We start from the raw sequence: 55,822 nt of genomic DNA on the forward strand, positions 1-55,822 counted from the left end.
GCGGGGCAACAACAACATCGCCGAATCGATCTACCAGCAGATGCGGTTGGAGCGCTACCCCGAGCCCACCTGGATCGTCGCCACGGCCGGCACCGGCGGCACCTCGGCGACCATCGCCCGCTACGTCCACTACATGCAGCACGACACCCGCATCTGTGTCGCCGACCCGGAGAACTCCTGTTTCTTCGACGGCTGGACGAAGAACGACGCGGAGGCGACGAGCGACTGCGGCTCCCGCATCGAGGGCATCGGCAGGCCCCGCATGGAGCCCAGCTTCGTGCCCGGCGCCATCGACCGGATGATGAAGGTGCCGGACGCCGCGTCGGTCGCCGCCGTCCGCGCGCTGGAACAGGCCATCGGCCGCAAGGCGGGCGGCTCGACCGGCACCGGGCTGTGGAGCGCCCTGAGGATCGTCGCCGAGATGGTGGCCGCCGGCCGCACCGGCAGCGTCGTCACGCTGATCTGCGACCCCGGCGACCGCTACCTCGACAAGTACTACTCGGACGCGTGGCTGGCCGAACAGGGCCTGGACATCAGGCCGTACGCGCAGACGATCGAGATGCTCCTCAGCACGGGGGAGTGGCGCCAGGGTCCTGCACGGGCGGTGTCCGACAGTGGCGGTCCAGTGCGGTGACCGCGTCGCGGAACGCCCGGCCCAGGCCCGCGCGGCCCAGCTTCAGGGCCCCGCGCAAGGGGGCCGGGCCGTCCAGGGCGAACGTCCACCGCACCCGGGTCCCGGTGCCGGCCGGGGAGAGCCGCCACTCCTCGACGAGGGCGCGCATGCCGGGTGCGTTGGTCTCGTCGACACGGTAGGTGTACCGCTCCGGTGCGTCTGCCGCGAGGATCGACTCCCGAAAGCGGGTGCCGCCCTTCAGCCGGACCTCCCGGCCCGTGCCGCCTCCGGTGGGCCGGCACAGGGTGACCGCGCTGAACCAGCGGGGCCAGCCGGTCACGTCGTCGGCCAGGGCGCGGTAGACCGCGTCGGGCGGGGCGCTCACCTCGCGCGAGAAGACCAGACGCAGCGGAGCGGTGTCGACGAAGTCGAGCCCCACGGGCTCCAGTCGGCGTGCCATCGGACTCTGCCCCCCAGCGGAACGGACGGTTGACCGGGTCCGGTCACCATAGCTGGCGGGCCGTCAGATGTCTGTGGGGGCCCCGGGGTTGCGGGTTCCGTCAGCGGCGCCGGACTCGCTCACCTCACCGGCCTGCTCGGCGCCGGCCTCCCCGTCCCCGTCCGGCTCGCCCTCACCCGCGACCACGAGCCGGTTCAGATGCTCGGCGATCTCGGCGCGGGCCTCCGCTGGCAGCCCCGCGTCGGTCACCAGCGTGTCCACCTGCGCGAGCGTGGCGAACGAACTCAGGCCCACCGTCCCCCACTTGGTGTGGTCCGCGACCACCACCACGCGCCGCGCCGACTGCACCAGACGCCGGTTCGTCTCCGCCTCCGCCAGGTTCGGCGTCGAGAGCCCGGCCTCCGGCGATATGCCGTGCACGCCGAGGAACAGCACGTCGAAGTGGAGCGAGCCGATCGCCTGGTCAGCGACCGGGCCGACCAGCGAGTCCGACGGCGTGCGCACACCGCCGGTCAGCACGACCGTCGCCGCGCTCTGCCGCTGCCCCGAGGTGCGCTGCGCGGAGTGGAACACGTCCGCCACGCGCACCGAGTTCGTGACCACCGTCAGATCCGGCACGTCCACCAGGTGGTGCGCCAGCGCGTACGTCGTCGTACCCCCCGACAGGGCGACGGCCGCGCCGGGCGCCACCAGGGACGCCGCGGCCCGCGCGATGTCCTCCTTGGCGGTCAGCTCAAGACCCGACTTGGCCTCGAACCCCGGCTCGTGCGTGCTCGCCTCGACCACCGGGACCGCGCCGCCGTGCACCTTCTCCAGGACACCCTGACGGGCCAGCGCGTCCAGGTCGCGGCGGACCGTCATGTCGGACACCCCGAGCTTGCGGGTCAGTTCGTTGACCCGCACGCCACCGCGCCGGCGCACCTCGTCGAGGATCAGGGCACGGCGTTGCTCGGCGAGAAGGTTCTGATGGTCACTCACGCCCGCTCCGGCCCCTCTGCCTCACCACGTACTCCGCGCCCCTGCGGCGCCGTCTCATCCTCGCACGCGCGGGTGACGGACGTCCCACCACCGTCCCACCACACGGTTCCGCCCGCGGCCCGGAACGGCACGGAAGGAGGAGATTGCGTGACGAGGGGTGCGCCGAGCGCCCCGAGCCGAGATCCTTGTCCCCTCACCATGCGCATCTCGGGGAAGCGGGACAGTGGAGAGAGCCACGCAGGACGAGACGGCCCTGGAACTCCTGGTCCACGGAGTCGGGGGCACCACACCGGAGAAGATGCTCGGCGACCCGCGCACCGTGCGGATCTCCGGCGACGACACGGCGGCCGTGTTCCGCCGCACCGAGGACGCCGACGCCGAGCGGCGCCCCGACGACTACCGTGGCAAACCGGTGCCGGAGGCGTACGTCTGGTGCAACCTGACGTCCGGCAACGGCTCCCGCGCCCTGTGGCTCCTGCTGCTGCCGTTCATGGTCGTCAACATCGCCCACTGGATGCGCCCCACCTCACGCCACCGCAGACGCCTCGCGCGCACCTACGGCCTCCTGGTGCGACTCGTCGGCCTCACCCTCACCGTGCTGCTCGTCGCCGCCGCCTGCGAGGTCGCGCTCGACCTCACGGCCTGGCAGTGCGCCGGCACCCCCCGGTGCGCCGACGACCGCGCCTGGCTCGGGTTCCTCGCCGTCGACGCCGACGCGCACGGCGGCTGGTGGTCGCAACCCGGCCGCCGCCTCGCCCTCGCCGCGCTCCTGCCCGCCGCCCTCACCGGACTGCTCTGGTACCTCTCCCACCGCACCTGGAGCGCGTACGAGTCCCAGCAGCCGCTGCCCCACCAGCCCGACCCGGAGGAGGAGACCAGCCGCACCGCGCTCGGCAGGCCCGGCTTCTGGTACGGGCGGCGCCTGGTGGCCCGGCTGCGCGCCGCCCACACGGCCGCCGGCCTGCTCACCGTCGCCGCGGCGGTCGGCACCCCGGCCGCACGGCAGGACCGGCGCGCGGACGGCCCTGCCCTCCTCGAAGCCCTCGGCTGGGCGCTCGACACCACGCTCGTCCTCGGCGGCGCAGTCGTCGTGTGGGTCGTCTGCCGCAGGGGACGCAGCGAGAACCGGCTCGACCGGCACCTGGACAAGACCCTGGTGCGCTGGTTTCCGACGGGCGCGCTCATCCTGCTCGTCCTCGCCCTGCTGTACGCGGGGTGGTCGCGCCCCGGCTGGCGCTCCGCGGGCAGACTCCCGGGAGACGCCACCTTCGGCGGCATCGCCCTGGTCCAGGGCGTCCTGGTGCTCTGCCTCGCGGCCGCCGCCCACGTCCTGTACCGCTCCTCACCCGACCCCCGCACCGCCATCCGCGGCTTCGGCGGCCCCGCCGTCGCGATGCTCTCCTGCGCGCTTGGCGGGGTCATGACCGGCGGCGGGGCGCAGCGCGTCGCCGACTGGCTGGACGGCAGCCACGGCTCGATCGACGGGCCGCCGGTGCTGCTCACCTGGCAGGCGTCCGTGATCCCGCCGCTCCTCGTGGTGGTCGCGGCGCTGTGCGGCTGGTTCGGCGTGCGGACCGTCCAGCGCAAGCACCAAGAGATGACCCGTATTCCGCTGGACTACCCCGGCGAGCCCAAGGACTCCACCCGTACCCGCCGCATCGCGGGCACCCGCGCGCGTGCCGCGCTCACCGACCGCGCGCCCCTGCTCGTCGGCATCATCTCCGCCGTGACGCTGCTGCTCGGCGCCGCCGCGCTCACCGGTGCGTGGGCGACCGGGAAGGCCCCGGCGCAGGCCGCGCAGGGCCTGCCCGACATCCTGGAGGGGGCCGCCGAGACCGCGCAGGCCCTCGGCTCCTGGCTGATCGGGTTCGGCTTCATACTGTTCGTCACCTGGGGCCGCCGCGCCTACAAGGATCCCTCGGCCCGGCGCACCATCGGCATCCTCTGGGACGTCGGCACCTTCTGGCCGCGCGCCGCCCACCCCTTCGCCCCGCCCTGCTACGCCGAGCGCGCGGTGCCCGACCTGACCTGGCGGATGGCCGCCTGGACGCGCGCCACCAGCGCCACCGGCGGCCGCCTCGTCCTCTCCGGGCACTCCCAGGGCAGCGTCCTCGCGGCGGCCGCGGCCTGGCAGCTGCGCCCCTCGGTCCGCCGACGCGTCGCCCTGCTCACCTACGGCTCGCCCCTGGAGCGCCTCTACGGCCGCTGGTTCCCCGCCCACTTCGGCCCCGCCGCCCTGTCCTCCCTGCACCGCGAGGTCGACTGCTGGCGCAACCTCCACCGCACCACCGACCCGATCGGCGGCCCCATCGACCTGCCCGGCGACTGCGGCCCCCAGGTCGACCGCCCCGCCCTCAAGGACCCCCTCGCCTACGGACGTACGGAGGAGCATCCGCTGCCCGCCCCCATCCTCGGGCACGGCGACTACCAGGCCGACCCCGCGTTCGCCGAGGAGCGGGCGCGGCTGCTCGCCCGCCTCAGGCCCGGCGTGCCCGCACCGCGGCCCGCAGCGCCGGACGGCGTCACAGCAGCTCCGGCAGATCCTCCGGATACAGCAGGGTGAGGTCGTCGGTGCTCGGCTCGTCGTGCTGGGCGACCCGGCCCGCGTGCCGCTCCACCATCGCCTCGAACGTCTGCCGCGCGGTGCGGCCGTTGCCGAACGCCGGCCCCTTGGGGAGCGCCGTGAAGTACTTCAGGAGCGCCTCGGGCGTGCCGGTGCCGAGACGGTACTCGTGCTCGTCGGCCTGCTGCTCCACGATCCGCAGCAGCTCCTCGGGGGCGTAGTCGCTGAAGGTGATGGTGCGTGAGAAACGGGACGCCACACCGGGGTTGACGGACAGGAACCGCTGCATCTCGGCGGTGTAACCCGCGACGATCACCACCACGGCCTCGCGGTGGTCCTCCATCAGCTTCACGAGTGTGTCGATGGCCTCGCGGCCGAAGTCACGCCCGGAGTCCTCCGGCGAGAGCGCGTACGCCTCGTCGATGAACAGCACCCCGCCGCGCGCCCGGTCGAACGCCTCCTGGGTGCGGATCGCCGTCGAGCCGATGTGCTCGCCGACCAGGTCGACGCGCGAGACCTCGACGAGGTGGCCGCTCTGCAGCACGCCGAGCGAGGCGAGGATCTCGCCGTACAGCCGGGCGACGGTGGTCTTGCCGGTGCCGGGGGAGCCGGTGAAGACCAGGTGGCGGCGGGCGGAGGCGGCCTTGAGGCCGGCCTGCTGCCTGCGCCGGCCGACCTCGATCATGTCGGTGAGGGCGCGCACCTCGCGCTTGACGCTGTCCAGGCCGACCAGGGCGTCGAGTTCGCCGAGGACCTCCTTGGAGGCGCGGGAGGGTTTCTCGGCGGGGGGCGCGGCCTGCGGGGTGTGCTGGGCGGGGAGCGAGCCGAGCAGCCCGACGGTCTGTGTGGCCGTCTGCACGGCCGGTGTCTCCGCGGCCGCCGACGCGGGGGTGCGCGGGACGCCGCTCTCGTCGCTGGCGCAGTCCTCGACGAGCGGCCCCTCCTCCGAGAACTCGAAGCCGCCCCGGGCGCACCGTTCGGTGCGGCACTTCTTCAGCGTCGTACGGCATCCGTCTATGACGTGGAAGCCGTAGCCGCCGCTGCCGCTCACCCGGCAGCCGTGGAAGCTGCCGCGGCCGCCCGCGGAGACGTAGAACCCCGCCTCGGCGGGGGAGGTGACCGTGCACCGCTCCAGGGTGGGGTCCGCTCCCTTGGTGACGATGACGCCCGTCTGGACGGCGTCCACCGTGCAGTTGGCGAGGGTGCCGCCGCTGCCGTGGTCGCGGAACCACGCGCCGGTGGCGGCCTCGCGGATGCGGCAGTCGTCGAGCTGCGCGGTCGCGCCGTCGCTCACCGACACGGCGGTGTTGCGCACCTGGGAGAGGTCGCTGTCGACTACGTCCGCGCGTGAGCCGCGGTCCAGGACGAACAGCGCGTCGGGCACGTCGTGCACCCGGCACGACTCCAGGACGGCGGTCGCCCCGTCGCTGACCCACACCGCCGGGTAGTCGCCCGTGCTGTCGTGGATCTCGCACTGGTTGGCGTCCACCCGGGTGCCCGGGTCCCAGACCGAGAGGCCGTTGCGGCCGAAGCGGCTCACCGTGGACCTGGTGAGGGTGAGCACGGAGCGCGAGCGCAGGTCGACCGCGTTCTCCGGGATGTCGTGGATGCGGCAGTCGGCGAGGGTGAGCACGGCGTCCGTGTCGAGCGTGACGCCGTCGGAGGTGGTGCGGTGCACGTCGCAGTCGGTCAGGTGCGCGGCGGCCCGTCCGGTGATCTGCACTCCGGAGCCCTTGACCTCGTACACCTCGCAGCCGATGGCCTCGAGCCCGGTGTGCTCCCCGGTCACCGAGAGCCCGGCGCCCGAGGCGTGGTGCACCCGGCACCGCTCCAGGCGGGGGTGGGCGCCGCCGCGCACCGACACGCCGGACTGGCCGGCCGCGACGATCTCGCACTCCTCGAAGACACCGCCGCCCCCGTCGAGCACCGCGATGCCGATGCCGCCGGGATTGTCGACGGTGCAGCGGCGCACCGTCGGACGCGCCCCGCCGCGTACCTCGATGCCGGCCGCGGACCGGGTCACGACGCGGATGCCGATGAGTTCGGGGGCGCCGTCCTCGACGAGCAGGGCGGGCGCGGAGGAGTCCTGCCCCTCGACGTGCAGGTCCTGGACGATCGCGGAGGCGCGGACCGTCAGCGGCACGCCGTCGGCCGGCGCGATGCGCACCGAGCCGGGGGCGCTCTCCGGTCCGCGCAGGGTCACCGCGCGCTGGACGACGAGGTTCTCGCGGTAGGTGCCGGCGGCGACGGTCAGTACGTCACCGTCGCTCGCGGCCTCCAAGGCAGCGGCGAGCGATGCGTACTCGCCGGTGCGGCGCCGCCACCGCGACGTGCCGGTGTGCGTCACCTGGACCGTGCCCTGTGCCATGGAGTTGCTCTGCCCCCACCTCGTCGTACGCGGGATCCTGCGTCGTCGTTCCGTGTCACTCGTGCCGTGTCACCGCGCAGGGAGCCGAAGAGTTCGGCCGGTCCACCGTAGCGCGCGGGAGCAGGCGGAGTTGACCCGATGGCCAGGCTCTCACCTGGGCGGCCTTGGGCAGAGGTGTTCGACGGCACCGGGCGGCCTGCGCCCGGCCGCGCCCGCGGGGCGGGTCAGGAACCGGTGCCCGTACGGCCCCAGTCCGGGCCCGCCTTGTCCCAGGCCCGGTCGAGGCGGGCGTAACGCCCCTGCACGATGCGCCAGAGGATCAGCCTGCGGGTGCCCTCGACGAGACCGGCCGTCGCGGCGGCGGCGCCGAGACCGGCGAGGAGCGCGTGCGTCGTCGCGGTCGCGGTGTCCAGCGGGCGGCCCACGACCCGGCCGCGCTCGTCGGTCCAGATCCTGAAGTGGTCGCCGCGGTCGGGGGACTTGAGGTCGGACAGCACCACGCCGTACCGGTCGGTGTGGTCGGGGGCCGTCCAGCGGGCGAGCACGCGGCTGTGCGCGTCACGGACCGACGAGGTCTCGGGGTCGGGGTCGAGCGGCGGAGAGTCGATCTTCCGCAGGACGGTGCCGACGACGCGGTGCCGATTCTCCTGCTGCTGGTGGACCGAGCCGAGGAGGGCGTCGCGCGTCAGGGTCGTGGTGAGCACCGCGGCGAGCGGGACAGCGGCGACGATCAGCACCAGGGCGACCAGGGACAGCCAGGCCTCGACGAGGTCGGTGCCGCGGCGCAGCGGATTGTGCCGCCACCGCCAGAGGCCGACGATCGCTCGCACGCCCCGCACCCCCTTCCGGTCCCCCTCACCCAACGACCGTGCCTCGTCAACGAGTTCCCCGTTCGAGCGCCGATCATTCGGGGAGCCCGCATCCGGACATGCGGCCCCCGAACGTCTGGACACGGGCATGCCGCCGCCGGGCCGTGGCTCGACGGCGGGCAACGCCTGAACGGTTGCGGCCGATCAGCGTCCGCGGCAGGTCGGTGTCCGCGACGGGGGCGTCAGTACCCGCGATAGGGGCGGTTGTACGGATCCTCGTACGACGCCGGGGCGGGGCGGGGCGCCGCCGGGCGCATCGCCTCGTATCCCGTACCGGGAGCCGGGCGCTGGGCCTGGGGTCCCGGGTAGCCGCGCGGGCCCGCGGCCTGTTGCGGGATGTAGGGCGACGGCGCCTGCTGCAGCGGGGCGGGCTGCTGGGCCTGCGCGTAGCCGTACGCGGGGTTGGGAGGGGAAGGGGCGGCCGGCAGGGCGGGCAGCGCGGCCGGGAGGGCGGGCAGGTGACTGCCCGTGTCGTACGCGGAGGGGACCCGGATCGGGGCGATCTGCGGAGTGCCCCGCTCTGCGACGAGAGAGTCGTAGATGGGAGTGTCCGGGAAGGACGGCGCGGAGTAGTAACCGCCGCCATAGGTGGAGCGGGGGGAGGTCATGCTCCATAAGTTAAGCCCTTGATGTGCCGGTTGGGGAGTCCCAATCTTGGGGTCATCCGATTTACACTGGTTTTGCCCGACTGACCTGCCGAAACGGCGCCGTTGAACGCGTCGCTCCGGGGGCGTTCCCGAGGGGGTCCGGTGGGGTTCACCACGGCTCGCGCAGAGGTGCGCCGCCTTCGCCGATGCTGCGCAGATCCGCGGGATCGGGGCAGAGGGATTCGAGGCGGGCCCGCGCATACGTAGAATCGCCGGGCTGTACGAGGGAAGGCGGGCGGTCGCGCCCGGCCGAGGGAGAGGCTCATGACGGAACCGGTGGAGAGCCGAACGGCACGGCGGCAACCCATGGTCGCGGAGGTCACGCTCGCGCGGCGGGGCCGGGCCGCGGTGGTACGGGCGAGCGGAGCGCTGGACTCCGAAAACGTGGCCGCGCTCGACGGCGAGCTGGCCAGGGCGGCGGAACTGTCCGGACAGAGCCGTACGGTCGTCGACCTGTCCGCCCTGGAGTTCGCGGACTCCTCGGTGCTGCATGTGCTCCTCGACGCCCAGCGCCGGCACCGGGCGGACGACCGGCAGCTGGTGGTGTGCGGGCCGCTGCGCCCGGTCGTGGACCGGTTGTTCGGCGTCACGGGGACCACCGAGTTCTTCGTCCTCACCGAGGACGTCGACGCCGCCGTGAACGCGGCCCGGTGAAGGGGACCTTGGCGTGAGCACCGACGTACCCGAAGTGAGCGCGGACGCACCGGACCTGCGCGGTGACGTGCCGGACGTGAGCATCGACGTCCCCGATCTGCGCGGTGAGCGCGGTCACGAGCTGGTGGCCCCGACCGTCTCCGCCCTCCCGGCCACCGCGGCCGAAGCGCGCGGACAGGTCGCGGGAGTCCTGCGCGCATGGGCGGACGGCCCGGGAGCCGCCGTCGGCGAACGTGCCCGGGCCGACATCATCCTCGCCGTCTCCGAACTGGTCACCAACGCGCTGCGGCACGGCGGCGGCGTCACCCGCTTCGACGCCGCCGTGGGCGACGAGGGGATACGGGTGACCGTGGGCGACCGCTCGGCGGACCTTCCCCGGCACCCCGACCCCGAGCGGCCCCGCGCGCGCGGCGAGGGCGGGTACGGATGGTTCCTCGTCCGCGAGCTGGCCACCGAGATCACGCTCGTGCTCGGGCGCACCGGCAAGGACATCACCGTCACCCTGCCGCTGCGCTGAGCCGCACGAATCGTCCGCGCCCCGGCGCGCCGCCACCCGGCACGTGCACCCCCGTCTGTACTGATGGGTGAACCTGTACCGATGGGTGAACCCGCCGCATCCGAACCCGGACCACGGGCCGAAGAGGAGACGCACGCCGGGACCACCGGAGCGGGACCGGCGGGCCCCTGTGCCCCTGCGATCCGGAGTGTGACGTGGACAGTCGATGCGTGCCCCCGGGAGTGGTCGTTCTCGGCGGCGGCGCGGCCGGACTCAGCCTGGCGTACCGCCTGACGGAGACCGGCGCGGACGCGGTGACCGTGGTGGAGCCGCCGACCGGACCGCTGCGGCCCGCCGAACGCACCTGGTGCTACTGGGACCGGGGCACCGGCGACTTCGACGCGGCGCTAACCGCCACCTGGTCCCGGCTGCGGGTGCACGACGCCGACGGCACCGCCATCACCGTCGATCCCGCACCCCTGAGCTACCGCATGCTGCGCTCGGGCCCCTTCGAACGCCTCGTGCACGCACGGCTGGCGCGATCCTCCGGGACACAAGTGCTGCGCGCGACGGCGGACGCGGTGCGCACGGTGGACGGCGGCGCCGAGGTCCGCTGCACCGACCCCGACGGGCGCCCCCTGACCCTGCGCGCCCGGCACGTCTTCGACTCCCGCCCGCTGCGCGCCCTGCCACCGGCCCGCACCCGGCTGCTGCAGCACTTCCGCGGCTGGTTCGTGCGCACGGCCACGGACCGGTTCGACCCCGCGGTCGCCGACCTGATGGACTTCCGCGTCCCCCAGCCGCGCCACGGTCTCGCCTTCGGATACGTGCTGCCGCTCGCCCCCGACCGGGCGCTCGTCGAGTACACCGAGTTCTCCCGCACCCCGCTCACCACCGAGGCGTACGAGCGGCACCTCACCCACTACTGCCGCGACATCCTCCGCATCGGCACGCCCACGGTCGAGTCGGCCGAGCAGGGCGTCATCCCGATGACCGACGCCCGCTTCCCGCGCCGGACCGGGCCCGCCGTCCACCGCATCGGCGCCGCGGGCGGCGCCACCCGCCCCGCCACCGGCTACACCTTCGCCGCCGTCCAGCGGCAGAGCCGGGCCATCGCCGCCGCCGTGCGCGCCGGGCGCCCCGACGTGCCCGCGCCGCACGGGCGCCGCGCGCTGGCCATGGACGCCGTACTGCTGCGCGCCCTGGACACCGGGCGGATCGACGGCCCCGACTTCTTCACCGGACTGTTCCGCACCATCCCCGCGGAGCGGCTGCTGCGCTTCCTCGACGGTGCCACCACGCCGTGGGAGGAGTGGGGCATCGGGATGCGCTGCCCCGTGGGGCCGATGCTCCGCACCGCCGTCGAACTCCCCTTCCTGCCGCGCCGGTTCACCCCGGCACCGGGCGGCCCCCGAAGCGAAGAGAGCCCCGGATGACCCTGCTGCGCGACCGCGACCTCGCACGTGCCTTCGACGCCGCCTCACCCACGTACGACCTGCTCACCGCCCTCAACCCGGGCTACCGGACCGACCTGCTCCGCTCGGCCCGCAGGCTGCGGATGCCCGGCCGAGGTGCCGGGCTGCACCTGCTCGACCTGGGCTGCGGGACCGGCTCGTCGACCCGCGCGCTGCTGCGGGCCGCCCCCGAGGCACGCATCACCGCCGTCGACGCCTCGGCGGGCATGCTGGCGCGGGCCCGCGCCAAATCGTGGCCGGCCGGGGTGCGTTTCCTGCATCTGAGCGCCGAGGAGCTGGCCACGGCGGACCACGGGCCCTTCGACGCGGTCTTCGCCGCCTACCTGTTCCGCAACGTCACCGACCCGGACCAGGTCCTCACCGCCGTCCGGAGCCTGCTGCGCCCCGGCGGCCGACTCGCCGTCCACGAGTACAGCCTCAGCGGGGTGCCGGCCCACCGGGCCCTGTGGAACGCCGTGTGCCGCGCGGTGATCATCCCGGCAGGCACGCTCAGCGGCGACGCCGCCCTCTACCGCCATCTGCGGCGCAGCGTCCTCGACTTCGACACCGTGCCCGACTTCACCGCCCGGCTGACCCGCGCCGGTTTCACCGGCGTGCGCGCCGTCCCGGTCGCCGGCTGGCAGACGGGCATCGTGCACACCTTCCTCGCCACAGGTGGCGCCGCCGCGGCCTCGGAGGGCGCCTCGTGAACACCCCGTACGACATCCCCCGCCGCGGCCGGGACCGCAAGGCCGAGGTGCTGCGGGCCATCCCCGGCCGCGCGCGGTTCGCGCCCGGCGACGCGCCCCGCGCCGCCGTGATCGGCGGCGGCATCGCCGGCCTCGCCGCCGCCACCGCGCTGGCCGAGCGCGGCGCCCGCGTCACCGTGTACGAGAGCGGCGATGCGCTCGGCGGGCGGCTCGCGGGCCGGCGGATCCGGCTCGCGGACGGCTCGGCGGCGACCATGAGCCGCGGCTTCCACGCCTTCTTCCGGCAGTACTACAACCTGCGGGGCCTGCTGCGGCGCACCGACCCCAACCTCTCCCGGCTCACCGCCCTGCCCGACTACCCCCTGCGGCACAGCGGCGGCCTCACCGACAGCTTCGCCCGCGTCCCGCGCACGCCGCCGCTCAGCGCGCTCGGCTTCGTCGCGCTGAGCCCCACCTTCGGCTGGCGCGACCTCGCCACCATTGACGCCCGCGCCGCGCTGCCGCTCCTCGACGTCCGCGTACCCGAGGTGTACGAGCGGTTCGACGGGATCAGCGCCACCGCCTTCCTGGAAGGCATCCGCTTCCCCGAGGCCGCGCACCACCTGGCGTTCGAGGTGTTCTCGCGCAGTTTCTTCGCCGACCCGCGCCAACTGTCGGCCGCCGAACTGCTCCTGATGTTCCACATCTACTTCCTCGGCTCGTCGGAGGGCCTCCTCTTCGACGTCCCGAACGAGCCCTTCCCCCAGGCGCTCTGGGAGCCCCTCGGCGGCTATCTGCAGCGCCTCGGGGCGGACATCCGCACCGGCACCCCCGTGCAGACGGTGCGTCCGCGTGACGGCGGGGCCGAGGTGCGCACCGAGGCGGCGGCCGACCGGTACGACGCGGTGGTCCTCGCCCTCGACGGCGCCGGACTGCGCCGGCTCGTCGCCGACTCGCCGGACCTCGGCACCCCGCCCTGGCGCGCCGACATCGCGGCCCTGCGCAACGCGCCGCCGTTCCTCGTCAGCCGGCTCTGGCTCGACCGGCCGGTCCGCGCCGACCGGCCCGGGTTCCTCGGCACCAGCGGCTACGGCGGCCTGGACAACGTCAGCGTCCTGGACCGGTACGAGGACGAGGCCGCCCGCTGGGCCTCACGGAACGGGGGCGCGGTCGTGGAACTCCACGCCTACGCCGTGGGGGAGGGCGAACAGCGGACCGACGTCGAGCGGCGCCTGGTACGGCAGTTGTACGAGGTGTACCCGGAGACCCGTGCGGCCCGCGTCGTCGACGCCCGGCACGAGTGGCACGCCGACTGCCCCCTCTTCCCGGTCGGCACCTACCGCCGGCGGCCCACCGTACGCAGCCCCCACCCCTGGCTGGCCCTGGCCGGCGACGTGGTGCGCTGCGACCTCCCGGTCGCCCTGATGGAACGCGCCGCCACCACCGGCTTCCTGGCGGCGAACACCCTGCTGGCCGAACACGGCGTCAAGGGCCAGACCCTGTGGACGGTCCCACGGACGGGCCGCTCGGCCGTGATGCGAGCCCTGGGATCCCTGGCGAGCACCCCGTGAGGGGTGTGGTTCACGGGCGGCGGTAAGGGATGTGACGACGGGTCACCTGCGCGGTGAGGCTCAGCCCGGGAAGGGTCATCTGGGGGCGCGGCTCAGCCCGGGAAGCGTTTCGTGCTGCGCAGCGCCCAGCGCCGTTCCGCGTACGCCAGGTCGTCGCGCCACAGCCGGCCCGCCGTGTGACGCATCAGGGGGCGCAGCGCGGGGGCGGCGGCGCGGGCCAGCGCGAAGCCGCGCCGGTCCGACGCGGCGACCACCGCCTCGACCACCGCGGTGCGCGGCCGCTCGGCGGCCGGGCCCGTCAGCGGCGTGGCATGGGTCTCCACCACGGACGTCGCCCCCTCGCCCTCGGTGATGCGCATCACCACGGTCCGCGGCTCCGGAGCGGTGAACTCGGCCCGCACCGGCACGACCAGACGGCGCGTCACCCGGAACGACACGTCGACGACGAAGGCGTCGTCCGCGTCCCCCGCGCCGCCCTCCGGCCCCCGGACCACCGTCAGGTCGACGAACGAGTACGGGTGGAACCAGGAGCCGTGCCACGGGTCGAGCCGGTTGGCGATCACGTCCTGCGGTTCGCACCGCCCCGCCGCCGTGAAGACCGAGGCCACCCCGCTGCCCGGCGCCGGACGCTCCGGAACCATCGGCCGGGGCGACGGCTCCTCGCCGCCCACCGCGTCCAGCCGCACCCACACCAGCACCCCGTCGTCATGGACGGGATAGGGCTCCCAGCCGGCGAACGGGCCGCCGTTCAGGGCCAGTCCGTGCCAGTGACAGACCAGGGTCCCGCACACCACCCGGCTGTCGCGCAGCGGCGCCCCGAGGTGCGGACAGATCCCCGGCCCCGCGCGCAGCTCACCACTGTCCGAACGCCACAGCACGACCTCCTCGCCGCCCACCGTCCGGCCACAGGGCCGGCCCCCGGCGCGCACGTCACGGGAGGCGCCGACGACGAACCAGTTGCCCGAGGGGCGCGCCGAGGCCCGGTCGAGCGCGCCGGCGATCAGCGCGGGCCGCGCCTGCTGCCAGGTGGGCGCCTGATCCGCCCAGCCGGGACCGCGCCGCCGCTGCAACGGAGGTGTCCAGCGGGCCCGTTCCGGTCGGCCGGTCACTGACTGGTCCTTTCCACGGGGGAGTTCGGAGAGCTCGGGGGGATCGGGGAGTGCGGGGAGTGCGGCTCCGGGGGCTTGGCACGTTCGGACGGGCTGAACCCCTGGGCGCGGGCCCGCCACCGCGCGCCGATCACGCGGGCGACCCCGGCCGCGGCGGTCGCCGCCCGGCGCGCACGGGACACCACGGCCCTGCGGTGCAGCACGTCGTACTCCTGGTCGGCGATCGCGTCGAGAATGCCGCCGTACAGCGTGGTCGCGGCCCGGATGCAGGGCCGCACCCGGGGGTCGAGCATGGCGATGCCCGGCTCCGCCTCCCGGTACACGCCCCGAGTCAGTGCCTCGGCGGCGACCAGGGCCGCGCGGATCCGCCGGTCGCGCCGTCCCGTGCGGCGGCTCCATTCGAGGAGCGGCCGGTCCACGCCGTGCGCGGCGAGCAGATCGGCGGGCAGGTAGACGCGGCCCCGGTCCAGGTCCTCGCCGACGTCACGCAGGAAGTTGGTGAGCTGGAAGGCCACCCCGAGGGCCGCCGCGTGCGGGGCCGCCTCCTCGCGGGGCACCACCGTGCCGAGCACCGGCAGCATCTGCAGCCCGATCACCGCGGCCGAGCCGTGCATGTACGTCCGCAGCTCCGCGTAGGTCGGATAGTCGGTGACGCTCAGATCGCTGCGCATCGAGACCAGGAAGTCGGAGAAGAGGGCGGGGTCGATGGCGTACCGCTCCGCGGTGTCGGCCACCGCGCGGACCACCGGCTCCTCGCCGCCACCGGTGCGCAGGCCCCGGGCGAGGTCGCTCTCCAACTCCAGGAGGAGCCGGTCACGTTCGGCCGGGGTCAGCCGCCGGTCCAGGTCGTCGACGATGTCGTCCGCCCACCGGGCGAAGCCGTACAGGGCGTGCACGGCGGTACGGCGTTCCACGGGAAGCAGCCGGGTGGCGAGGAAGTAGGTGCGGCCGTGGCGGGCGTTGAGCCGCCGGCACCGGGCGTAGGCGGCGCGCAGCGCGGGGTCGGTGATGCGGGCGGCGGCGAGTTCGCGACGGGTCATCGGCGGCCTTTCGCGGTCCCGGCACCGGTCACGCGTGCGGCGGCCAGCTTTCCGGAGATCAGGACGGTCGGGACGCCCACGCCCGGGGTGGTGCCGCAGCCTGCGAGGACGACGTTGTCGACCCCGCGCACCAGGTTGCGCGGCCGGAACGGGCCGGTCTGCGCGAAGGTGTGCGAGACGGAGAAGGGGCTCCCCGCGGCGTGCCCCTGCGCGGCCCAGTCCCACGGGGTCACCAGCAACTCCCTCTCGACGCTGGCCCCGAAGCCCGTGAGGCCGCGCCGCTCCAGTTCGGCCGCCAGCTCGTCGCGGTAGCGCGGACCCAGCTCCCGCCAGGTGGTGGGGGAGGGGCCGACGGCGGTGTTGGGGCAGGGCGCGAGGACGTAGTGCAGGTGCCGGTCCGGCGGGGCGAGGGAGGGGTCGTGGGTGGTCGGCCGGGTGATCAGCAGGGACGGATCGCTCATCAGCCGTCCCGTACGGGTCAGTTCGTCGAAGGTCTCCGCCCACTTGGCCCCGAACGACAGGGTGTGGTGGGCGAGTTGGGGCCAGGTGCGGTCGGTCCCCGCGTGCAGGACGACCGCGGACGGGGAGTGGCGCAGCGCCACCGGGCGCCGGGGCGCGCGGCCCAGGAGCCGGTGGGCGGACGGGAGTTCGCAGGAGAGCACCACGGCGTCGCAGGGGATGCGCTCGCCCGTCGCCAGGCGCACCGCGCGCACCCGGCCCGCCGACCGTTCCAGCGCGCTCGCCGGTGCCGACCAGCGCAGGTCGGCACCGGCGTCCCCGGCCGCGTCGGCCATCGCACGGGGCAGCGCGTGCATGCCGCCCCGGGGGAACCAGACCCCGGCCACGGTGTCCATGTAGGCGATCACCGCGTACGCCGCGAGCGCGCGGGCCGGGGCGACCCCCGCGTACAGGGACTGGAAGGAGAAGACCCGGCGCAGCCGCGGGTCGGAGAGGAAGTTGCCGATGCGGCGGTCCAGGCTGCCGAAGCCGCCGAGCGCCGCGAGCCGGGCCAGGTCGGGGTGGAGCAGCTGGAACGGCGAGTCGAAGTTGGTGTCGATGAAGCGCCCCATCTGGGCCGCGTAGAGCCGCTCCAGCCACCGCCGCAGCCTGCGGTACCCCGCCGCCTGCGCGGGACCGGCGAAGCGCCGCACCTCGGCCTCCATCGCCTCGCCGTCGGTGTGCACGTCCAGCGAGGTGCCGTCCGCGAAGGACGCACGGTAGGCCGGGTGCAGGGCCACCAGCTCCACCCGCCGGTGCAGGCTGTCGCCGACGGCGGCGAACGCCTCGTCGGCGAGGTGCGGCATGGTCAGCACGGTGGGGCCGGTGTCGAGGCGGTACCCGTCCAGCTCGACCCGTCCCGCCCGGCCGCCGGGCCCCGCGTCCCGCTCGACCACGGTGACCTTGCGTCCCGCGCCGATCAGGTGCAGGGCGCAGGCGAGGCCGGAGAGCCCGGCGCCGACCACCACGACGTGGTCGGTCGGCCCGCTCACGGTCCTCATCGGACCTGCTCCGCGCGGTGCTGTACGAGGCCTGCGGCGCGCTCGACCAGGTCCGCGAACTCCCGCTGTACGGCGGGGTCCGCGCCGGTCGTCGCGAAGTGGCGGCGGCTCCGGGCCGCCAGTTCCACGATCTTGGCGTGCACCACCGCGCGGGCCCCGGTCTCCTGCAGGGCCCGCCGCATGTGCTCCACCGCGGCGGGCGAGGGGTCGGCGCCGGGCGCGAGGGCGGCGGTGGCGGCCGCGTCGCCGGACGCCTCGGCGAGGGTGAGGGCCACCGCGAGCAGGTAGGTGAGCTTGCGCGTGCGCAGGTCGTCGTCGGCCGGCTTGCCCGTCTCGGCCGGGTCGCCGAACGCGCCGGCCAGGTCGTCGTGGAGCTGGAAGGCAAGGCCCGCGCACCGCCCCGCCGCGCGCAGCGCCTCCAGGGTCCGCTCGTCGGCGCAGGTCGTCAGGGCGCCCAGCGCCAGGGGGCGGGCGACGGTGTAGAGGGCGCTCTTGAGCGTGGCGATGGCCTCCGCGTCGTCGAGACCGGTCGCGCCGGTCGCCTGCGCGTGCAGGTCGCGGTACTGCCCCGCGACCATCTCGCTCCGCATGGCCCGCCATTCGGTGTGCAGCCGGGCCCCGTGGGGCGAGGTGAGCGCGGTCTCGGTCAGCAGGTCGTCGGCCCAGGCCAGCGCGAGGTCGCCGGTGAGCACGGCGGCGGAGGCGGCGAAGGTCCGGGGCGGTCCACCCATTCCGGCGGCCAGGTGCAGCCGTTCGAACTGGACGTGCACGGCCGGCGCACCCCGGCGCAGCGGCGATCCGTCCATCACGTCGTCGTGGACGAGGGCGCACGCCTGGACCAGTTCGAGGGCGGCGGCGGTGTGCAGGACGGCCTCCGGGTCCCCCGAACCGCCCGCGGCCCGCCACCCGCACCACGCGAAGGCGGAGCGCAGCCGCTTCCCGCCGCGCAGGACGAACGCGGCCAGCCGGTCGGCGACGTCCTCGGCGAACACCGGGTCGACGGCACGGGCCCACCGCGCCGAGGCATCGAGCACCCGCGTGAGCACCGCCTCCACAGCCTCGGCGGCGTCGACGGCCGTACGGGGTGTGCCGTCGGCGGTACGGGGTGTGCCGTCGGCGGTACGTGGTGGGCCTTCGGCCGTACGGGGAGTGCCTTCGGGGGTATGTGGTGGGCTTTCGGCCGTACGGGGAGTGCTTTCTGCCGTTCGTGGTGGGCCTTCGGCCCTACGTGGAGTGCCTTCTGCCGTACGTGGTGTGCCGTCGGCGGTACGGGGCGTGTCGTCGGCGGTACGTGATGTGCCGACCGGCCCGGCGGTTTCGGCCGGTTCGGCGGCGGTCGGCCGCAGTCCAAGCATGCACTGCCTCTTCTCGGTTTCTCGGTCGCCGATCACCTGCACACCCTTGGTTCCGCCGCCGACCCCGATACGGATGCGGCTCCGGCAGTTTTGCCCGCCCGGCGGCCCGAGCGGCCGAACGCCACACGGCGGGCCACCGGCGTGAGCCTCATGGCGGCGTCCCACCCCGCGCGGCCCCTCCTCGCGGGGCCGCCCGCAGGCGTGGGCCGTCAGCCCCGGCCACCCGGCCTGCGGCCCTTCGCGGCGGCCTCGGTGATGTTGCGGGCCATGCCGCCGAACACCACGGAGTGGAACGGGGCGACGGACCACCAGTAGGCGTGGCCGAGGAGCCCGCGCGGGTGGAACAGGGCGCGCTGGCGGTAGCGGGTGCGGCCCTGCTCGTCGGTCTCCGCGTACATCTCGAGCCACGCGAGGCCCGGCAGCCGCATCTCCGCGCGCAGCCGCAGCAGTCGGCCGGGCTGGATCTCCTCCACCCGCCAGAAGTCCAGCGAGTCACCGGCCCGCAGATGCTCCGCGTCCCGGCGCCCGCGGCGCAGCCCGACCCCGCCCACGAACCGGTCGAGCCAGCCCCGGACCGCCCAGGCGATCGGCCACGAGTACCAGCCGTTGTCGCCGCCGATCGCCTCGATGACCTTCCAGAGCCGGTCGGGCGACACGTCGACGGTGAGCTCCCGCTCGTCCTTGTAGAGGCTGCCGCCCGCCCAGTCCGGGTCGGTGGGCAGCGGGTCGCTGGGCGCCCCCGGCACGGACGCCGACGACCACCGCGTCGCCACCTGGGCCTCCCGCACCCTGCGCAGCGCCAGGGCCAGCGCCTCGGGGAAGGGCAGCGGCCGGCCCGGGCCGTCCGGCACGTACCGGGCGATGTCGTGCTCCTGGCAGACGACTTCGTGCCGGAGCGACTCGGTGAGCGGCCGGGCGATGGAGGCGGGCACCGGCGTGACGAGGCCGACCCAGTGACTGGACAGGCTCGGGGTCAGCACCGGGACCGGCAGGATGAGGCGCCGCGGCAGTTCGGCGACGGCCGCGTATCCGCGCATCATGTCGAGGTACGTGAGGACGTCGGGGCCGCCGATGTCGAAGGCCCGGTCGACGTCGGCCGGCATGCCGGCCGACCCGACGAGGTAGCGCAGCACGTCGCGCACACCGATGGGCTGGGTGCGGGTCTGCACCCAGCTGGGGGTGACCATGACCGGAAGCCGCTCGGTCAGATAGCGCAGCATTTCGAACGAGGCCGATCCGGAACCGATGACGACGGCGGCCCGCAGCACGGTGGCCGGTACCGGCCCGTCCAGGAAGATCCGCCCCACCTCCGCCCGCGAGCGCAGATGCGGCGAGAGGCGCCGCTCCGGTACGCCCTGCGGGGTCAGGCCGCCCAGGTAGACGATCCGGCGCACCCCGGCGGCCCGCGCCTGCTCGGCGAAGATCCGGGCCGCCTGACGGTCGGTCTCCTCGAACCCCGAACCGGAACCGAGGGCGTGCACCAGGTAGTACGCGACGTCGATCCCGTCCAGCGCCGCCCCGACGGACTCGGCGTCGGTCACGTCGCCCTTGACCGTCTCGACCTTTCCAGCCCACGGCAGGTCGCGCAGTTTGCCGGGGGAGCGGGCCAGACAGCGCACGCGGTGGCCCGCCGCCAGGAGTTCCGGCACCAGACGCCCGCCGATGTATCCGGACGCCCCGGTGACCAGACAGTGCAAGGGCTCTTCGGCCGGCTGTCCGTCCGTGGCCACGATCGTCTCCTTCGGCTGCTCCGCGCCCGTAACGGCCGTCCTCGGCCGATCATGACCGCAACGGGCCACTGGTTCACATGACCACTTCCCTGCGGAAGCGGCCGACGGATGCACGGACCAGGCCGGATGCCGAACGGGAGGCGTACGGCCGTTCGGGGTCATCGGCCCCGTCCGACGCACAAGACGCACAGGCGACGCGCAAACGACGCACATTGCGTCCCGGGCGGCGTGGACGTGAGGTTGGGGGGCACGGGAGAGGGCGGCGGGCGTGCACCGGCGCGCAGGTGGACGGCCCGCGACGACCGGCGCGACCGGCTCGCCGTACCACTGTGCCGGTGCCGCGCAGGACTCGGCTGGAGGGCGACGCACATGACCGCAACGGCACAGGCCGGCACCGGCCGGACGTCGGACGCGCTCGGTGGGCGGGCGGGCGACGCCGCGTTCGGCGGGCGGGCCGGTGACGCCGAAGAGGCGCACGCGCGCGAGGAGTTCTCCGTGGGCCTCGCCCGCGGGGACGAGCACTCCTTCACCGCGCTCTACCGCCGCTGGGGCTCCTTGGTCTACGCGCTCGCGGTCCGTTCCCTCGGCGACCCGAGGGAGGCGGAGGACGTCACCCAGCAGGTGTTCCTCGCCGCGTGGCGGGGCCGGCGCGGTTACCGGCCCGAGCGCGGGCCCGTCTCCGCCTGGTTGGTCGGCATCACCCGGCACAAGACCGTCGACGCCCTCTCGGCCCGCGCGCGGCGCGGCGAGGTCGTCGACCGGGGGCGCGCCGCCGCGGAGGCCGACCCCGTGCCGCAGGCGCACCTCGACGCCGCGCTCGACCGCGTCCTGCTGGGCCAGGAGCTCGCGAAGCTTCCCGCGGCCCAACGGCACGTCCTCGGTCTCGCGTTCTTCGAGGACCTCACCCAGGTGCAGATCGCCGAGCGGACCGGGCTGCCGCTCGGCACGGTGAAGAGCCACATCCGCCGGGCCCTCGGGCGGCTGAACCGTTCACTGCGCAACCAGCCGTCCACGCGGAGCTAGCCGTCCACGCGGAGCTAGCCGTCCACCCGGAACTAGCCGTCCCGCGGAATTAGCCGTCCCGCGGAATTAGCCGTCCGCGCGGAACCGCGCATATTCGACGCAGTCTGCTCCCGCCCAGGCGACCCGTCCCCCAAATGGGTAGAATTCGGGCATGGGAGAGTCGCGGTCCATGGCGTCGACCGCGCCCGAACTCGTCCTGGAGACCGATTCGGGCTCCACGGTGATGAGTCCGGGCCGGGACTACCACGTGGGGCGCGACCCCTTGAGCGACATCGTCATGGACGACGCCCGCGTCTCCTGGCACCACGCCGTCCTGCACGCCGAGCTCGACCACTGGACGATCGAGGACGAGCACAGCACCAACGGCACGTACGCCGACGGACGGCGCGTCCAGGAGGGCGACATCGGACCGGGCAGCGTCATCCGGTTCGGCAGCGTCACGGACGGCCCCCGCGCGGTGCTCGTCGGCCGCGCCCCGCCCGAGCCCGTCGCCGCCCTGCCGGTCGACGCAGGGCGGCCCTCCTCCGTCAGCATCCCCTCGGCCACGGGCACCTTCCGGCAGCCGACGTCCGTACGCCCGCTGCCCTCCCGCACGGTCCGCATCGGCCGCGCCGACGACAACGACGTGGTCGTCGACGATCTGGTGGTCTCCCGTCGGCACGCCGAACTGAGGGTGCTCGCCGACGGCACGTACGAGATCGTCGACCTCGGCAGCCACAACGGCACCTACCTCAACGGCCAGCCGGTGGCCCGCGCCCCGGTCGCGGTGGGCGACATCATCGGCGTCGGCCACCGCGCGTACTGCCTCGTCGGCGACGAACTGCAGGAGTACGTCGACACGGGCGAGGTGTCGCTCGACGTCCAGGGACTGACGGTCACCGTGGACAAGGGGCGCAAGACGCTCCTCGACCGGGTCTCCTTCCCCGTCGGCGAGAAGTGCCTGCTGGCCGTCGTCGGGCCCAGCGGCGCCGGCAAGTCCACCCTGCTCAACGCCCTCACCGGGCTGCGCCCCGCGGACGACGGCACCGTCCTCTACGACGGCCGCGACCTCTACCGCGACTACGCCGAGCTCCGCCAACGCATCGGTCTCGTACCGCAGGACGACATCCTGCACGCCCAGCTGACCGTGCGCCGCGCCCTCGGATACGCCGCCGAACTCCGCTTCCCCCAGGACACCGAGAAGGCGGAACGCCGCGCCAGGGTCGACGAGGTCATCCGCGAACTCGGCCTGGAACAACGCGTCGACCAGCCCATCCACAGCCTCTCCGGCGGCCAGCGCAAACGCGTGAGCGTCGCGCTCGAACTCCTCACCAAGCCGTCGCTGCTCTTCCTCGACGAGCCGACGTCCGGCCTCGACCCCGGCATGGACCGTTCGGTGATGCACATGCTGCGCGGCCTGGCCGACGACGGCCGCACGGTCATCGTCGTCACGCACAGCGTGCTCAGCCTCGACGTGTGCGACCGGCTCCTGGTGCTCGCCGCGGGCGGAAGGATCGCCTACTACGGGCCGCCGCAGGACGCGCTGCCGTTCTTCGGCTTCACCCAGTGGCCGGAGGCGTTCGAGGCCTTCGAAGGAGACCACGACCGGGACTGGGCCGAGGAGTACCGGGGCTCGCCCCTCCACCAGCAGTACATCGCCAACTCCTCCGCGCAGCCCTTCCCGGGCGGCGCGCGGAGCGGCGCGGCCCCGCCCGTCTCCTTCGCGCCGCCGCCGAAGGCGCAGAGCTGGGGATCCCAACTGCGCACGCTGGTACGGCGCTACGCGGCCGCGCTCGGCGCCGACCGGACCTTCCTCGCGATCATGATCGCGCTGCCGTTCGTGATGGGCGCCATGGCGCGTGCGCTCGCCGGGAGCAAGCTCACGCAGGAGACGGCGATGAACGCGCTGCTCATCCTCTGTGTGGGCGGCGTCCTGACCGGCGCGGCCAACGCCGTACGGGAGTTGGTCAAGGAGCGCGTGATCTACCGGAGGGAACGGGCCGTCGGGCTCTCCAGATCGGCGTACCTGATGTCGAAGGTCGTCGTCCTCGGCACGATCACCGTGCTGCAGGCCGTGGTGCTGACCCTGGTCGCCCTGTTCGGCGTCGACCTCAACGCCCCCGGCGGCAAGGGCGTGGTCCTGCCACCGCTCGTCGAGGTCACGTTGGCGGTGGCCCTGCTCGCGTTCACCGCCATGATGCTGGGACTCCTCGTGTCGGCGCTGGTGCGCAAGGAAGAGGTGACGATGCCGCTGCTCGTGCTCCTCGCCATCGTCCAGGTGGTGTTCTGCGGCGCGCTCCTCAAGCTGAACGGGGTGCCGGGCGTCGAGCAGTTGGCGTGGCTCGTGCCGTCCCGCTGGGCGCTGGGCGCCATGGCGGGGACCATCGGCCTCGGCAGGATCGTCCCCGGCGATTTGACCACCGACCCGCTGTTCCGCCACTCCCTGGGCGTCTGGCTGCTCGACCTGGGCATGCTGGTGGCCCTCTCCGCCGTCTTCGGGTACGCGGTCGCCAGGCTGCTGCGCCGCCACGAACCCGCCGTCATGCGGAAGTAGGAGCGCGAGCGATGACCACCGCGGAGTTCCGCCCCACACATGTCGTCCCCCAGGACGGGCTGCCCGCCTGGGAGGCGCCGGACGTGCGGCGCCCGACGGCCCCGCTCGACGCACTGCTGCCCGTACAACTGGTCGACCGGCTCGGCGACTGGGGCCGGATCGTCTGCGCCAACGGGTGGTCGGCGTGGGTCGACGGCAGGCTCCTGGTCGCCGTACCGCGGGACCCGCCGGGCGCGGGCGGCCCCCTGACCCGGACGGCCGACCCCGGGCCGCTCCTGTCCAGGACCGAGGACACCCTGGGCCGCTACCGGCGCGCGGCGCAGGAGCTGGCGGAGGGCGGCGTCGACGGGGAGTCCTTCCGGCGCAGGACGCGCGGGATGCGGGTGGGCGTGGTCGTGGAGGGCGAGTCGGTCTGGCTCTACGACGCCGAACACGAGCGGTGGGTGTACTGCGACGGGACACAGCTCAGTACGTACGCGGCGGGGGGCGGCCCCAGCGTGGAGGGTGAAGCGGCCGGGCCCGAGCCGACGCGGATCGTGGAGGTCGAGCCGCCGCAGAGGGCGGAGCCCGAGGAGACGCAACTGGTGGAGGTCGTGGCCGACCCCGGACAGGCCGCCGCTCCGCCCGGCGGACGAACCGCTCCCCACGGCGGGCGCCCCGCCCCGCTCCTTCCGCCCGAGACGGACGACTCCGATCCGCCCCAACGACCCGGTGATGCCTGATGTGCTCCGCACGGGTGCCCGCCGCTCCCGTACCCGCCCCGGGCGAACGCGGCCCGAGCCCGCACTCCGGCCGGCCCTCCGAGCTGATCGGGAAGCAGATCGCGGACTACCGGGTCGAGGACGAGATCGGACGCGGCGGCATGGCCGTCGTCTACCGCGCCAAGGACCTGCGCCTCGACCGGACCGTCGCCCTCAAGCTGCTCGCCCCCGAGCTCGCACGCAACGACACCTTCCGGCAGCGCTTCACCCATGAGTCGCGCGTGGCCGCCGCGATCGAGCACCCGCACATCGTGCCGGTCTTCGAGGCGGGGGAGACGGACGGCGTGCTCTATATCGCCATGCGGTACGTCCCCGGCCGCGATCTGCGGCACCTCCTCGACCACGCGGGCCCCCTCTCCGTCAGCGCCGCCCTCCGCATCGCCACGCAGGTCGCGTCCGCGCTCGACGCGGCCCACGACCACGGCCTCGTCCACCGCGACGTCAAGCCCGGCAACATCCTCGTGGCCAAGGGCACGGACAGCGATCACCCGGAGCACGCGTACCTCACGGACTTCGGCCTCACGAAGAAGTCGCTCTCGCTGACCGGGTTCACGACCGTCGGCCAGTTCGTCGGGACCCTCGACTACGTGGCTCCCGAGCAGATCTCGGGCCGCCCGGTGGACGGCAGATGCGACGTCTACAGCCTCGCCTGCGTCGTCTACGAGACCATGGCCGGCGGGCCGCCGTTCCAGCGCGACGACGACATCGCCCTCCTCTGGGCCCACCAGTACGACGAGCCGCCCCGCCTGACGGAGAAACGCCCCGGCGTCCCCGCGGCCCTCGACGACGTCCTCGGACGGGCGCTGGCCAAGAGCCCCGAGGACCGGTACGGCTCCTGCCTCGCGTTCACCGCCGCGCTGCGGGCCGCGGCCACGGGCGGCACGGCGCGGGACCACCCTCCGACGCGGGTGGACCGCCCTGCCATGGGAGCCTCGATGGGCCCCGGCGCGCCTCCCGAACCGCCCGGCTGGGCCCGGCCGGTCTTCCGGCCCCTGACCGGCTAAGCCTGTCCCGTCAGTCGGCTCAAAACGCCAACCGGCCCACCCTCAGGCGTGGTCGTTCTCCACCTCGCCCCGCCGGTGGACCCGCCGGGGCCGGTGGACCCGCCGGGCGAGCAGGCCGCCGAGGAAGCCCGTGACCAGTCCCCAGGCCACGGCCAGGATCAGCGCCTTCCCCAACTGGGGCCGCAGCCGCACCAGGCCGGACAGGCCGCCGCCGAGGTCACCGATGCCGAGGAGCGAGAGCCCGTAGTGGGCGGATACACCGGCGAGCAGACAGACGGCGAGGACCGTGAGGGCCAGCGCCACCGCCATGTGCACGGCGTGCTGCCACAGCCGCATCCGCGCCGGGGAACGGACCGCCATCAGGAACGCGGCACCCAGCACCAGGAGCGCCGCGACGACCAGCAGCCACCAGACCCGCCCGTCGTGGTCAGCGAGGGTGTGCAGGCTGAGCGTGGAGATGTCCGGCGTCCGCAGTACCTCATCGAGGACCTGCGGCATGGGCAGCCCGAACGGTCCGTCCACGCGGCCCTCCCACGAGGCGCCGAGCCCCAGCGTGAAGGCGAGCCAGACGAGGTTGGGCAACCCGAGCAGCACCACCGCGAACGTCTCGGTGGCATGACCCCGGGTCACCGCCACGACGAGCCCGATGACGATCCCGAGGGCGACGTACGACAGGAGCAGGACGACCATCGCGAAGGCCGCGGGGCGCACCGACTCCTGGAACCGCAGCAGGCGGGCGGGGAGCGGGGCCCCGCGCGAGACGACGAGGGCCAGGGCGAGGACGCCGGCCAGCCAGAGCAGTCCGAAGAGGAGGGTCAGCGGCACATCGGTCTCGAACCCGACCTTCGGCGAGGAGTCGAGAAGATCGCCGATCTCGTCGGCGGGGCCGCCCCCGAGCCCGATGGCGAAGCGGTGCCGGGCCAGCAGGCCGAGGCCGACGAGCAGCAGGACCCACAGCGCGGCGATCCGGCCGGCCCAGCCCGCGAGCTCCTTCGCGTCGGCGACGGCCCGGTGCCGCAGCGGCCGGAGGAACCCGGCGGCAAGCGTCAGGGCTCCGGTGAGGCTCACGGAGAGCGGGAGCACGGAGAGCCCGGCGTTCGTCTCGGCGATCATCCCGGCGTCACCGGAGAGCCCCACGGAGCCGCCGACCGCCATGACGACGACGGCCGCGACGACGCTCGGGAACGCCCCGCCGGGCAGATCGGCGGCGCCCGCGGCCCACAGGCCGAGCGCCGCGACGACCGCCATGACCACCAGCGGGGCGAGCACGGCCACCACGGCATGGGGCCAGCCGTGGGGTGCCCGTCGGCCCTGGTCCGCGCGTTGCGCCGCTGCCCGCCGGGGCGGTGTCTGCTCGCTCACGTTGTCACGCTAAGCAGCACCGGACCGGCCCGCCCGTCGGGAGGGCCGACCGCGTCGGCTTGCGGGCCCCCGGAAACCCAGGCACACAATAGGCGCGTAACGGACAAAACCGTACGTCGTGTTCCCCCTACGCAGGGAAGAAGTGTTCGTGAGCGTCGAGCCGCCGTCGTCAGGACGCCCCACGGGGCCCCCTTCGGGTCCGCTCTCGGGCCCCTCACAGCCGAGCCCCTCGGGGCCGGGCGAGACCCAGGCGGGCGCGACCCGCGCCGGTCCCGCGACGCCGCCGCCGGGAGGCGAGCGGCCCTCGGGAGCGCCTCCCGGCAGTGGTCCGCCGAGCGGCCCGGGCGGTCCGGGCGGCGGCGGAGGCCGTGGCGGTGGGCCCGAGGGCCCGGACGGGGGCTCCGGTGCGAGTCCAGGGCCGTCCCGCCCGTGGTGGAAGTCCGTGCCCCGCATCGCGGCGATCGCCGCCGCGGTGGTGGCCGCGGTGGTGCTGACCGTCGTCCTCACCCGCCCCGACGGCTCGTCGCAGGCCGGCGGCGAGGTCCTCCTCCAGCCCGCGGGCAAGTCGGGGCCCGACCCCTTCACCGGCTCGACGGCCCGCGACGCCTCCACGCCCCCGTCCCCGAGCGCCTTCCCGAGCTCCTCGGCATCGGCCAACGTGACGCGCGGCGTCGACGGCGGAGCGCCCGGCCTCTACGGCGGGACCCGGAAGGTCGCCAGCTGCGACGTGGAGAAGCAGATCGACGCGCTCCAGAAGGACCCGGCGAAGAACAAGGCGTTCGCCTCCGTCGTCGACGTCGAACCGTCCGGCGTCCCGGCCTACTTGCGTGCGCTCACCCCCGTACAGCTGCGGTGGGACACCCGCGTGACCAACCACGGCTTCCGTGACGGCCGGTCCACCAGTTATCAGGCCGTCCTGCAGGCGGGCACCGCCGTGCTGGTCGACGACCGCGGCGTGCCGCGGGTGCGCTGCGCGTGCGGCAACCCGCTGACGCCGCCCGTCGCGCAGAAGGGCACGCCGAAGCGGACGGGCGACGCGTGGCCCGGCTACCGGTCGTCGAACGTCGTGGCCGTGGCGGCCGCCACCCAGGCCGTGCACACGTTCGTCATGTACGACCGGGACAGCGGCGCCTGGTTCGAACGGCCCAAGGGCGACACGGGAACCGGCGACACCACGACGAAGCCACCGGTGACCGACCCCTCCTCGCCGCCGCCCACGTCCGCTTCCCCCGACGAGTCGTCCTCGACGAGCACTCCGCCGCCCTGCGCCTCGCGGTCGGCCGGTGCGTCGTCGTCGAGCTCGTGCCCGCCCTCGTCCGCTTCACCGTCCGCACCGTCCTCCTCACCGGCCACGCGGCCCCCCTCGTCGGCCCAGGAGGAGTCGTCCGCGTCCGAGTCCGCGCAACCGCCGTCGTCCCCCGGCACGGACGGCAGCCCGTGACCGAGGAGGCGACCGGCGCCGGCGGGAGTGGCCTTCGCGCGGTCCGGATATAGGTTGGCCGCGAACGTGAACAGCGACCCCGCCGGACGCGGCGACTTGTGATGGGGGCGGACATGACCATGCCTAAGGGATCGAACGTGCCCGTACCGGCACCCGCGGTACGGATCGAACTGGGATGGGGTGCCGGCGCCGGAGTACCGGACGCCGACGCGTCGGCGCTGTTGCTGGCCGCTTCCGGAAAGGTGCGCTCGGACGCGGACTTCGTCTTTTACAACCAGCCCGGGCACGCGTCCGGGGCGGTGCGGCACGAGGGCAAGCAGCGTTCGGACGCCGGGGTGTGCGACGTGCTGACCGTCGACCTCGCGCGCGTGGAACCGCAGATCGAGACCGTGGTCCTCGCCGCGTCGGCCGACGGCGGCACCTTCGGGCAGGTCCCCGGCCTGTACATCCGCGTCCTCGACGCGGCGAACGGCGCCGAACTCGCGCGGTACGACAGCTCCGACGCGACCGTGGAGACCGCGTTCGTCCTCGGCGAGCTCTACCGGCGCCAGGGCGCGTGGAAGTTCCGCGCCGTCGGACAGGGGTACGGCAGCGGGCTCGAAGGGCTGGCCACCGATTACGGCATCACGGTGGACGAGCCCCAGCAGGCGGCCCCCACGGTCTCCGCCGCGACGCCCCCCGCTCAGGCCGCCCCCGCCCCTCCGGCCCCGCCCGCCCCGATGACCCCACCCGCCCCGGCAGCCCCTCCCGCAGCCGCCGCCCCTGGCGCCCCCGCCGCCCCCGTACGTCTGACCAAGGTCACCCTGACGAAGGACGCGCCTTCCGTCTCCCTGATGAAGCAGGGCGGCACCTCGGGAGGCATGCGGGTCAACCTCAACTGGGAGGTGCGCAAGCAGTTCAAGGGGTGGGGCGCCAAGCTCGGCAGGGCCGTCGCCATGCACGCCGACCTCGACCTCGACCTCTGCGCCCTCTACGAACTCGCCGACGGCCGCAAGGGAGTCGTCCAGGCGCTCGGCAACGCCTTCGGGGCGCTGCACCAGCCGCCGTACATCCTGCTCGACGGCGATGACCGGACCGGCGCCGTCGCCACCGGCGAGAACCTCACCATCAACCTCGACCACATCAAGGACTTCCGCCGCATCCTCATCTTCGTGACCGTCTACGAGGGCGCGCGCAGCTTCGCCGACCTCAACGCCACGGTCACGCTCCAGCCGCAGCACGGCGCCCCGGTCGACTTCTCGCTCGACGAGTGCACGGTTCCGTCGACGGTGTGCGCGCTCGCCCTGCTCACCAACAACGGCGGCGACATCGTCGTCCAGCGCGAGGCCCGCTACCTGGTGCCGGACCGCGGCGTCAGCCCGCAGCGCACCGTCGACCACGCCTACGGGTGGGGCATGAACTGGACGCCCGGCAGGAAGTGACGCGCGGGTACTGCCCGGGTCGGTGCCATCCGGGTCCGTATCGCCCGGGTCGGCACAGCGCAGCTCAGTGCTGCTCGGGCGACGGCTCCGCCGAGGCGGTGTCGGGGCGGGCGTACGTCCGCCCCTTCCACGCCGCGCCCCGCCCCCGGTAGTGCTGCACCGCCGAGTCCACGGTCATCAGGAGGTACAGGAACGCGGTGGCCGGCAGCGACAGCACGAGCCAGAGCGGCTGCCGGTAGTAGCGCAGCATCGGCAGATACGTCCCGGTCATCACCAGCCACGCGAGACCACCCGCCACCGCGGCCGCCGCGCTCCCCGTGGCGAGCCCCGCGATCAGCGTGACGGGCGGGGCGAGATACACCAGCACGAGACCGCCGACCGTGCCGGCGAGCAGCAGCGGCTGGTGCCGCAACTGGGCGTACGCGCTGCGCGACACCATCCGCCACAGATCGGCGAGACGCGGATACGGGCGCACGCTGTCGACGCGTTCGGCGAGCCCCAGCCAGATGTGGCCGCCCGCGCGCTTGACCGCGCGGGCGAGCGCCACGTCGTCGATCACCGCCTGCCGGATGGCGTCGGGGATCCGGGCGCGCTCGGCGGCGTCCGTACGCAGCAGGACACAGCCCCCGGCCGCGGCGGCCGTCCGCGACCCCTTCCGGCCGATCCACCGGAAGGGATAGAGCTGCGCGAAGAAGTACACGAACGCCGGGACCACCAGGCGCTCCCACCCGCTCGCCACCCGCAGCCGGGCCATCAGGGAGACCAGGTCGTAGCCGCCGTGCCGGGCCGCCGCCACCAACTGGCGCAGGCTGTCCGGCTCGTGGGCGATGTCGGCGTCGGTGAGCAGCAGGTACTCGGGATCACGCGCGCGTGCCAGGCCGATGCCGTGCCGTACCGCCCAGAGCTTGCCGGTCCAGCCGCTGGGCGGCTCGCCGGGGGAGCCGACGGTGAGGGGCAGGCCGCCGTGGCGCTCGGCCAGCGCGCGGGCCAGCTCACCCGTCCCGTCGGTGCTGCCGTCGTCGACGAGGAAGACCTCGGCCCGACCCGGATAGTCCTGGGCGAGCAGCGAGGGCAGGCTCAGCGGCAGGACCTCCGCCTCGTCCCGGGCCGGGACGACCACGCAGACCGGCGGCCAGTCCGCGGGGTCCCGGCGCGGTGGCAGCCGGACGTCCGTACGCCAGAAGAAGCCCTGCCCCACCAACAGCCACAGCCACGCGGCAAGCGATCCGGCGGCGATCCACGCAACGGCGCTCATCCGCCGAAGTCTGCCCCACCGGAGGGGTGCTGTGGGGCCCATCGACTATGGTGACCGGGTGAAGATCGCGCTCATGGACTCCGGTATCGGACTGCTCGCCGCGGCTGCCGCGGTACGTCGCCTGCGGCCCGACGCCGATCTCGTGCTCTCGTCGGACCCGGACGGCATGCCGTGGGGACCGCGCACTCCCGAGGACCTCACCGAGCGCGCCCTCGCCGTCGCCGAGGCCGCCGCCGAGCACCACCCCGACGCGCTGATCGTGGCCTGCAACACCGCGACCGTGCACACGCTGCCCGCGCTGCGGGCCGTCCTGGAGCCCGGGATCCCGGTCATCGGGAACGTCCCGGCGATCAAGCCCGCGGCCGCCGGTGGCGGACCCGTCGCCATCTGGGCCACCCCCGCCACCACCGGCAGCCCCTATCAGCGGGGGCTCATCGCTGACTTCGCGCACGGGGTGGACGTCACGGAGGTGCCCTGCCCCGGCCTCGCCGACGCCGTGCAGTACGCGGACGAGCAGGCCATCGACGAGACGATCGCCGCCGCCGCGGCCCTCACGCCGCCTGAGGTAAGGGCCGTCGTCCTGGGCTGCACCCATTACGAGCTCGTCGCCGAACGCATCCGCGCCGCCGTCCAGCAGCCCGGCGTGCCGCCGCTCGTCCTGCACGGCTCGGCCGGCGCGGTGGCGGCCCAGGCGCTGCGCAGGACCGGAGCGCTCGCGGGAACGGACGTCGGTGCGGCGGCGCCCGGCCTCACCGTCCTGCTCAGCGGCCGCGAGGAGCAGCTGCCGCCCGCCGCGCTCGCGTACGCGGAGGGACGTCTGCTCGCCGCGGTCAGCCCGGCGCTCTGAGTCATAGCCGCACCGGGGCGCCCCCGCCACGGCCCGGCGCATGAGGGCCCGCCCGGAGTAGTGGTCACTCTCCGCGACGAGGTGGCTTCGCGGCGGAATCTGAGTAGTCTCGAACCATGAAGGACCAAGCCCCAGGTGAGCGGGCCGCATCCGACAGCCCGCCGGAAGTCTGGACCGGACGCGCGACCAACCGCGCCCAGTGGCTCCTCGCCTGCGCAGGCGCCGCCTGTGTGGCGCTCGGCATCGAACTCGCCGTGGACTCCATGTGGACGTCGGGCATCGCCCCGCTGGTGATGTCCGTCGTCGGGTGCATCGCGGTCGGGCTCCTGATGCTCTTCGGGACGCTCGCCTTCGTCCACGTGGCCGTGAAGGTCGACCAGGAGGTGCTGGAAGTGCGCTGCGGCCATCTGGGGCTGCCGCGCCGCCTCATTCCGCTCTCCCATGTCGTCGGCGCGGACTTCGCGCCCGCCGTCACGCCCCGGCAGTGGGGCGGCTGGGGTTACCGCTGGCGGCCCGAGAAGGGCACCGCCGTGGTGGTCCGGCGCGGCGAGGGCCTCGTGATCAGCCTGGGCGACGGCCACAAGTTCACGGTGACGGTCGACAACGCCGAGGCGGGCGTACGCGCGATCCGCGCCCGCCTGGGCCTCAAGGGCGGCAACGGATCCTGACCGGGGCGGCGGCCCCCTCCCTTATTGACCCCCTCCCTCATTGAGGGCGTGACGCCGGTCAACGAGGGCGTGACGCCGGACCGTCCCCGCCCCGCACCCCGTCGTCCAGCGGCCGTGCCGTCGCGATCCCCGCGAGCAGCCCCGCCCCCGTCGTCACCACCGTCACGCTCAGCGCGTTGCCCACCGCCGCCACGGCCGTCAACCCCGTCAGGGCCGCGCCCGCAGACAGCACGACCTGCGTGGAGCCGGGCGAACGCCACAGCGCGTACAACAGCCAGCAGTACACCCCCGCCAGCAGCCCCACCCCGACGAGCCCCTGCTCCGAGGCCTGCTGCAGCGGCGCCGAATGCGGCTTGCCGTCCGCCGGGACGTCCTCGGCGACCACCGGGGTGACGTCGCCGAACCGCCCCGGCCCGACCCCTGTCGCCGGGTTCCGTTCCGCAAGGCTCAGCGCGTCCTGCCAGAGCAGTACGCGATGCCGGCCGAGCCCGCCCTCCAGCGGAGCCGCGAGGCCCTCCGGCAGCGCTTCGTCGGCCACCGCCACCGAGACGCCGGTGACCAGCACCGCCGCGAGGGCGAGTCCGGCGATGCCGAACGTCCTGCCGCGCAGCCGGGCGCTCGCGAGCGAGCAGAGCAGCACCACGAGGGCGCCCGCGCACCCGACCGGCGACCCCAGCACCGCCGCCGTCCCCGCGATCACCGCGGCGAGGAGCCTCAGCGCGAGACGAGCGGACGGACGACCGGTGGCCCACGCCGCGCAGCACGCCGCACCCGCCGACAGGATCAGCAACCCGGCCGTGGCACCGGCGTGGCCGAGCGCGGACGGCGCACCGAGCGCGGGACGCGGCGCCGCCACCGAGAGCCCGAGCCCAGCGAGGGCCCCGGCGCAGGGTGCGGCGACCGGGAGCAGCGCCCCACAGATCCGCCCGCCCGCGAAGCCGGCGGCCACGGCGAGCACCGCCAGGAGCATCCCTTCGGGGCTGCCGCCGTACACCCCCGCCGTGATCAGCGCCCAGGCGGCACACCCGCCGAGCAGCGCCCCGCCCGTGGCGTCCGACGCGCTCCGCAGCTCCCCCGCCGCAGGACCGGTCGACACAGCTGTCCCCGTTGACCCCACCCCGTCGCCCCCCGGTGTATGACGGGCCCCTGCCGGCACGGACCGTTCCACGGTGGCGTGCACCGGCCGGGCCTCGGGGACTCGCCACACGCTAACCGCTGGCGCCCCCAAATGGGGTCAGTTGTGCAGGAACGATCCGGCGCACGAGGCGTGCCCCGGCCCGCGCCGTTCCCCGCCGACCGAGCTGTCGGCGCTCACACGGCGCGCCGTACACTCCCCGGGTGACCGCCACCACCACTCCCGTAGACGAACCGGATCAGCTGGATCCGCAGCCCCCGCAGGGCGGCCGTGCCCTGCGTGTCCTGCGACGGTTCGCTCCCGCCGCCGTGGCGGCCCTCTCCGGAGTGCTGCTCTACGTCAGCTTCCCGCCCCGCACCCTGTGGTGGCTGGCGCTCCCCGCCTTCGGGCTGCTCGCGTGGTGTCTGCACGGCCGGACCTGGAAGGCGGGCCTCGGCCTCGGCTACCTCTTCGGCCTCGGCTTCCTGCTGCCGCTCCTCGTCTGGACCGGCGTCGAGGTGGGCCCCGGCCCGTGGCTCGCGCTCGCCGCCGTCGAGGCGGTCTTCGTCGCCCTGGTAGGGGCGGGCATCGCGGCCGTCTCCAAGCTGCCCGGGTATCCGCTGTGGGCGTCCGCCCTGTGGATCGCGGGGGAGGCGGCACGCGCGCGTGTGCCGTTCCACGGCTTCCCCTGGGGAAAGATCGCCTTCGGCCAGGCGGACGGCGTCTTCCTGCCGCTCGCCGCGCTCGGCGGCACCCCGGTGCTCGGCTTCGCCGTCGTCCTCTGCGGCTTCGGGACGTACGAGGTGGTCCGCCTGATCCGCGCCGCACGTGAGCCCGCGGCGGACGGCGTCCGGACCGTACGCCGTGGCGCGGCAGCGGTGGCGGCCCTCAGCGTGCTCGTACCGGTGGCCGGCGCCTTCGCCGCGCTGCCGCTCGTCAGCGACAAGGCGGAGGACGGCACCGCGACCATCGCCGCCATCCAGGGCAACGTCCCGCGCGCGGGGCTCGGCTTCAACGCACAGCGCCGCGCGGTCCTCGACCACCACGTGCGCGAGACCGAACGCCTCGCCGCCGAGGTGAAGGCGGGCAAGGCGCAGCGCCCGGACCTCGTCCTGTGGCCGGAGAACTCCTCCGACATCGACCCCTTCACCAACCCCGACGCGCGCGTCGCCATCGAGGACGCGGTCAAGGCGATCGGGGCGCCGGTCTCCGTCGGCGGCGTCGTCGAGACCGAGGACGGCAAGCTGTTCAACGAACAGATCCTGTGGGACCCGGAGAAGGGGCCCACGGCCACGTACGACAAGCGGCAGATCCAGCCCTTCGGCGAGTACATCCCGCTGCGGTCCCTCATCAGCGCGTTCAGCAGTGACGTCGACAAGGTGCGCCAGGACTTCAGCCGCGGCACCGAGCCCGGGGTCTTCACCATGGCCGGCACCCGGGTGGGCATCGCCACCTGCTACGAGGCCGCCTTCGACTGGGCGGTGCGCGACACCGTCACGCACGGCGCGCAGATCATCTCGGTGCCCAGCAACAACGCCACCTTCGACCGCAGTGAGATGACCTACCAGCAGCTCGCCATGTCCCGGATCCGCGCGGTCGAACACAGCCGTGCCGTCGCCGTCCCGGTGACCAGCGGCGTCAGCGCCGTGATCATGCCGGACGGCAAGGTCAGGGCGAAGACGACCTGGTACACCGCCGACTCGCTCGTCGAGGAGGTGCCGCTGCGCTCCTCGCGGACGCCCGCCACCCGGCTCGGCGTACTGCCCGAGGGCATCCTCGTGCTGATCGCCGCGGGCGGCCTCGGCTGGGCCCTCACGTCGGCGGCGCGGGCACGGCGGGCCGCGCGGGGATGACCGGGGACCCTGCCGGGCGGACCGCACCACGCGGTTAGGGTCGGAGCATGGCTACCCCTGACTTCATCCGCGCGATCCGGGCCGACGCCGGCCAACAGCTCTTGTGGCTCCCGGGAGTCACCGCCATCGTCTTCGACGACGACGGGAGGGTGCTGCTCGGACGGCGCTCCGACAACGGCCGGTGGTCGGTGATCGGCGGCATCCCGGAGCCGGGGGAGCAGCCCGCGGATTGCGCGGTGCGCGAGGTGTACGAGGAGACGGCGGTGCACTGCGTCCCCGAGCGCGTGGTCCTGGTGCAGGCGCTCGAACCGGTCACGTACGACAACGGCGACAACTGCCAGTACATGGACATCACCCTGCGCTGCCGCGCGGTCGGCGGCGAGGCCAAGGTCAACGACGACGAGTCGCTCGAAGTGGGGTGGTTCGACGTGGACGCGCTGCCCCGCCTGCACGAGTTCTCGCTGTTCCGGATCAAGCAGGCGATGGCGGCCGAGGGCCCGGCCTGGTTCGCACCGCACACGCAGGACACCCGGGCATGACCGGCGAGGAAGGCGAGCAGCCGCCCCCGCCCGGCCGGAGCACCCCGCACGACGCGATGTCCGCCGACGAGATCGAAGCGGCCCACGTGGTCGCCGCGCCCAGGCTCGACGGCCGGATCACCCTGCGGGAGTACGACCCGCGCTGGCCGGACGTCTTCGAGCGTGAGGCGGCGCGGATACGGGAGCGCCTCGGCCACGTCACCCACCAGATCGAGCACGTCGGCTCCACCTCCGTGCCGGGCCTCCCCGCGAAACCGGTCGTCGACATGCTGCTGACCGTCCCCGACTCCGCCGACGAGGGCTCCTACGCACCGGCCCTGGCGGCGCTCGGCTTCGAGCTCGTGATCCGCGAGCCCGACTGGTACGAGCACCGCGTGCTCCGCAAGCACGCACTCGACCCGAGCGCCGAGACGGCCAACCTGCATGTCCTGTCGACGGGTTGCCCCGAGGCCGAGCGCATGCTGCTCTTCCGCGACCGCCTCCGGGAGCACCGCGGCGACCGCGAACTGTACGCCGACACCAAGCGCACGCTGTCCCGGCAGACGTGGGAGTACGTGCAGAACTACGCCGACGCCAAGTCCGAGGTGGTGGCGGGCATCATGGCCCGCGCCGGCCGGGAGCGCCGGGAGCGATGACGGCGACCGGGCGCAGCAGGCGGGAACCGGCGCCGGGCGGCGGGCTCGTCCTGGCCGTGACCGGCGTCCGGGGCGTCCGGCCCCCACTGCGGTTCGAGCGCACCGGAGACCGCGAATGGGCCCTTCGGCAGGGCGAACGGCCGCTGATCCGGGCCCGGTCGCAGGGCGAGGGGTGCTGCCGCGACCTCCGGCTGGACCGCCGCCCCGGCTACCGCTCCGTACTGCCACCCGTGTCCGCCGCGACGACGAGGGGCCGCCCCAACTGGCCCCACCTGTACGCGCGGTGGCTTGAGGAAGTCGCACAGGGGCCGGTGCACCACGGGCGCTGGCTGCTGCATCCGCGCGCCCGCTTCGCCCCCGGCATCTGGAGCTCCGACCTCGTCCAGGAGTGGCCGGACGCCACCCTGGAACTGCTCTGCGGCGGTGGCTGGCACGGCGTGCTGCCGCTGCGCCCGCTCCCTGCGCCCGACGCTCCGCGCGTGAAGGCGTACCGCAAGCACGTCCGCGACGGCACCCTCGCCCCGGTCCTGCTGTGGTGGGTGTCCTTTCTGGACGGCTGGCTGCTGCTCGACGGGCACGACCGGGCCGCGGCCGCCCTGGCGGAGGGCGCCGAACCGGCGGCCGTGGAACTGATCCGCACTCCGGACGACGCCGACTGGCGGGCGGTCGCGGCGCAGATCACCGACGGCCACGAGGCACACCGGGCAAGGCTGGCCGCGCACCCGGCGGACCCGCACGTCGAGCGGCAACGTCAGGCGCTGGCGCGGGGGTACGCCGACGCGATCTCCACGCTGCCGTACGAAGCGGACACCACCCCCGTGTTCCCGGCCGAGGACGACTTCCCGGCCGAGGGTGGCTTCCCGGATGAGGGCGAAGGCCGCCTCAGTTCTTGACGGCCTCCGCGATGCGCTGCGCGGCCTGTTCGGGACTGAGACGGGTGGTGTCCACGACCTCCGCCTCGGCGTGCAGCCAGGTGCGGGCGGCCTCGGCGTAGGGCTCGAGGTAGGCGTGGCGGAACTCGGAGGGGCCGAGGACGATGTCCCCGTCGATACGGCCGCGCAGGGTCTCCTGGTCGGCGTGGAGGACGAAGTGGCGTACAGGGATGGCGTGTTGGGCGAGGCCCGCGCTGATCTCCCGCCAGTACTCCTCGACCAGGACGGTCATCGGGATCACCAGAGTGCCGCCGGTGTAGTCGAGGACGTGCCGGGCCGTCTCGACGACCAGCGGCCGCCACGGCGGCCAGTGCTGGAAGTTGCCCGTCCACGGCAGTCCCGGCTTGATGTCCATGAGCGTCTCGCCGACCTTCTCGGCATCGAACACCCGTGAATCCGGCAGCAGTTGCTGCACGAGGCGGCTGGTCGTCGTCTTGCCCGCGCCGTGGGTTCCGTTCAGCCATACGATCATGCGGCCGAGCGTAGCGATCCGCCCGAGCGGGGCACGAACCTTCACGGCGGGCGGGCGAGCCGACACCGCCCGGCCGCGCTCCGTTAGCCTGAGGGCACGATGAACCGTTTGAGCACGTCATGGGGCGCGTACGACCTCACCCGCTTCCCGGAGGACCCCCGCGATCAGCTGCGCGCCTGGTCGGCCGCCGACGCGTACCTGCTGCGCCACCTCGCCGGGGAGGAGGGCGCGGACGCCGTCGCCCTCACCGGCACGGTGATCGTCGTCGGCGACCGGTGGGGCGCGCTGACCACCGCTCTGGCCGGGCACGCGCGCGTGCCCGTGCAGATCACCGACTCCTTCCTCGCCCAGCAGGCCACCCGGGCCAACCTCGCGCGGGCGGGCCACGCGCCGGACGCGGCCCGGCTCCGCACCACCCGGGACGCCCCGCCCGAGCGCGTCGACGTGCTGCTGGTCCGCGTACCCAAGAGCCTGGCGCTCCTGGAGGACCAGCTGCACCGGCTGGCCCCGGCCCTGCACGAGGGCACCGTCGTCGTGGGCACCGGCATGGTCACCGAGATCCACACGTCGACCCTGGAACTCTTCGAACGGATCATCGGGCCGACCAGGACGTCACTGGCCCGGCAGAAGGCGCGCCTGATCTTCAGCACGCCGGACCCGGCGCGCGCGCCGGGCCCGAACCCCTGGCCCGGCAGCTACGTGCTGCCCGCCGACTCCGGCGCCGCCGCCGGCCTGACCGTCGTCAACCACGCGGGCATCTTCTGCGCCGACCGCCTCGACATCGGGACCCGCTTCTTCCTCAAGCACCTGCCGCGCGCCCGCGGCGGGGCCCACGTCGTCGACCTGGGCTGCGGCAACGGCGTGCTCGGCACCGCCGCCTCCGTGACCGACCCCGACGCCACGGTCACCTTCATCGACGAGTCCTTCCAGGCGGTCGCCTCCGCCGAGGCCACCTTCCGGGCGAACGCCGTCGAGGACGCCGATGCGTACTTCGTGGCCGGCGACGCCCTCGCGGCGGTCCCGCCCGGCACCGTGGACCTCGTCCTGAACAACCCGCCCTTCCACAGCCACCAGGCCACCACCGACGTGACGGCCCGCCGGATGTTCTCCGGGGCCCGCGCCGCCCTGCGCCCCGGCGGCGAGCTGTGGGTCATCGGCAACCGCCACCTCGGCTACCACATCAAGCTCCGCAAGCTCTTCGGCAACGCGGAGGTCGTGGCGAGCGACCCGAAGTTCGTGCTCCTGCGGGCGGTGAAGGGCGGCCACTGACGCGCCGCCCGCAAGGGCCCCGTCCTCCTCGCCCGCGCCCCTCCCGGTGGCGCGCGTCCCGCACGGCTGATGTGCTGGACGCGCGCGCCCGCAAGGGCCCCGTCCTCCTCGCCCGCGCCCCTCCCGGTGGCGCGCGTCCCGCACGGCTGATGTGCTGGACGCGCATGAGCCGTTCCCGTACGACTGACCCGCCGCTCTCGTGGAACCCGGCCAGTACACCGCCGTACCGCCGAACCGGTCGTACGTCCCGAACCCCGCGAGGAGAGAAGCCCGTGGCAGCCCTGGCGAAGGAACATCTGGCGGCGCTCGACGCCCACTGGCGTGCCGCCAACTACCTGGCCGCCGGTCAGATCTACCTGATGAGCAATCCGCTGCTCACCGAGCCGCTGCGACCCGAGCACATCAAGCCGCGGCTGCTCGGCCACTGGGGCACCTCGCCGGGCCTCAACTTCGTCCACACCCATCTCAACCGCGTCATCAAGGAACGTGACCTGGACACCCTGTGCGTGTGGGGTCCCGGACACGGCGGCCCCGCGGTCCTCGCCAACGCATGGCTGGAGGGCAGCTACACGCAGGTGTACCCGGACATCACACGGGACGCCGCGGGCATGGCGAAGCTGTTCCGGCAGTTCTCCTTCCCCGGCGGCGTGCCGAGCCATGTGGCACCCGAGACGCCCGGGTCGATCCACGAGGGCGGCGAGCTCGGCTACTCCCTCGCGCACGCCTACGGAGCCGCGTTCGACAACCCGGATCTGCTGGTCGCCTGCGTGATCGGCGACGGCGAGGCCGAGACCGGGCCGCTGGCCGGCTCCTGGCACGCCAACAAGTTCCTCGACCCCGTGCACGACGGCGCCGTCCTGCCGATCCTCCACCTCAACGGCTACAAGATCGCCAACCCCACCGTGCTGGCCCGGCTCCCCGAGGCCGAACTCGACGCGCTGCTGCGGGGGTACGGCCACGAGCCCCTGTACGTGGGCGGCGACGACCCGCGCAAGGTCCACCAGACGATGGCCAAGGCCATGGACCAGGCCCTCGACCGCATCACCGCCATCCAGCGGGCCGCCCGGAGCAACGGGGCGCAGGGCCGCCCGCGCTGGCCCGTGATCGTCCTGCGCACGCCCAAGGGCTGGACCGGTCCGGCGACCGTGGACGGCGAGCCGGTCGAGGGCACCTGGCGCGCCCACCAGGTCCCCCTCGCCGGAGTGCGGGACAACCCGGAGCACCTGGCCCAACTGGAGCAGTGGCTCCTCTCGTACCGCCCGCGCGACCTCTTCGACGCGGACGGCCGCCCGACCCCGCAGGTCCTGGCCTGTGTGCCTGAGGGCGAGCGCAGGCTCGGCGCCACCCCGCACGCCAACGGCGGACGGCTCACCCGTCCGCTGCCGGTGCCGTCCCTGGAGCGGTTCGCGGTCCCCGTCGACAAGCCCGGCACCACCCTGCACGAGCCGACCCGCGTCGCCGGTGACCTGCTTGAGCAGGTCATGGCGGACACCTCGGGGCGCCGCGACTTCCGGGTGGTGGGCCCCGACGAGACCGAGTCCAACCGGCTCGGCGCGCTCTACAAGGCGACCGGCAAGGCCTGGCAGGCCCGCACCCTCGCCACCGACGAGCACCTCGCCCGCGACGGCCGCGTCATGGAGATCCTCTCCGAGCACCTCTGCCAGGGCTGGCTGGAGGGCTACACCCTCACCGGCCGGCACGGCCTGTTCTCCTGCTACGAGGCGTTCGTCCACATTATCGACTCGATGGTCAACCAGCACATCAAGTGGCTGAAGACCTCCCGCGCGCTGCCCTGGCGCGCGCCCGTGCCGTCCCTGAACTACCTGCTGACCTCGCACGTCTGGCGCCAGGACCACAACGGCTTCTCGCACCAGGACCCCGGCTTCGTCGACCACGTGCTCAACAAGAGCCCCGAGGTCGTACGGGTGTACCTGCCGCCGGACGCCAACACCCTGCTCTCCGTCACCGAGCACGTCCTGCAGAGCCGCGACTACGTCAACGTCGTCGTCGCCGGCAAGCAGCCCTGCTTCGACTGGCTCACCCTCGACGAGGCCCGGGCGCACTGCGCGCGCGGCGCCGGCGCCTGGGAGTGGGCAGGCACCGACGACGGCTCCCGCGAGCCCGACGTCGTCCTCGCCTGCGCCGGGGACGTGCCGACCCAGGAGATCCTTGCCGCGGCGGCGCTGCTGCGCGAGTACCTGCCCGATCTGGCCGTGCGCGTCGTCAACGTCGTCGACATCGCCCGTCTGATGCCGCAGGAGGAACACCCGCACGGGATGTCCGCCTCCGAGTTCGACGCGCTGTTCACCCCGGACAAGCCGGTGATCTTCGCGTACCACGGCTACCCGTGGCTGATCCACCGCCTCGCCTACCGCCGCACCGGCCACGCCCACCTGCACGTGCGCGGCTACAAGGAGGCGGGCACGACGACCACGCCGTTCGACATGGTGGTCCGCAACGACCTCGACCGCTACCGCCTCGTCATGGACGTCATCGACCGCGTGCCGGGCCTGGCCGTGCGCGCGACGGCCGTACGCCAGGCGATGGCCGACGCCCGCACCCGCCACCACTCCTGGATCCGGGAACACGGCACGGACCTGCCGGAGGTCGCCGACTGGACCTGGCCGTTCTGATCCGACCACTCGACCGCGACACGAGGAGGGGGCATGGCACCGGCCGACGAACTGTTCGCGCGCGCCCGGACCGAGCTCGGTCCGGGCGCGGTGCACCTGCCCGACTGGCTGCCCCCGCAGGAGCAACGGCGCCTCCTTGACGCGTGCCGCGAGTGGGCCCGGCCGCCCGCGGGCCTGCGGCTGGTCAGGACGCCCGGGGGCGGGACGATGACGGCGCGCCAGTTCTGCCTGGGCCGGCACTGGTATCCGTACGGGTACGCGAGCACCGTGGTGGACGGCGACGGGTCCCCGGTGAAGCCGATGCCGTCGTGGCTCGCCGAGCTGGGCCGCACGGCGGCGCGGGCGGCCGGCTACCCGGCCGGGGAGCCGTACGACATCGCCCTCGTGAACTTCTACGACGCGGACGCGCGCATGGGCATGCACCGCGACAGCGACGAGAAGTCGGACGCCCCCGTGGTGTCGCTGAGCCTCGGCGACACGGGCGTCTTCCGCTTCGGCAACACCGAGACGCGTACGCGGCCGTACACGGACGTGGACCTGCGCATCGGCGACCTGGTGGTCTTCGGCGGCGCGTCCCGCCTCGCGTACCACGGAGTTCCGCGGGTGCGCCCCGGCACGGGGCCGCCGGAGCTCGGCCTCGCCGGCAGGGTGAACATCACCCTGCGCGTGGGCGGGTTCGAGTAGGCCCGCGAGCGGCCGGCGCGGGGTGCCTACGACGCGTCGTGAAAGACCAGGCCCAGCGACCTCCGCAGTCCCGACCGCACCGTGCTCACCCCGTGGCGCACCGGGGCGGCCGACCAGCCGCGGGCGGAGCGGACCGGGCGGTCGCGGGTGGTGAAGATCAGGCCGTGGCCCTGGGGGAGGACCGTCGTCGTGCCCCGTGACTGTGCGCGGGGACGCTGTTCGACGAGCAGGAACTCGCCGCCCGTGTAGTCGGGGCCCTGCTCGTCCAGGCCGATGACCACCTGCAGCGGGAAGACCAGGTCGCCGAAGAGGTCGCGGTGCAGGGCGTTCCAGTCGCCCTCCTCGTAGCGCAGCAGGATCTGGGCCGACCTCGTCTGGCCCGCCGCGTGGCACCGGTCGAGCCACTCCTCCAGGGAGTCCGGCCAGGGCGCCGGGCGGCCGAGGCGGGCCGCCCAGTCGCGGGCGACGGCGAGCAGGTGCGGGTAGAGCGCGGCCCGCAGCTCGGCGACGGCGGAGGGGAGGTCGTGGGTGAAGTAGCGGTACTGGCCGGAGCCGAAGCGGTGCCTGGCCATGTCGACGGTGGAGCGGAACAGCGTCAGGTCGTCGTACAGGGCGGCGATGCGCCGGCACGCGGCCGGGTCGAGGAGCCGCGGCGTGAGCGCGCAGCCGTGCGCGTCGAGCTCGGCGGCGAGCGCCGTCCAGTCCGCGGTGTCGACCGCCGCGCCCGCGGACCGGGTGGTGGTGGTCATGCCGCCTCCAGGTCCAGGAGCCGCCGCTTGTTGTCGAGGCCGCCCGCGTATCCGGTGAGGGAGCCGTCGGCGCCGATCACCCGGTGGCAGGGGCGCACCACGAGCAGCGGGTTGCGTCCGATGGCGGAGCCCAGGGCGCGGACCGCGACCCGGGAGAGGCCCAGCTGCCCGGCGAGCCGCCCGTAGGTGGTCGTGGTGCCGTACGGGACCGTTTCCAGGGCGTCCCAGACCCTGCGCTGGAACGCGGTGCCCGCCCCGGGGGCGTACTCGATGTCGAAGTGGGTCAGGCTCCCGGCGAAGTACGCGCGCAGCTGCGCGGTGACCGCGTCGAAGGCCGCGTCGTCGCGCGTCCAGCCGTCCCGGACGACGGCGGCGCCCTTCTGCCCCGGCATGGACAGCGAGACGAGCGCGGTGCCGCCCTTGGCGGTGGCCGACTCCTCGCCCACCAGCAGCAGCTCGCCCAGCGGGCTGTCGAACGTCGTGTGGACGGTCATGGGACTCTCCTCGGTCGTGCCGTGATCCGTGATCCGTGATCCGTGGTCGGCTGGGTCGTTCTCGTGCCGACATGAACCAGTCTGCGTCGCGCGCGCGAGCGCGGCTGGCGGGATTCGGACATGGCGCTTTCCGGATTTCGGACATGGCCCTTTCCGGGATTCGGGCATGGCGGTCTCCGGGCGCCGGCCGGAGCGTCGCCGGTCACACCCTTATGCAACTAGTTGCATAAGGGTGTGGCGCTGGTCTACAACTGTTCCCGAAGACACCGCGTACGGAGGCGCCGCATGAGCCGATACCCGAACCTGCTGAACCCGCTCGACCTGGGCTTCACCACGCTGCCCAACCGGGTCCTGATGGGCTCCATGCACGTGGGCCTCGAAGAGGCCCCCAACGGCTTCGAGCGGATGGCGGAGTTCTACGCGACCCGCGCCCGCGGCGGCGTCGGCCTCATCGTCACCGGCGGCATCGCACCGAACGAGCTGGGCCGCCCCTGGGACGGCGGCGCCAAGCTGACCACCGAAGCGGAGGCCGCGGAGCACCGGACCGTCACGGCGGCCGTGCACGCCGAGGGCGGCAAGATCGCCATGCAGATCCTGCACTTCGGGCGGTACGCCTACCACGACAAGCTGGTCGCCCCCAGCGCGCTCCAGGCGCCCATCAGCCCCTTCGTGCCCCGCGAGCTCACCGACGACGAGGTCGAGCAGACCATCGAGGACTTCGTGCGCGCCGCCGAGCTCGCGAAGCTCGCCGGGTACGACGGCGTCGAAGTCATGGGCTCCGAGGGCTACTTGATCAACGAGTTCATCGCCGCTCCCACCAACACCCGCACCGACCGCTGGGGCGGCTCCTACGAGAACCGCATCCGCTTCCCCGTCGAGATCGTCCGGCGCACCCGGGAGCGGGTCGGCGCGGACTTCATCCTCATCTACCGCCTCTCCATGCTGGACCTCGTCCCCGGTGGCTCGACCCTCGACGAGGTCGTCCACCTCGCCAAGGAGATCGAGGCCGCGGGTGCCACGATCATCAACACCGGCATCGGCTGGCACGAGGCGCGCATCCCCACCATCGCGACCTCGGTGCCGCGCGGCGCGTACACCTTCGTCACCAAGAAGGTCATGGGCGAGGTCTCCGTCCCGCTCGTCACCACCAACCGCATCAACACCCCCGAGATCGCCGAGCAGTTGCTCGCCGACGGCGCCGCCGACATGGTCTCGCTGGCCCGCCCGCTGCTCGCCGACCCCGACTTCGTCGCCAAGGCGAAGGCCGAGCAGGCCGACGCCATCAATACCTGCATCGGCTGCAACCAGGCCTGCCTCGACCACACCTTCAACCTTCAGATCACCTCCTGCCTGGTGAACCCGCGCGCCTGCCACGAGACCGAGCTCGTGCTCTCGCCGACCCGCGCCAAGAAGCGCCTCGCCGTGGTCGGCGCAGGGCCCGCGGGACTCGGCTTCGCCGTGTCGGCCGCCGAGCGGGGCCACGACGTCACCCTCTTCGACGCCGCCCCCGAGATCGGCGGGCAGCTGAACGTCGCCCGCAGGGTCCCGGGCAAGGAGGAGTTCGACGAGACCCTGCGCTACTTCCGCACCCAGCTCGAACTGCGCGGCGTCGACGTCCGGTTGAACTCCGTCGTCACCGCCGAGGAGCTCGCCGGCGCCGGGTACGACGACGTGATCGTCGCCGCCGGCGTCACGCCCCGTATCCCCGAGATCCCCGGCATCGACCACCCCAGCGTCGTCGGCTACCTCGACGTGCTGCGCGACGGCGCGCCGGTGGGGGAGCGGGTCGCGATCATCGGCGCCGGCGGCATCGGCTTCGACGTCGCCGAGTTCCTCACCGACGGCGGCGAGAAGGCGAGCCTGGACCCGGCGACGTACTTCCGGCAGTGGGGCGTCGACATGGACTACCGCGAGCGCGGCGGTCTGACGGAGCCCGAGCGGCCCACCCCGCCGCGCACCGTCCACCTGCTCCAGCGCAAGGCGTCCAAGGTCGGCAAGGGCCTCGGCAAGACCACCGGCTGGATCCACCGCACCGAACTGCGCCACCGCGGCGTCGCCATGATCGCCGGCGTCACCTACGACCTGATCGACGACGCGGGCCTGCACGTGACCGTCGACGGCGAGTCGTCCGTGATCCCCGTCGACACCGTCGTGCTCTGCTCCGGGCAGGAGCCGCGCCGCGACCTGTACGAGGAGCTCGTCGCCGCCGGCGTCACGGCCCACCTCATCGGGGGCGCCGACGTCGCCGCCGAGCTGGACGCCAAGCGCGCCATCAAGCAGGGCACGGAGCTTGCCGCCGCGCTCTGAGAGAGCCTCGCCCGTACGGGGCCGTCCCTAGGATTGCCCCATGTCTCTCCCGCACGCCATCCTCACCGCCCTGCTCGAGAAGCCGTCGTCGGGCCTGGAACTGACCCGCAGGTTCGACAAGTCGATCGGCTACTTCTGGTCGGCCACGCACCAGCAGATCTACCGCGAGCTGGGCAGGCTGGAGCGCGACGGGGCGATCCGCGCACTGCCCCCGCAAGGGGCCACGCGCGGGCAGAAGAAGGAGTACGAGGTACTGCCGGCGGGCCGCGCCGGACTGGCCCGCTGGACGGCCGAGAGACAGGACCCGAAGCCGCTGCGCGACACCCTCCTGCTGCGCCTGCGGGCCGCGGCGGTCGTCGGCACGGACGGCATCCAGGACGAGCTGCACCGCCATCTCGACCTGCACCGACGGCAGTTGGCCGAGTACGAGGAGATCGAACGGCGGGACTTCCCGCCGGGCAAGGACGCCGTCGAGGACCGGCTGCGCCATGTGGTGCTGCGCGCGGGCATCGACCTGGAGACCTTCTGGACGCAGTGGCTCGCGCGGGCGATCGAGGAGCTGGAGGCGCCGTGACGGCACGGCGCCTCCGCCCGACCGCAGGGCCGGGCCGACGCTTTCGCGGCGCTAGCTGATGTTGATGTGCACGTTGAAGCGGATGTTGACCACCGTGACGAAGAAGTTGCCCTGCTTGGTGCGGCGCTCCAGGGTGTCTCCGGTGCTGCCCTTGCCCTTCTGCTCCTTGTTCTCGACCGGCAGGTAGTCGAAGCCCCGGAACACCTTGCCCTCGGCCGCCGCCGCGATCTTGCCCACCCGGCGCCAGTGGCCGCACAGGTCGTCGTAGCGGCTCTGGCCGAGCTTCGTGCCGTACGTCATGTTGAGGCCGCCGCCCCCGACGTACTGGGCACACACCTGCTGGAAGATCCGGACGGCGTGCTCGTCGAAGGCGTCGACGCCCTCGATCTGGCCCAGGATCTCCTCCTCGTCCCCGGCGATCTTCGCCTGCCGGGCCGCCTTCTGCGTCGCGTTCTGGCGCTCCTGCTGGTCCCCGAGGACGGCCTTCTCGGCGGTGTCGATGCCGGTGTCCTTCTTGCACGCGATGTCGAGCGTGTTCTGCCAGGTCGCGTCGGAGATCCACTCCCGCGCGAAGTCGATGCGGTCGCAGAAGGCCAGCAGCAGGACCTCGGCCTCCTTCTGGCTCTCCGCGTAGACGACGCCCTTGTACTCCTTCGTCATGGCAGTCCCCCTCCCCTGATGCCGCCGGGGCGGCGCTGTCGGCCCGGGCGTCCACGGCCCGGTGCTTCCCGGGTGCGCAACGTCTCACCGCGCGGGCCGGCCGTCATCAGGTGGCGCCGCCTCCGCTTCGTCCCGGCCGGGCGCCCTCGCCCGGTTCACCCGCCGAGGGTCGGCTCCTCGGGGTCCCAGTCGTCGGGGAGCGGTTGCGGCGGGACGAGCTGGGTCGCGAGCGGCAGGAACTCCGAGCGCGCCGCCGAGTCCGTGATCGCCGTCATCGCCTGCAGGACGTGCAGGGCGAGCGCGCCGGAGGCCCGGTGGGCGGCGCCCGTGCGCAGGGCGCGCGCCATGTCGACCACGCCGAGCCCGCGCCCGTCCGTCCGCCCGCGGACCGGCAGTTCGCGCCACTCGTCGCTGCCGTGGGGCAGTACGCGCAACGGGCCGCCGAACGTGTTCGGGTCGGGCACATCGAGGGTGCCGTCGGTCCCGGTGATCTCGAAGCGGATGCGGCGCAGCGCGGAGTCGAAGCTGAACGTCGAGGCGGCGCGCACCCCGGAGGCGAACCCGATGAGGGAGGCCACATGGGTCGGCACGTCGACGGGGAACACCTGCCCCGCCTTCGGCCCCGACCCGACGACGCGTTCCGCACGCGCGCGTGCCGCCACCGCGGCCACCTGAGCCACCCCGCCGAACAGGGCGACGAGCGAGGTCAGGTAGTAGGGGCCGAGGTCGAAGAGCGGCCCCGCGCCCGGCTGGTAGAAGAACGCCGGGTCGGGATGCTACGACTCGGGCCCCGGACCCTGGGTCACGGTCGTCGCCGCCACGGGCGCGCCGATGTGCCCGGCCGCCACCGCCCGCAGCGCCGACTGCAGACCCGCGCCGAGGAACGTGTCCGGCGCGTTGCCCACGCGCAGCCCGCGCTCGGAGGCCTCGGCGAGCAGCTTCTCCGCTTCGCCCGGCGCGAGCGTGATGGGCTTCTCGCCGTACACGTGCTTGCCGGCCCGCAGCGCGGCCGCGGCCACCTGTGCGTGCGCCGCCGGCACGGTGAGGTTGACGACGATCTCGACCTCGGGAAGGGCGAGCACCGCCGCGGGGCCGCCCGCCACGGGTATGCCGTGGGTACGGGCCACCGTGGCGGCCCGCTCCTCGTCGAGGTCGGCGACGGCCACGACCCGCACGTCGGGGAATCCGCGCAACGTACGCAGGTACTGGGCGCTGATGACGCCCGCGCCGGCGACGGCGACGCCGACGGGGCCCGCGCCGACTGGGGCGTGGTTCATGACGCCGCCAGGGAGGCGAGGTGGGCCCGGCTGGCGGCGAGCGCGTCGAAGAGGGCGTCCGCGTCGCCCGCGCAGGAGTCGAACTCGACGATCCGCCAGGCGTCGGGGGCGGCCGCGCCGAGGATGTCCCGCACCGGCATGATGCCGCCGCCGACGGCCACGTTCGGGTCCTCCTTGGTGCCGGGCCCGTCCTTGAGGTGCAGGGCGCGGACGCGGTCCCCGAGGCGGCGCAGCAGCGCGGGAACATCGGCACCGCCGACCGCGGCCCAGTAGGTGTCGATCTCCAGGAACACGGTGGGGTCGAGGAGTTCGGCCAGCACGTCGACGGCGTGCCGGTCGCCGAAGCGGGGCTCGATCTCCCACCAGTGGTTGTGGTAGCCGATCCGTATGCCGTGCCGTTCGGCCACCGCGGCAAGGGAGTTGAGGCGGTCGGCGGTCCGGGCCAGACCGTCGCGCGAGGTGAACTCCTCGGGCGCGATGCCCGCGGGGACGATCGCGTGGTCGGTGCCGAGCGTCGCCACCGCGTCGAGGACGGGTTCCGGCTCCGGGCCGAGCAGTTGCACGGCGTGCGTGCCGGAGACGGTGAGACCGAGCTCGTCCACGAGCTGCCGCAGCCCCTTCGGGTCGCCGAGGACGTCGTACGCCTCCACGGCGCCGTACCCCAGAGCGGCGAGCCGGCGCAGCGTCCCGGCCCGGTCGGCGACGAATTGATCGCGCACGGAGTAGAGCTGAACGCTGAGCGGTCGTGGCATGAGCACGCCCTCCCTGTCGGCTGGGAGGACGGTAAGTCGGTTCGCCGGGGCGGGCAAGGGCGCGTCGCCGTGAGGTGAGGGGAGGAGCGTGAGGCAGGGGGAGGAGGGGGCGCCCGCATGCGACTGCCGCCCACCTTCGTCCCGACAGGTGAGCGGCAGTCGTTCAGGAAACCAGGAACCGTGTCCGCGGCCTCGATCAAAGGATCAGAAGCGGCCGACCGCGCCCCGGCGCCGGCGCAGGTACCAGACACCGCCGCCGACCGCGGCCGCGGCCACCAGGCCACCGCCCGTGACGAGCGTGAGCGTGCCCCGGTCCTCCGAACCGCCCCCGAGCCCTCCGCGAACACCGCGCGAGGGCGCCGTCGTGGAGGAGGACGTCGGCGTCGCACCGACGGTGACGGTCCTCGGCCCCGCCGAGGAGCCGTCCTTGCAGGCGACGAGCACCGTGTAGGTGCCGGCTCCGACGTTCCGCCACGAAGCGGTGCCGTTCATCAGTTCCGTCTGCTGCCCGCCGGCGAAGCTCGCGTTGGTGCCGCCCATGAGCGACGCCGTGCCGCCACCGGTACCGCACGCGGTGGTGGTGGCCGTCACGGTGGACCCGGTGGCGGTGACGGTGAGGTCGCCGCCCGCGAACGCCGACGGGGCGCTCAGGGCCAGCGGCAGCGCGGCGGCGGCGACGGTCACGCCGGCCCGGACACATATCTGAGTGGTACGCATGAGTCTGCCCTCCGGTGACACGGGAGGCGGTACAACCCATGCGCCGCCGAGAGTCGGGGATCGCCCGTGCTACCTGACGAAGAGCCAACGTGGCGGGAGCGGCGGGCGCATGCGGACGGCCGCCGGGCAGGTGACGGAATCCATCGTCCGGCGCACACGTCGGGGCGCGGCCCGTCGTCCGGCGCACACGTCGGGGCGCGGCCCGTCGTCCGGCGCACACGTCAGGGCGCGGCGGGAACCAGGCCGTCGGCCACCAGCCCCTCGTACACGGCCTGCCCGAGCGCCTGGACGGCGGACTGCGGGCGGACCATCACGGTGAACTCCTTGATGCGGCCCTCCTCGTCGAAGTGCAGCAGGTCGATGCCGTGGACCTCCTTGCCGTTCACGGTGGTACGGAACAGGAGCACGTCCGACTCGGCCTCGGTGTCGTCGACGCTGGTCCGCGCCCGGCCCGCGTACTCACCGACGTACCGGAAGTCCTCGAACGTCCGCAGCAGGACACCGAAGAGTCCGAGCACCGCGGGGCGCCCGTCGAAGGGCGTGAACTTCACCGGGCTGTAGAGGCGGACGTCCGGGGTGAACAGCTCCCCGATCCCGTCGAGGTCACGCTGCTCGACGAGGGCGCGGAAGCGTGCGGCGGTGGGGTGGGTCATGGTGCCTCCATAGTCATGAATCTGAGTAGTCACATTGATGACTATGATGGGGGTACGAGGCGGCGCAAGGGAAGGGGGGCCGGACCATGGCTCTGCGGCACGCGGTGCTCGCGGCACTGCTGGACGGCGAGTACAGCGGCTACCAACTGGCCAAGGGTTTCGACATCGGCGTGGCCAACTTCTGGCACGCCCTGCCCCAGCAGCTCTACGCCGAGTTGGCCAGGCTGGAGGCGGAGGGCCTGGTCGCCGGGCGGGAGGTGGTCCAAGAGGGCCGGCCCAACAAGCGGCTGTTCACGGTCACCGAGGAGGGTCTCGCCGAGATGGAGCGGTTCGCCGCCCGCGCCGCGAAACCGTCCTTCATCCGCGACGACCTGCTGGTCAAAGTGCAGGCCGTCGACGGCGTCGCCGCCGCGCCCGTCATCGCCCAGCTCACGGAACGGGCCGCGGTCGCCGACGCGAAGATCGAGGTTCTGGAGACATTGTTGGTGCGGCTGCGGGGCGGGGCCGACGAGGAGGAGTTCCTGCGCACCGGCGAGCGCGTCGGTCCGTATCTGACGTGCCTGCGCGGGCTCGCCTTCGAGCGGGAGTCACGGGACTGGTGCCGGCGGGCGGCGGCCCTGCTGACCGAACGGACCTCCGCCATGTCCTGAGGACGTGGTGTGGTCTCCGGGTCAACCGAGCCGGTCGAGGGTCTCGATGACCTGGCGGGTGCCGTCCTCGCGGGCGAGGGCGTCGGCGACGTCCCGGGCGCGGGTGCGCAGGACGGGGCTGTGGACGGCCACGGTGATCGCCTGCGCCAGGCTCGGCGCGGTCAGCCGCTGGAAGCGCAACGGGCGGGGGGAGAGCCCCAGGCCGTGCAGGCGGTTGGCCCAGAAGAGCTGATCCAGCTGGACCGGTACGGGGACGGCGGGGATGCCCGCGCGGAGCCCCGCCGCGGTGGTGCCGGCCCCGGCGTGGTGGATCACGGTGGCCGTCCGGGGGAACAGCCAGGCGTGCGGGACCTCCTGCACGGTGATCACGTCGTCGTTCTCGGCGTGCAGACCGCTCCAGCCGGCCTGGACGACGCCGCGCACCCGGGCCCGGCGCATGGCGTCGACGAGCAGAGTGCTCAGCCGCTCGGACTCGGCGGTGACGAAGCTGCCGAAGCCGGCGAAGACCGGGGGCGGCCCCGCGTCGAGGAAGTCGAGGAGCCGTGGGTCGGGCTTCCAGTCGGGCGGTGTCTGTGGCCACCAGTAGCCGCTCACCCGATGCCCGGCGGGCCAGTCCGCGGGCCGCGGGACGATGCGCGGACTGAAGCCGTGCAGGACGTGGCGCTCGCGCGGCAGACCGAGCGGTCCGCTGAACCTCCGGCGCGGCAGGCCGAGTTCGCGGCGCAGGGCGGTGACGGCGGGGGCGAAGATCCGTTCGCTGCCGAGCCACAGGGCGTGTGCGGCCAGCCGGTTGCCGTGGGTGCCGAAGGTGCGGGCACCGGTGATCATCGGCGGGTGGGCGCCGGAGGGGTGGACCGGCTGGAGGTAGACCCCGATGCTCGGCAACCCCAGCGCCTCGCCGAGCGCCGCGCACATCGGGTCGGTGACGGTGGAGCTGAGGACGACGTCGGTGCCCGCCCGGACGGCGTCCGCGACCCCGGCGGCCAGCCCTGGCATGAACGCCCGTGCCATCCGCATCAGTTGGGCCAGGGCGACGGGCGGGCTCACCGCTTTGGCGAGGCCCTGGCCGGTCCGCGAGGCCAGCTCCTGCCGCGGGTCGACGGGCAGCGGCCGGAAGCCGAGTCCGTGGGCGGTCACCGCCCGCTCGAAGCGTTCATGAGTGGCCAGGGACACCTCGTGGCCCGCCGAGCGCAGCCGCACGCCCAGTCCCGTGTACGGGGCGACGTCGCCCCAACTCCCCGCCGTCACGATGAGTACGCGCACCGCGTCAGGATGTCAGACGCCGCCCGTGGGCGCAGGACGTCGGGGGCCCGGCGTGCCGTCCTCCCGGATGAGGTCCGCCGCCTTCTCCGCGATCATGAGGGTCGCGGCGTTCGTGTTGACCGACACGATCCTCGGCATGACCGAGGCGTCCACGACCCGCAGACCCCGGATGCCGTGCACGGTCAGGTCCGGCGCCACCACCGCGTCCGGTCCCGTGCCCATCGCGCAGGTGCCCACGGGATGGAAGTACGGGCCCACGGCGGCGGCGAGGTAGTCGCGCAGCCCTGCCTCGTCGGTGACGCCCGGGCCGGGCAGCACCTCACGCGGGGCCCACCGTGCGAACGGGGGCGCGGCCGCGATCTCCCGTGCCGTGGCGATGCCGTGCAGCATGCGCCGGACGTCCGACTCCCGGCCCAGGTAGTTGGGGTCGATGAGCGGCGGGGTCTCGGGGTCGGGTCCGGCCAGCCGCACCGATCCGCGACTGTCCGGAACGGTGGCCACCGCCAGGGTGAATCCGTTGGCCGGTACCGGCATCGTGGGCGGGTGGTACGGCACGTGGATGCAGAGCAGCTGCAGGTCGGGCCCCGGGAGGGCGGCGTCGCTGCGCCAGGACAGGGAGGTCTCGGCGAGGCTGGTCTGCGGCGGGGGAAGGGTGCGGCCGGCCTCGTGGACGACGGGGCAGAGCGGGTGGTCGTGCAGATTGCGGCCGACCCCGGGCAGGTCGTGCCGGACGGTGACGCCCGCCTCCCGCAGGTCGTCGGCGGGGCCGATGCCGGAGACCAGCAGGAGCCGGGGCGAGTCGACGGCTCCGCAGCTCACGATGGTCTCCGCCGTCGCGCGTGCGGTGTGCCGGTCGCCGTTGCGCTCGAACTCCACGCCGGTGCAGCGGTCCCCGTCGAAGAGCAGGCGCAGGGCACGGGAGTCGGTCGAGACGGTGAGGTTGCTCCTGCCGGCCCGGACGGGGTGGAGGTAGGCGTGCGCGGCGGACTGCCGCACACCCCGCGAGATGTTCAAGTCGTGCCACCCGACGCCCTCTTGGGTGCCGCCGTTGAAGTCGTCGGTCCGCGTGAACCCGACCGAGGTGGCGGCGTCGACGAAGTCCTGGGAGAGCGGATGGCCGCCGTCCTCCGCGGTCTCGGGCAGCAACGGCCCGTCAGCTCCCCGGTACTTGGGGTCTTTGCCGTGGACCGTCTCCATGCGCTGGAAGTACGGCAGTGTCTCGTCGTACCCCCATCCCGTGCAGCCGAGGGCCGCCCAGTGGTCGAAGTCCTCCCGGTGCCCCCGCAGGTGGATGAGCCCGTTGATGGCACCGGAGCCACCCAGTGTCCGTCCCCGGGGAAAGGCCCGCGCGGTCCCGTCGGCGCCGGTCTGCCGGACGGTGGTGTAGCCATGGTCGACCTCGGACCCCTGCAGCGCGGGCCAGGCCATGGGCACCGAGATCTCCGCCTTGCCGTCCTCCCCACCGTCCTCGATCAGCAGGACCCGGCACTCCGGGTCCTCGGACAGCCGAGCAGCCACCACACACCCGGCGGACCCGGCCCCCACGACGACGTAGTCCCACTCACCGAACAACATCTGCCCCATCCCTCACGGATTCCGTCAACTGGCCGAGTACACAAGCCTCTTGAGAGGTTCCGATTCTGACCGAGAGAGACGGGTCGGGCCTCAGGAATGCGCAGAAATAACAGTGGCCGACGAAGTCACAGCGGGGCCCGTGGCAACATCCGAACATGGACTTCGATCTCACCCCGCCACTGGGCGTCGGCCCACTGCGGATCGGCATGCCGTGCCCGGCGGGACATCGCGCTCTGGAATCGCTGCGCGACGAGCACGATTCCGCGCGCGACGGACAGGCCGCCGGCCGGCGGGTCTTTCGGTCGAGTGGCCTGATGGTGAGCATCGGGTGCACGCACGACCGGCTCGCTTACGTGGAGTTGGGCCGGCCTTCGGCTCCCTCGGATGCCGTACGGTTCCGCGGCATCGACGTCTTCGCACTGCCGGCCCGCACGGTCGTGAACCGCCTGGCCGAGATCACGACCGTGGAACCCGCCGGCGACGACCCCGCCTCCGTCGTCGCACCGGACCTGCTGCTCGGCTTCTGGCGACCGTTCGCGGCGGACGACGACCCGGACGAGGAGCAGGGCCATTACTTCAACTCCGTGCTCCTGGCCCGCCCCGGCTACTACGACGGGCTCGCCGCCGGCTGAACCGGGGCGCGGCCGCGCACGGTCGACGGCCCCGTTCGGTCCCGGTGAGGTGAGGTGCGGACGGCGGGGAGGTGAGGGTGCGGACGTCGGGGCGGTGTCAGTACCCGTACCGGAGTTCAGTCCGTCGTGACCGTCCGTTCCGGCGTGTAGCCGCCCCACGTTCCGTCCGGGAGCTTGGGGCGGACTCTCACCCGGTGGGGCTCGCCGGACTTCCTGCCGATGTAGAAGCTGTGTTCCGCCTTGTCCTTCGGTGCCGTGCCGCCGAAGACGAGGGACGTGGCGGTGCGGCCGTCGAGTTGGATCTGGTACTCCGCGACCGCCCCGCCGGTCCGTGGGGGCACCCAGGACAAGTCGATGTAGTACGCCCCGCCCTTCTCGTGGGTACCGGCCCGGAACGCCGTGGGCGCGGTGCCGCGGCCCGAGCCCTTACCGCCTCCCGCCGTGGTGAGGCGGACCCGCGAGCTGGCGGGGGAGAAGTTGTCGGCGGCGTCGCGCGCCTTCACCGTGAAGGTGTAATCGGTGCCCGGCCGCAACCCGGTGACCAGCGTCGCGATCTGCCCCCCTCCCACACTGTGGACCTTCGAACCGCCCTGATAGATCTCGTACGAGGCCACACGCCGGTCGTCCGACGACTTCCCCCAGGAGAGCATCGCCGAACTGCTCCCCGCGGCCCTGCCGGTCAGGCGCCCGGGCCGCGAAGGAGCCTTGCGGTCCGCCGCGGCCGCCGCGGGCATCGTGACGGACAACCGCTCGCTGTCCTCGCTGACGTTGCCCTCGGCGTCCCGGGCGCGGACGGTGAACGTGTACGTGGCGTCGGGTTCGAGGCCGACGACGTCCACCATCTGCTCGCCGCCCGCGACCTCCTTCACCTTCTTGGCGTCGCGGTACACCTCGTACCCGGTGACCTCCGTGTCGTCGGTGGCCCGGTTCCACATGACGTGCGCGGTGGTGGAGCTGCCCGCCTGCACGGTGAGCCCG

50 protein-coding genes and 1 pseudogene (2 of these 51 only partly in view) are annotated in these 55,822 nt (G+C 73.7%); 26 read left to right on the plus strand and 25 right to left on the minus strand.

All coding sequences use genetic code 11. From position 1 onward, the window contains the following. Positions 1-634, plus strand: partial view of an L-cysteine desulfhydrase Cds1 gene (gene cds1, locus ACZ6CV_RS27565; RefSeq protein ID WP_469253549.1) — the 3' portion only. 506 nt of this gene lie to the left of the window's left edge; 634 of the gene's 1,140 nt are visible here — the last part of the coding sequence; its start codon lies beyond the left edge, outside the window; it ends in the stop codon at positions 632-634. Here cds1 and ACZ6CV_RS27570 read toward each other — a convergent pair. Together ACZ6CV_RS27570 and ACZ6CV_RS27575 are read right to left on the minus strand one after the other, a co-directional pair. Beyond that, positions 567-1,073, minus strand: coding sequence for an SRPBCC family protein (locus tag ACZ6CV_RS27570; RefSeq protein WP_469253335.1), 507 nt, complete (start codon positions 1,071-1,073; stop codon positions 567-569). The genes cds1 and ACZ6CV_RS27570 overlap by 68 nt on opposite strands. A 63-nt stretch (positions 1,074-1,136) precedes the next feature. Then, entirely contained in the window at positions 1,137-2,051 is a 915-nt protein-coding gene (locus ACZ6CV_RS27575; protein WP_469253336.1) for a DeoR/GlpR family DNA-binding transcription regulator, read from the minus strand. A gap of 298 nt (positions 2,052-2,349) precedes the next feature. On the opposite strand from ACZ6CV_RS27575, the gene ACZ6CV_RS27580 reads away from it, so the two are divergent. After that, positions 2,350-4,614 (plus strand): hypothetical protein, encoded by a 2,265-nt coding sequence (locus ACZ6CV_RS27580; protein ID WP_469253550.1) that lies wholly within the window; start codon positions 2,350-2,352, stop codon positions 4,612-4,614. Here the strand turns inward: ACZ6CV_RS27580 and ACZ6CV_RS27585 are convergent. The 3 genes from ACZ6CV_RS27585 to ACZ6CV_RS27595 form a co-directional block, all read right to left on the minus strand. Beyond that, positions 4,574-6,982 carry a right-handed parallel beta-helix repeat-containing protein gene (locus tag ACZ6CV_RS27585; RefSeq protein WP_469253337.1) on the minus strand — a complete coding sequence of 803 codons (2,409 nt, stop codon included), beginning with the start codon at positions 6,980-6,982 and terminating at the stop codon, positions 4,574-4,576. The genes ACZ6CV_RS27580 and ACZ6CV_RS27585 overlap by 41 nt on opposite strands. Before the next feature lie 224 nt (positions 6,983-7,206). Continuing rightward, positions 7,207-7,812, minus strand: coding sequence for an Rv1733c family protein (locus ACZ6CV_RS27590; RefSeq protein WP_469253338.1), 606 nt, complete (start codon positions 7,810-7,812; stop codon positions 7,207-7,209). A 221-nt stretch (positions 7,813-8,033) separates the two neighbouring features. Next, complete coding sequence (locus tag ACZ6CV_RS27595; protein ID WP_355812956.1) at positions 8,034-8,459, minus strand: DUF6643 family protein; 426 nt, start codon at positions 8,457-8,459, stop codon at positions 8,034-8,036. A 303-nt stretch (positions 8,460-8,762) separates the two neighbouring features. Here ACZ6CV_RS27595 and ACZ6CV_RS27600 point away from each other — a divergent pair, with 303 nt between their 5' ends. The 5 genes from ACZ6CV_RS27600 to ACZ6CV_RS27620 all read left to right on the plus strand — a co-directional run bounded on the left by ACZ6CV_RS27600 (position 8,763) and on the right by ACZ6CV_RS27620 (position 13,362). Next, positions 8,763-9,152: an STAS domain-containing protein gene (locus ACZ6CV_RS27600; protein WP_469253339.1), complete on the plus strand. Its 390-nt coding sequence runs from the start codon at positions 8,763-8,765 to the stop codon at positions 9,150-9,152. 13 nt (positions 9,153-9,165) lie between these two features. Beyond that, a complete protein-coding gene (locus tag ACZ6CV_RS27605; RefSeq protein ID WP_469253340.1) occupies positions 9,166-9,669 on the plus strand; it encodes an ATP-binding protein in 504 nt (167 codons plus the stop codon). Positions 9,670-9,878: 209 nt separating this feature from the next. Beyond that, positions 9,879-11,084, plus strand: a complete 1,206-nt coding sequence (locus ACZ6CV_RS27610; protein ID WP_469253341.1) for a lycopene cyclase family protein — start codon at positions 9,879-9,881, stop codon at positions 11,082-11,084. Next, positions 11,081-11,812 carry a class I SAM-dependent methyltransferase gene (locus tag ACZ6CV_RS27615; RefSeq protein WP_469253342.1) on the plus strand — a complete coding sequence of 244 codons (732 nt, stop codon included), beginning with the start codon at positions 11,081-11,083 and terminating at the stop codon, positions 11,810-11,812. Before ACZ6CV_RS27610 ends, ACZ6CV_RS27615 begins: the two co-directional genes overlap by 4 nt. Next, positions 11,809-13,362: an FAD-dependent oxidoreductase gene (locus tag ACZ6CV_RS27620; RefSeq protein WP_469253343.1), complete on the plus strand. Its 1,554-nt coding sequence runs from the start codon at positions 11,809-11,811 to the stop codon at positions 13,360-13,362. Before ACZ6CV_RS27615 ends, ACZ6CV_RS27620 begins: the two co-directional genes overlap by 4 nt. A gap of 92 nt (positions 13,363-13,454) precedes the next feature. Here the strand turns inward: ACZ6CV_RS27620 and ACZ6CV_RS27625 are convergent, their stop codons facing one another. The 5 genes from ACZ6CV_RS27625 to ACZ6CV_RS27645 form a co-directional block, all read right to left on the minus strand. Beyond that, entirely contained in the window at positions 13,455-14,471 is a 1,017-nt protein-coding gene (locus ACZ6CV_RS27625) for a DUF5914 domain-containing protein (protein WP_469253344.1), read from the minus strand. Further along, positions 14,468-15,511 (minus strand): phytoene/squalene synthase family protein, encoded by a 1,044-nt coding sequence (locus ACZ6CV_RS27630; RefSeq protein ID WP_469253345.1) that lies wholly within the window; start codon positions 15,509-15,511, stop codon positions 14,468-14,470. The genes ACZ6CV_RS27625 and ACZ6CV_RS27630 overlap by 4 nt, the downstream gene beginning before the upstream one ends. Further along, positions 15,508-17,010: a phytoene desaturase family protein gene (crtI, locus tag ACZ6CV_RS27635; protein WP_469253346.1), complete on the minus strand. Its 1,503-nt coding sequence runs from the start codon at positions 17,008-17,010 to the stop codon at positions 15,508-15,510. The genes ACZ6CV_RS27630 and crtI overlap by 4 nt, the downstream gene beginning before the upstream one ends. Next, positions 17,007-18,056 carry a polyprenyl synthetase family protein gene (locus tag ACZ6CV_RS27640; RefSeq protein WP_469253347.1) on the minus strand — a complete coding sequence of 350 codons (1,050 nt, stop codon included), beginning with the start codon at positions 18,054-18,056 and terminating at the stop codon, positions 17,007-17,009. The genes crtI and ACZ6CV_RS27640 overlap by 4 nt, the downstream gene beginning before the upstream one ends. Positions 18,057-18,574: 518 nt before the next feature. Then, positions 18,575-20,095: an SDR family oxidoreductase gene (locus ACZ6CV_RS27645; protein WP_469253348.1), complete on the minus strand. Its 1,521-nt coding sequence runs from the start codon at positions 20,093-20,095 to the stop codon at positions 18,575-18,577. A 369-nt stretch (positions 20,096-20,464) separates the two neighbouring features. Here ACZ6CV_RS27645 and ACZ6CV_RS27650 point away from each other — a divergent pair, with 369 nt between their 5' ends. The 4 genes from ACZ6CV_RS27650 to ACZ6CV_RS27665 all read left to right on the plus strand — a co-directional run bounded on the left by ACZ6CV_RS27650 (position 20,465) and on the right by ACZ6CV_RS27665 (position 25,416). Beyond that, the gene (locus tag ACZ6CV_RS27650; protein WP_469253349.1) at positions 20,465-21,118 is read left to right on the plus strand and encodes a sigma-70 family RNA polymerase sigma factor; all 654 of its coding nucleotides are present in this window, start codon (positions 20,465-20,467) and stop codon (positions 21,116-21,118) included. Positions 21,119-21,269: 151 nt separating this feature from the next. Beyond that, the gene (locus tag ACZ6CV_RS27655; RefSeq protein WP_469253350.1) at positions 21,270-23,651 is read left to right on the plus strand and encodes an ABC transporter ATP-binding protein/permease; all 2,382 of its coding nucleotides are present in this window, start codon (positions 21,270-21,272) and stop codon (positions 23,649-23,651) included. Between the two features lie 11 nt (positions 23,652-23,662). After that, a complete protein-coding gene (locus ACZ6CV_RS27660; protein WP_469253351.1) occupies positions 23,663-24,373 on the plus strand; it encodes a hypothetical protein in 711 nt (236 codons plus the stop codon). After that, entirely contained in the window at positions 24,373-25,416 is a 1,044-nt protein-coding gene (locus ACZ6CV_RS27665) for a serine/threonine-protein kinase (protein WP_469253352.1), read from the plus strand. Before ACZ6CV_RS27660 ends, ACZ6CV_RS27665 begins: the two co-directional genes overlap by 1 nt. Before the next feature lie 42 nt (positions 25,417-25,458). On the opposite strand, the gene ACZ6CV_RS27670 is transcribed toward ACZ6CV_RS27665, so the two are convergent. Further along, on the minus strand, positions 25,459-26,778 hold the full coding sequence (locus tag ACZ6CV_RS27670) for a streptophobe family protein (protein ID WP_469253353.1): 1,320 nt from the start codon (positions 26,776-26,778) through the stop codon (positions 25,459-25,461). Between the two features lie 442 nt (positions 26,779-27,220). Here ACZ6CV_RS27670 and ACZ6CV_RS27675 point away from each other — a divergent pair, with 442 nt between their 5' ends. Continuing rightward, the gene (locus ACZ6CV_RS27675) at positions 27,221-28,219 is read left to right on the plus strand and encodes a DUF6777 domain-containing protein (protein WP_469253354.1); all 999 of its coding nucleotides are present in this window, start codon (positions 27,221-27,223) and stop codon (positions 28,217-28,219) included. 113 nt (positions 28,220-28,332) lie between these two features. Further along, positions 28,333-29,640, plus strand: a complete 1,308-nt coding sequence (locus ACZ6CV_RS27680; RefSeq protein ID WP_469253355.1) for a TerD family protein — start codon at positions 28,333-28,335, stop codon at positions 29,638-29,640. 64 nt (positions 29,641-29,704) lie between these two features. Here the strand turns inward: ACZ6CV_RS27680 and ACZ6CV_RS27685 are convergent, their stop codons facing one another. Continuing rightward, complete coding sequence (locus tag ACZ6CV_RS27685; protein ID WP_469253356.1) at positions 29,705-30,895, minus strand: glycosyltransferase; 1,191 nt, start codon at positions 30,893-30,895, stop codon at positions 29,705-29,707. Between the two features lie 58 nt (positions 30,896-30,953). Here ACZ6CV_RS27685 and ACZ6CV_RS27690 point away from each other — a divergent pair, with 58 nt between their 5' ends. Further along, a complete protein-coding gene (locus ACZ6CV_RS27690) occupies positions 30,954-31,742 on the plus strand; it encodes a glutamate racemase (protein ID WP_469253357.1) in 789 nt (262 codons plus the stop codon). Positions 31,743-31,858: 116 nt separating this feature from the next. Further along, a complete protein-coding gene (locus ACZ6CV_RS27695; RefSeq protein ID WP_469253358.1) occupies positions 31,859-32,410 on the plus strand; it encodes a hypothetical protein in 552 nt (183 codons plus the stop codon). Between the two features lie 58 nt (positions 32,411-32,468). Here the strand turns inward: ACZ6CV_RS27695 and ACZ6CV_RS27700 are convergent, their stop codons facing one another. Then, the gene (locus ACZ6CV_RS27700; RefSeq protein WP_469253359.1) at positions 32,469-33,506 is read right to left on the minus strand and encodes an O-antigen ligase family protein; all 1,038 of its coding nucleotides are present in this window, start codon (positions 33,504-33,506) and stop codon (positions 32,469-32,471) included. A gap of 242 nt (positions 33,507-33,748) precedes the next feature. On the opposite strand from ACZ6CV_RS27700, the gene lnt reads away from it, so the two are divergent. The 4 genes from lnt to ACZ6CV_RS27720 are packed head-to-tail and all read left to right on the plus strand — an operon-like array spanning position 33,749 to position 37,444. After that, positions 33,749-35,377: an apolipoprotein N-acyltransferase gene (lnt, locus tag ACZ6CV_RS27705; RefSeq protein WP_469253360.1), complete on the plus strand. Its 1,629-nt coding sequence runs from the start codon at positions 33,749-33,751 to the stop codon at positions 35,375-35,377. A 47-nt stretch (positions 35,378-35,424) separates the two neighbouring features. After that, on the plus strand, positions 35,425-35,916 hold the full coding sequence (locus tag ACZ6CV_RS27710; RefSeq protein ID WP_469253361.1) for an NUDIX hydrolase: 492 nt from the start codon (positions 35,425-35,427) through the stop codon (positions 35,914-35,916). After that, on the plus strand, positions 35,913-36,551 hold the full coding sequence (locus tag ACZ6CV_RS27715) for a GrpB family protein (RefSeq protein WP_469253362.1): 639 nt from the start codon (positions 35,913-35,915) through the stop codon (positions 36,549-36,551). Before ACZ6CV_RS27710 ends, ACZ6CV_RS27715 begins: the two co-directional genes overlap by 4 nt. Next, the gene (locus ACZ6CV_RS27720) at positions 36,548-37,444 is read left to right on the plus strand and encodes a hypothetical protein (protein WP_469253363.1); all 897 of its coding nucleotides are present in this window, start codon (positions 36,548-36,550) and stop codon (positions 37,442-37,444) included. Before ACZ6CV_RS27715 ends, ACZ6CV_RS27720 begins: the two co-directional genes overlap by 4 nt. Here ACZ6CV_RS27720 and ACZ6CV_RS27725 read toward each other — a convergent pair. Beyond that, a complete protein-coding gene (locus ACZ6CV_RS27725; RefSeq protein WP_469253364.1) occupies positions 37,434-37,955 on the minus strand; it encodes an AAA family ATPase in 522 nt (173 codons plus the stop codon). The two genes, ACZ6CV_RS27720 and ACZ6CV_RS27725, sit on opposite strands and share 11 nt — an antisense overlap. Before the next feature lie 99 nt (positions 37,956-38,054). Here ACZ6CV_RS27725 and ACZ6CV_RS27730 point away from each other — a divergent pair, with 99 nt between their 5' ends. From ACZ6CV_RS27730 to ACZ6CV_RS27740, 3 genes are all read left to right on the plus strand, one after another. After that, positions 38,055-39,224: a methyltransferase gene (locus ACZ6CV_RS27730; RefSeq protein ID WP_469253365.1), complete on the plus strand. Its 1,170-nt coding sequence runs from the start codon at positions 38,055-38,057 to the stop codon at positions 39,222-39,224. Positions 39,225-39,388: 164 nt separating this feature from the next. After that, positions 39,389-41,857, plus strand: a complete 2,469-nt coding sequence (locus ACZ6CV_RS27735) for a phosphoketolase family protein (RefSeq protein WP_469253366.1) — start codon at positions 39,389-39,391, stop codon at positions 41,855-41,857. 33 nt (positions 41,858-41,890) lie between these two features. After that, positions 41,891-42,541, plus strand: a complete 651-nt coding sequence (locus ACZ6CV_RS27740; RefSeq protein ID WP_469253367.1) for an alpha-ketoglutarate-dependent dioxygenase AlkB family protein — start codon at positions 41,891-41,893, stop codon at positions 42,539-42,541. 26 nt (positions 42,542-42,567) lie between these two features. Here ACZ6CV_RS27740 and ACZ6CV_RS27745 read toward each other — a convergent pair whose 3' ends face one another. Together ACZ6CV_RS27745 and ACZ6CV_RS27750 are read right to left on the minus strand one after the other, a co-directional pair. Beyond that, positions 42,568-43,290 carry a 2OG-Fe(II) oxygenase gene (locus tag ACZ6CV_RS27745; RefSeq protein ID WP_469253368.1) on the minus strand — a complete coding sequence of 241 codons (723 nt, stop codon included), beginning with the start codon at positions 43,288-43,290 and terminating at the stop codon, positions 42,568-42,570. Continuing rightward, positions 43,287-43,784, minus strand: coding sequence for a methylated-DNA--[protein]-cysteine S-methyltransferase (locus tag ACZ6CV_RS27750; protein WP_469253369.1), 498 nt, complete (start codon positions 43,782-43,784; stop codon positions 43,287-43,289). Before ACZ6CV_RS27750 ends, ACZ6CV_RS27745 begins: the two co-directional genes overlap by 4 nt. Before the next feature lie 285 nt (positions 43,785-44,069). Here ACZ6CV_RS27750 and ACZ6CV_RS27755 point away from each other — a divergent pair, with 285 nt between their 5' ends. Next, positions 44,070-46,091, plus strand: coding sequence for an oxidoreductase (locus ACZ6CV_RS27755; protein WP_469253370.1), 2,022 nt, complete (start codon positions 44,070-44,072; stop codon positions 46,089-46,091). A 40-nt stretch (positions 46,092-46,131) separates the two neighbouring features. Continuing rightward, positions 46,132-46,665: a PadR family transcriptional regulator gene (locus tag ACZ6CV_RS27760; protein ID WP_469253371.1), complete on the plus strand. Its 534-nt coding sequence runs from the start codon at positions 46,132-46,134 to the stop codon at positions 46,663-46,665. Positions 46,666-46,716: 51 nt separating this feature from the next. Here the strand turns inward: ACZ6CV_RS27760 and ACZ6CV_RS27765 are convergent, their stop codons facing one another. The 6 genes and pseudogenes from ACZ6CV_RS27765 to ACZ6CV_RS27790 form a co-directional block, all read right to left on the minus strand. After that, complete coding sequence (locus tag ACZ6CV_RS27765) at positions 46,717-47,325, minus strand: hypothetical protein (RefSeq protein WP_469253372.1); 609 nt, start codon at positions 47,323-47,325, stop codon at positions 46,717-46,719. Between the two features lie 155 nt (positions 47,326-47,480). After that, a pseudogene (locus ACZ6CV_RS27770) lies at positions 47,481-48,071 on the minus strand (Gfo/Idh/MocA family protein); the annotation flags it as partial. 30 nt (positions 48,072-48,101) lie between these two features. Beyond that, on the minus strand, positions 48,102-48,602 hold the full coding sequence (locus tag ACZ6CV_RS27775) for a Gfo/Idh/MocA family protein (RefSeq protein WP_469253373.1): 501 nt from the start codon (positions 48,600-48,602) through the stop codon (positions 48,102-48,104). Next, positions 48,599-49,354, minus strand: a complete 756-nt coding sequence (locus ACZ6CV_RS27780) for a sugar phosphate isomerase/epimerase family protein (protein ID WP_469253374.1) — start codon at positions 49,352-49,354, stop codon at positions 48,599-48,601. The genes ACZ6CV_RS27775 and ACZ6CV_RS27780 overlap by 4 nt, the downstream gene beginning before the upstream one ends. Before the next feature lie 204 nt (positions 49,355-49,558). Continuing rightward, positions 49,559-50,071 carry a hypothetical protein gene (locus ACZ6CV_RS27785; RefSeq protein ID WP_469253375.1) on the minus strand — a complete coding sequence of 171 codons (513 nt, stop codon included), beginning with the start codon at positions 50,069-50,071 and terminating at the stop codon, positions 49,559-49,561. A 221-nt stretch (positions 50,072-50,292) separates the two neighbouring features. Further along, positions 50,293-50,724 (minus strand): nuclear transport factor 2 family protein, encoded by a 432-nt coding sequence (locus tag ACZ6CV_RS27790; RefSeq protein ID WP_469253376.1) that lies wholly within the window; start codon positions 50,722-50,724, stop codon positions 50,293-50,295. Positions 50,725-50,810: 86 nt separating this feature from the next. Here ACZ6CV_RS27790 and ACZ6CV_RS27795 point away from each other — a divergent pair, with 86 nt between their 5' ends. After that, entirely contained in the window at positions 50,811-51,374 is a 564-nt protein-coding gene (locus ACZ6CV_RS27795) for a PadR family transcriptional regulator (RefSeq protein ID WP_469253377.1), read from the plus strand. Positions 51,375-51,395: 21 nt separating this feature from the next. Here ACZ6CV_RS27795 and ACZ6CV_RS27800 read toward each other — a convergent pair whose 3' ends face one another. Both ACZ6CV_RS27800 and ACZ6CV_RS27805 read right to left on the minus strand, forming a co-directional pair. Continuing rightward, on the minus strand, positions 51,396-52,637 hold the full coding sequence (locus ACZ6CV_RS27800; RefSeq protein ID WP_469253378.1) for a glycosyltransferase: 1,242 nt from the start codon (positions 52,635-52,637) through the stop codon (positions 51,396-51,398). 12 nt (positions 52,638-52,649) lie between these two features. Next, complete coding sequence (locus ACZ6CV_RS27805) at positions 52,650-54,212, minus strand: GMC family oxidoreductase (protein WP_469253379.1); 1,563 nt, start codon at positions 54,210-54,212, stop codon at positions 52,650-52,652. 155 nt (positions 54,213-54,367) lie between these two features. Between ACZ6CV_RS27805 and ACZ6CV_RS27810 the strand changes: the two genes are divergently transcribed. Then, positions 54,368-54,844 (plus strand): hypothetical protein, encoded by a 477-nt coding sequence (locus ACZ6CV_RS27810; RefSeq protein WP_469253380.1) that lies wholly within the window; start codon positions 54,368-54,370, stop codon positions 54,842-54,844. 116 nt (positions 54,845-54,960) lie between these two features. Here the strand turns inward: ACZ6CV_RS27810 and ACZ6CV_RS27815 are convergent, their stop codons facing one another. Next, positions 54,961-55,822, minus strand: the 3' portion of a protein-coding gene (locus ACZ6CV_RS27815; protein WP_469253381.1) for a fibronectin type III domain-containing protein. The gene runs 131 nt beyond the window's last position; 862 of the gene's 993 nt are visible here — the last part of the coding sequence; the start codon falls outside the window, past its right edge; it ends in the stop codon at positions 54,961-54,963.

It is taken from the genome of Streptomyces sp. NPDC041713, assembly GCF_055591085.1.

Coding starts and splice junctions, on each gene's coding strand:
- ACZ6CV_RS27570 (WP_469253335.1), bottom strand. CDS start 1,073: ATGGCACGCCGACTGGAGCCCGTGGGGCTCGACTTCGTCGACACCGCT.
- ACZ6CV_RS27580 (WP_469253550.1), top strand. CDS start 2,350: ATGCTCGGCGACCCGCGCACCGTGCGGATCTCCGGCGACGACACGGCG.
- ACZ6CV_RS27585 (WP_469253337.1), bottom strand. CDS start 6,982: ATGGCACAGGGCACGGTCCAGGTGACGCACACCGGCACGTCGCGGTGG.
- ACZ6CV_RS27595 (WP_355812956.1), bottom strand. CDS start 8,459: ATGACCTCCCCCCGCTCCACCTATGGCGGCGGTTACTACTCCGCGCCG.
- ACZ6CV_RS27600 (WP_469253339.1), top strand. CDS start 8,763: ATGACGGAACCGGTGGAGAGCCGAACGGCACGGCGGCAACCCATGGTC.
- ACZ6CV_RS27615 (WP_469253342.1), top strand. CDS start 11,081: ATGACCCTGCTGCGCGACCGCGACCTCGCACGTGCCTTCGACGCCGCC.
- ACZ6CV_RS27630 (WP_469253345.1), bottom strand. CDS start 15,511: ATGACCCGTCGCGAACTCGCCGCCGCCCGCATCACCGACCCCGCGCTG.
- crtI (WP_469253346.1), bottom strand. CDS start 17,010: ATGAGGACCGTGAGCGGGCCGACCGACCACGTCGTGGTGGTCGGCGCC.
- ACZ6CV_RS27650 (WP_469253349.1), top strand. CDS start 20,465: ATGACCGCAACGGCACAGGCCGGCACCGGCCGGACGTCGGACGCGCTC.
- ACZ6CV_RS27655 (WP_469253350.1), top strand. CDS start 21,270: ATGGGAGAGTCGCGGTCCATGGCGTCGACCGCGCCCGAACTCGTCCTG.
- ACZ6CV_RS27660 (WP_469253351.1), top strand. CDS start 23,663: ATGACCACCGCGGAGTTCCGCCCCACACATGTCGTCCCCCAGGACGGG.
- ACZ6CV_RS27665 (WP_469253352.1), top strand. CDS start 24,373: ATGTGCTCCGCACGGGTGCCCGCCGCTCCCGTACCCGCCCCGGGCGAA.
- ACZ6CV_RS27680 (WP_469253355.1), top strand. CDS start 28,333: ATGACCATGCCTAAGGGATCGAACGTGCCCGTACCGGCACCCGCGGTA.
- ACZ6CV_RS27685 (WP_469253356.1), bottom strand. CDS start 30,895: ATGAGCGCCGTTGCGTGGATCGCCGCCGGATCGCTTGCCGCGTGGCTG.
- ACZ6CV_RS27695 (WP_469253358.1), top strand. CDS start 31,859: ATGAAGGACCAAGCCCCAGGTGAGCGGGCCGCATCCGACAGCCCGCCG.
- ACZ6CV_RS27710 (WP_469253361.1), top strand. CDS start 35,425: ATGGCTACCCCTGACTTCATCCGCGCGATCCGGGCCGACGCCGGCCAA.
- ACZ6CV_RS27715 (WP_469253362.1), top strand. CDS start 35,913: ATGACCGGCGAGGAAGGCGAGCAGCCGCCCCCGCCCGGCCGGAGCACC.
- ACZ6CV_RS27720 (WP_469253363.1), top strand. CDS start 36,548: ATGACGGCGACCGGGCGCAGCAGGCGGGAACCGGCGCCGGGCGGCGGG.
- ACZ6CV_RS27725 (WP_469253364.1), bottom strand. CDS start 37,955: ATGATCGTATGGCTGAACGGAACCCACGGCGCGGGCAAGACGACGACC.
- ACZ6CV_RS27730 (WP_469253365.1), top strand. CDS start 38,055: ATGAACCGTTTGAGCACGTCATGGGGCGCGTACGACCTCACCCGCTTC.
- ACZ6CV_RS27735 (WP_469253366.1), top strand. CDS start 39,389: ATGAGCCGTTCCCGTACGACTGACCCGCCGCTCTCGTGGAACCCGGCC.
- ACZ6CV_RS27740 (WP_469253367.1), top strand. CDS start 41,891: ATGGCACCGGCCGACGAACTGTTCGCGCGCGCCCGGACCGAGCTCGGT.
- ACZ6CV_RS27745 (WP_469253368.1), bottom strand. CDS start 43,290: ATGACCACCACCACCCGGTCCGCGGGCGCGGCGGTCGACACCGCGGAC.
- ACZ6CV_RS27750 (WP_469253369.1), bottom strand. CDS start 43,784: ATGACCGTCCACACGACGTTCGACAGCCCGCTGGGCGAGCTGCTGCTG.
- ACZ6CV_RS27755 (WP_469253370.1), top strand. CDS start 44,070: ATGAGCCGATACCCGAACCTGCTGAACCCGCTCGACCTGGGCTTCACC.
- ACZ6CV_RS27760 (WP_469253371.1), top strand. CDS start 46,132: ATGTCTCTCCCGCACGCCATCCTCACCGCCCTGCTCGAGAAGCCGTCG.
- ACZ6CV_RS27765 (WP_469253372.1), bottom strand. CDS start 47,325: ATGACGAAGGAGTACAAGGGCGTCGTCTACGCGGAGAGCCAGAAGGAG.
- ACZ6CV_RS27775 (WP_469253373.1), bottom strand. CDS start 48,602: ATGAACCACGCCCCAGTCGGCGCGGGCCCCGTCGGCGTCGCCGTCGCC.
- ACZ6CV_RS27780 (WP_469253374.1), bottom strand. CDS start 49,354: ATGCCACGACCGCTCAGCGTTCAGCTCTACTCCGTGCGCGATCAATTC.
- ACZ6CV_RS27785 (WP_469253375.1), bottom strand. CDS start 50,071: ATGCGTACCACTCAGATATGTGTCCGGGCCGGCGTGACCGTCGCCGCC.
- ACZ6CV_RS27790 (WP_469253376.1), bottom strand. CDS start 50,724: ATGACCCACCCCACCGCCGCACGCTTCCGCGCCCTCGTCGAGCAGCGT.
- ACZ6CV_RS27795 (WP_469253377.1), top strand. CDS start 50,811: ATGGCTCTGCGGCACGCGGTGCTCGCGGCACTGCTGGACGGCGAGTAC.
- ACZ6CV_RS27805 (WP_469253379.1), bottom strand. CDS start 54,212: ATGTTGTTCGGTGAGTGGGACTACGTCGTCGTGGGGGCCGGGTCCGCC.
- ACZ6CV_RS27810 (WP_469253380.1), top strand. CDS start 54,368: ATGGACTTCGATCTCACCCCGCCACTGGGCGTCGGCCCACTGCGGATC.